The sequence below is a fragment of the Cuniculiplasma divulgatum genome (assembly GCA_031200235.1).
In the GTDB taxonomy this organism is placed as follows: Archaea; Thermoplasmatota; Thermoplasmata; order Thermoplasmatales; family Thermoplasmataceae; genus UBA509.
Genome location: CP133595.1, coordinates 574,679 through 631,856, shown reverse-complemented (window position 1 = coordinate 631,856; position 57,178 = coordinate 574,679). Strand labels below are relative to the sequence as shown.

General features: G+C 44.6%; 67 protein-coding genes and 1 other RNA gene (2 of these 68 cut by a window edge). 36 read left to right on the top strand and 32 right to left on the bottom strand.

Features of this window, described 5'->3' with window-relative positions; genetic code table 11:
* The 3 genes in view from RE469_03470 to rnhB are tightly spaced (at most 60 nt apart) and all read right to left on the bottom strand, a layout consistent with a single transcriptional unit that may run on beyond the window.
* Positions 1-453, bottom strand: the 5' end (the start) of a protein-coding gene (locus RE469_03470; protein ID WMT45259.1) for an ATP-dependent DNA helicase. It extends 1,410 nt beyond the left edge of the window; the window shows 453 of its 1,863 coding nt (coding positions 1-453); it begins with the start codon at positions 451-453; its stop codon lies off the left edge, out of view.
* A 15-nt stretch (positions 454-468) separates the two neighbouring features.
* Positions 469-1,167 carry a tetratricopeptide repeat protein gene (locus RE469_03465; GenBank protein ID WMT45258.1) on the bottom strand — a complete coding sequence of 233 codons (699 nt, stop codon included), beginning with the start codon at positions 1,165-1,167 and terminating at the stop codon, positions 469-471.
* Positions 1,168-1,227: 60 nt separating this feature from the next.
* The gene (gene rnhB, locus RE469_03460; GenBank protein ID WMT45257.1) at positions 1,228-1,884 is read right to left on the bottom strand and encodes a ribonuclease HII; all 657 of its coding nucleotides are present in this window, start codon (positions 1,882-1,884) and stop codon (positions 1,228-1,230) included.
* A 62-nt stretch (positions 1,885-1,946) separates the two neighbouring features.
* On the opposite strand from rnhB, the gene RE469_03455 reads away from it, so the two are divergent.
* Positions 1,947-3,005 (top strand): polyprenyl synthetase family protein, encoded by a 1,059-nt coding sequence (locus RE469_03455; protein ID WMT45256.1) that lies wholly within the window; start codon positions 1,947-1,949, stop codon positions 3,003-3,005.
* Here the strand turns inward: RE469_03455 and RE469_03450 are convergent.
* Positions 3,002-3,850, bottom strand: coding sequence for a tyrosine-type recombinase/integrase (locus RE469_03450; protein ID WMT45255.1), 849 nt, complete (start codon positions 3,848-3,850; stop codon positions 3,002-3,004). The genes RE469_03455 and RE469_03450 overlap by 4 nt on opposite strands.
* 295 nt (positions 3,851-4,145) lie before the next feature.
* Between RE469_03450 and RE469_03445 the strand changes: the two genes are divergently transcribed.
* Positions 4,146-5,126 (top strand): alcohol dehydrogenase catalytic domain-containing protein, encoded by a 981-nt coding sequence (locus RE469_03445; protein ID WMT45254.1) that lies wholly within the window; start codon positions 4,146-4,148, stop codon positions 5,124-5,126.
* Here RE469_03445 and rpe read toward each other — a convergent pair whose 3' ends face one another.
* The gene (gene rpe / locus RE469_03440; protein ID WMT45253.1) at positions 5,127-5,777 is read right to left on the bottom strand and encodes a ribulose-phosphate 3-epimerase; all 651 of its coding nucleotides are present in this window, start codon (positions 5,775-5,777) and stop codon (positions 5,127-5,129) included. It lies immediately after the preceding gene.
* Positions 5,778-6,059: 282 nt separating this feature from the next.
* On the opposite strand from rpe, the gene RE469_03435 reads away from it, so the two are divergent.
* The 6 genes from RE469_03435 (at position 6,060) to hsp14 (ending at position 10,869) form a co-directional block, all read left to right on the top strand.
* Positions 6,060-6,572 carry a hypothetical protein gene (locus RE469_03435; protein ID WMT45252.1) on the top strand — a complete coding sequence of 171 codons (513 nt, stop codon included), beginning with the start codon at positions 6,060-6,062 and terminating at the stop codon, positions 6,570-6,572.
* Between the two features lie 18 nt (positions 6,573-6,590).
* Positions 6,591-6,905, top strand: coding sequence for a thioredoxin family protein (locus RE469_03430; GenBank protein ID WMT45251.1), 315 nt, complete (start codon positions 6,591-6,593; stop codon positions 6,903-6,905).
* A 284-nt stretch (positions 6,906-7,189) separates the two neighbouring features.
* Entirely contained in the window at positions 7,190-8,908 is a 1,719-nt protein-coding gene (locus RE469_03425; protein ID WMT45250.1) for a methylmalonyl-CoA mutase family protein, read from the top strand.
* Positions 8,859-9,329 carry a cobalamin B12-binding domain-containing protein gene (locus RE469_03420; GenBank protein WMT45249.1) on the top strand — a complete coding sequence of 157 codons (471 nt, stop codon included), beginning with the start codon at positions 8,859-8,861 and terminating at the stop codon, positions 9,327-9,329. The genes RE469_03425 and RE469_03420 overlap by 50 nt, the downstream gene beginning before the upstream one ends.
* 6 nt (positions 9,330-9,335) lie before the next feature.
* A complete protein-coding gene (gene meaB, locus RE469_03415) occupies positions 9,336-10,271 on the top strand; it encodes a methylmalonyl Co-A mutase-associated GTPase MeaB (protein ID WMT45248.1) in 936 nt (311 codons plus the stop codon).
* 217 nt (positions 10,272-10,488) lie between these two features.
* The gene (gene hsp14, locus RE469_03410; protein WMT45247.1) at positions 10,489-10,869 is read left to right on the top strand and encodes an archaeal heat shock protein Hsp14; all 381 of its coding nucleotides are present in this window, start codon (positions 10,489-10,491) and stop codon (positions 10,867-10,869) included.
* Between the two features lie 4 nt (positions 10,870-10,873).
* Here the strand turns inward: hsp14 and RE469_03405 are convergent, their stop codons facing one another.
* From RE469_03405 to RE469_03385, 5 genes are all read right to left on the bottom strand, one after another.
* A complete protein-coding gene (locus RE469_03405) occupies positions 10,874-12,433 on the bottom strand; it encodes an AarF/ABC1/UbiB kinase family protein (GenBank protein ID WMT45246.1) in 1,560 nt (519 codons plus the stop codon).
* Positions 12,434-12,467: 34 nt separating this feature from the next.
* Positions 12,468-13,241 carry a glycosyltransferase gene (locus RE469_03400; GenBank protein ID WMT45245.1) on the bottom strand — a complete coding sequence of 258 codons (774 nt, stop codon included), beginning with the start codon at positions 13,239-13,241 and terminating at the stop codon, positions 12,468-12,470.
* A gap of 26 nt (positions 13,242-13,267) precedes the next feature.
* The gene (locus tag RE469_03395; protein WMT45244.1) at positions 13,268-13,459 is read right to left on the bottom strand and encodes a hypothetical protein; all 192 of its coding nucleotides are present in this window, start codon (positions 13,457-13,459) and stop codon (positions 13,268-13,270) included.
* 52 nt (positions 13,460-13,511) lie between these two features.
* Positions 13,512-13,816: RNase P RNA component (gene rnpB / locus RE469_03390), an RNA gene on the bottom strand.
* Between the two features lie 64 nt (positions 13,817-13,880).
* Positions 13,881-14,045, bottom strand: a complete 165-nt coding sequence (locus RE469_03385) for a DUF2080 family transposase-associated protein (protein ID WMT45243.1) — start codon at positions 14,043-14,045, stop codon at positions 13,881-13,883.
* A gap of 10 nt (positions 14,046-14,055) precedes the next feature.
* Here RE469_03385 and RE469_03380 point away from each other — a divergent pair, with 10 nt between their 5' ends.
* Both RE469_03380 and RE469_03375 read left to right on the top strand, forming a co-directional pair.
* Positions 14,056-15,045, top strand: coding sequence for an ISNCY family transposase (locus tag RE469_03380; GenBank protein ID WMT45674.1), 990 nt, complete (start codon positions 14,056-14,058; stop codon positions 15,043-15,045).
* 137 nt (positions 15,046-15,182) lie between these two features.
* The gene (locus RE469_03375) at positions 15,183-17,009 is read left to right on the top strand and encodes a hypothetical protein (GenBank protein ID WMT45242.1); all 1,827 of its coding nucleotides are present in this window, start codon (positions 15,183-15,185) and stop codon (positions 17,007-17,009) included.
* Between the two features lie 65 nt (positions 17,010-17,074).
* Here RE469_03375 and RE469_03370 read toward each other — a convergent pair whose 3' ends face one another.
* Positions 17,075-17,743 carry a hypothetical protein gene (locus RE469_03370; protein ID WMT45241.1) on the bottom strand — a complete coding sequence of 223 codons (669 nt, stop codon included), beginning with the start codon at positions 17,741-17,743 and terminating at the stop codon, positions 17,075-17,077.
* Between the two features lie 277 nt (positions 17,744-18,020).
* Positions 18,021-18,878: a TatD family hydrolase gene (locus RE469_03365; GenBank protein WMT45240.1), complete on the bottom strand. Its 858-nt coding sequence runs from the start codon at positions 18,876-18,878 to the stop codon at positions 18,021-18,023.
* A gap of 110 nt (positions 18,879-18,988) precedes the next feature.
* On the opposite strand from RE469_03365, the gene psmA reads away from it, so the two are divergent.
* The 12 genes from psmA to rsmA all read left to right on the top strand — a co-directional run bounded on the left by psmA (position 18,989) and on the right by rsmA (position 26,385).
* Positions 18,989-19,699: an archaeal proteasome endopeptidase complex subunit alpha gene (gene psmA, locus RE469_03360; protein ID WMT45239.1), complete on the top strand. Its 711-nt coding sequence runs from the start codon at positions 18,989-18,991 to the stop codon at positions 19,697-19,699.
* Positions 19,700-19,742: 43 nt separating this feature from the next.
* Positions 19,743-20,441, top strand: a complete 699-nt coding sequence (locus RE469_03355) for a ribosome assembly factor SBDS (protein WMT45238.1) — start codon at positions 19,743-19,745, stop codon at positions 20,439-20,441.
* Between the two features lie 237 nt (positions 20,442-20,678).
* A complete protein-coding gene (rrp4, locus tag RE469_03350; protein WMT45237.1) occupies positions 20,679-21,368 on the top strand; it encodes an exosome complex RNA-binding protein Rrp4 in 690 nt (229 codons plus the stop codon).
* Positions 21,352-22,095, top strand: coding sequence for an exosome complex exonuclease Rrp41 (rrp41, locus tag RE469_03345; protein WMT45236.1), 744 nt, complete (start codon positions 21,352-21,354; stop codon positions 22,093-22,095). The genes rrp4 and rrp41 overlap by 17 nt, the downstream gene beginning before the upstream one ends.
* Positions 22,095-22,877 (top strand): exosome complex protein Rrp42, encoded by a 783-nt coding sequence (rrp42, locus tag RE469_03340; protein WMT45235.1) that lies wholly within the window; start codon positions 22,095-22,097, stop codon positions 22,875-22,877. The genes rrp41 and rrp42 overlap by 1 nt, the downstream gene beginning before the upstream one ends.
* A 5-nt stretch (positions 22,878-22,882) precedes the next feature.
* Positions 22,883-23,143, top strand: a complete 261-nt coding sequence (locus RE469_03335; protein WMT45234.1) for a 50S ribosomal protein L37ae — start codon at positions 22,883-22,885, stop codon at positions 23,141-23,143.
* Positions 23,136-23,267 (top strand): DNA-directed RNA polymerase subunit P, encoded by a 132-nt coding sequence (locus RE469_03330; protein WMT45233.1) that lies wholly within the window; start codon positions 23,136-23,138, stop codon positions 23,265-23,267. Before RE469_03335 ends, RE469_03330 begins: the two co-directional genes overlap by 8 nt.
* 4 nt (positions 23,268-23,271) lie before the next feature.
* The gene (locus RE469_03325) at positions 23,272-24,432 is read left to right on the top strand and encodes a tRNA pseudouridine(54/55) synthase Pus10 (protein WMT45232.1); all 1,161 of its coding nucleotides are present in this window, start codon (positions 23,272-23,274) and stop codon (positions 24,430-24,432) included.
* A gap of 9 nt (positions 24,433-24,441) precedes the next feature.
* Positions 24,442-24,741 (top strand): 50S ribosomal protein L21e, encoded by a 300-nt coding sequence (locus RE469_03320; protein WMT45231.1) that lies wholly within the window; start codon positions 24,442-24,444, stop codon positions 24,739-24,741.
* Positions 24,742-25,047, top strand: a complete 306-nt coding sequence (locus RE469_03315) for a hypothetical protein (GenBank protein WMT45230.1) — start codon at positions 24,742-24,744, stop codon at positions 25,045-25,047.
* Positions 25,048-25,064: 17 nt separating this feature from the next.
* Positions 25,065-25,613: a DUF655 domain-containing protein gene (locus RE469_03310; protein ID WMT45229.1), complete on the top strand. Its 549-nt coding sequence runs from the start codon at positions 25,065-25,067 to the stop codon at positions 25,611-25,613.
* 1 nt (position 25,614) lies between these two features.
* The gene (rsmA, locus tag RE469_03305) at positions 25,615-26,385 is read left to right on the top strand and encodes a 16S rRNA (adenine(1518)-N(6)/adenine(1519)-N(6))-dimethyltransferase RsmA (protein WMT45228.1); all 771 of its coding nucleotides are present in this window, start codon (positions 25,615-25,617) and stop codon (positions 26,383-26,385) included.
* Here rsmA and RE469_03300 read toward each other — a convergent pair.
* On the bottom strand, positions 26,348-27,163 hold the full coding sequence (locus RE469_03300; GenBank protein WMT45227.1) for an SPFH domain-containing protein: 816 nt from the start codon (positions 27,161-27,163) through the stop codon (positions 26,348-26,350). The genes rsmA and RE469_03300 overlap by 38 nt on opposite strands.
* Positions 27,164-27,521: 358 nt before the next feature.
* Here RE469_03300 and ppdK point away from each other — a divergent pair, with 358 nt between their 5' ends.
* Positions 27,522-30,218 (top strand): pyruvate, phosphate dikinase, encoded by a 2,697-nt coding sequence (gene ppdK / locus RE469_03295; GenBank protein ID WMT45226.1) that lies wholly within the window; start codon positions 27,522-27,524, stop codon positions 30,216-30,218.
* Between the two features lie 80 nt (positions 30,219-30,298).
* Positions 30,299-30,961, top strand: coding sequence for a phosphoribosyltransferase (locus tag RE469_03290; GenBank protein WMT45225.1), 663 nt, complete (start codon positions 30,299-30,301; stop codon positions 30,959-30,961).
* On the opposite strand, the gene arcC is transcribed toward RE469_03290, so the two are convergent.
* Positions 30,955-31,884: a carbamate kinase gene (gene arcC / locus RE469_03285; protein WMT45224.1), complete on the bottom strand. Its 930-nt coding sequence runs from the start codon at positions 31,882-31,884 to the stop codon at positions 30,955-30,957. The genes RE469_03290 and arcC overlap by 7 nt on opposite strands.
* Positions 31,885-32,059: 175 nt before the next feature.
* On the opposite strand from arcC, the gene RE469_03280 reads away from it, so the two are divergent.
* Positions 32,060-32,875, top strand: coding sequence for an MqnA/MqnD/SBP family protein (locus tag RE469_03280; protein WMT45223.1), 816 nt, complete (start codon positions 32,060-32,062; stop codon positions 32,873-32,875).
* Between the two features lie 24 nt (positions 32,876-32,899).
* On the opposite strand, the gene RE469_03275 is transcribed toward RE469_03280, so the two are convergent.
* Positions 32,900-33,505 carry a hypothetical protein gene (locus RE469_03275; GenBank protein WMT45222.1) on the bottom strand — a complete coding sequence of 202 codons (606 nt, stop codon included), beginning with the start codon at positions 33,503-33,505 and terminating at the stop codon, positions 32,900-32,902.
* 86 nt (positions 33,506-33,591) lie between these two features.
* Here RE469_03275 and RE469_03270 point away from each other — a divergent pair, with 86 nt between their 5' ends.
* The 6 genes from RE469_03270 (at position 33,592) to RE469_03245 (ending at position 40,315) form a co-directional block, all read left to right on the top strand.
* A complete protein-coding gene (locus RE469_03270; protein WMT45221.1) occupies positions 33,592-34,902 on the top strand; it encodes an MFS transporter in 1,311 nt (436 codons plus the stop codon).
* Positions 34,903-35,017: 115 nt separating this feature from the next.
* The gene (locus RE469_03265) at positions 35,018-35,785 is read left to right on the top strand and encodes a hypothetical protein (GenBank protein WMT45220.1); all 768 of its coding nucleotides are present in this window, start codon (positions 35,018-35,020) and stop codon (positions 35,783-35,785) included.
* A gap of 323 nt (positions 35,786-36,108) precedes the next feature.
* Positions 36,109-37,125, top strand: a complete 1,017-nt coding sequence (locus RE469_03260) for an encapsulin (GenBank protein WMT45219.1) — start codon at positions 36,109-36,111, stop codon at positions 37,123-37,125.
* A gap of 71 nt (positions 37,126-37,196) precedes the next feature.
* Positions 37,197-38,126: an IS5 family transposase gene (locus tag RE469_03255; protein WMT45218.1), complete on the top strand. Its 930-nt coding sequence runs from the start codon at positions 37,197-37,199 to the stop codon at positions 38,124-38,126.
* 62 nt (positions 38,127-38,188) lie between these two features.
* Positions 38,189-38,890 (top strand): ABC transporter ATP-binding protein, encoded by a 702-nt coding sequence (locus RE469_03250; GenBank protein ID WMT45217.1) that lies wholly within the window; start codon positions 38,189-38,191, stop codon positions 38,888-38,890.
* Between the two features lie 3 nt (positions 38,891-38,893).
* The gene (locus RE469_03245; protein WMT45216.1) at positions 38,894-40,315 is read left to right on the top strand and encodes a hypothetical protein; all 1,422 of its coding nucleotides are present in this window, start codon (positions 38,894-38,896) and stop codon (positions 40,313-40,315) included.
* Between the two features lie 357 nt (positions 40,316-40,672).
* Here RE469_03245 and RE469_03240 read toward each other — a convergent pair whose 3' ends face one another.
* The 14 genes from RE469_03240 to RE469_03175 form a co-directional block, all read right to left on the bottom strand.
* Positions 40,673-41,191: a GNAT family N-acetyltransferase gene (locus RE469_03240; GenBank protein WMT45215.1), complete on the bottom strand. Its 519-nt coding sequence runs from the start codon at positions 41,189-41,191 to the stop codon at positions 40,673-40,675.
* 278 nt (positions 41,192-41,469) lie between these two features.
* Positions 41,470-41,829, bottom strand: a complete 360-nt coding sequence (locus RE469_03235) for a hypothetical protein (protein ID WMT45214.1) — start codon at positions 41,827-41,829, stop codon at positions 41,470-41,472.
* Between the two features lie 14 nt (positions 41,830-41,843).
* On the bottom strand, positions 41,844-42,095 hold the full coding sequence (locus RE469_03230; protein ID WMT45213.1) for a hypothetical protein: 252 nt from the start codon (positions 42,093-42,095) through the stop codon (positions 41,844-41,846).
* 290 nt (positions 42,096-42,385) lie between these two features.
* A complete protein-coding gene (locus tag RE469_03225; protein ID WMT45212.1) occupies positions 42,386-42,871 on the bottom strand; it encodes a GNAT family N-acetyltransferase in 486 nt (161 codons plus the stop codon).
* Between the two features lie 171 nt (positions 42,872-43,042).
* Positions 43,043-44,026: an MFS transporter gene (locus RE469_03220; protein ID WMT45673.1), complete on the bottom strand. Its 984-nt coding sequence runs from the start codon at positions 44,024-44,026 to the stop codon at positions 43,043-43,045.
* Between the two features lie 52 nt (positions 44,027-44,078).
* Positions 44,079-45,188, bottom strand: a complete 1,110-nt coding sequence (locus tag RE469_03215) for a SagB/ThcOx family dehydrogenase (GenBank protein ID WMT45211.1) — start codon at positions 45,186-45,188, stop codon at positions 44,079-44,081.
* A gap of 13 nt (positions 45,189-45,201) precedes the next feature.
* A complete protein-coding gene (locus tag RE469_03210) occupies positions 45,202-46,263 on the bottom strand; it encodes a SagB/ThcOx family dehydrogenase (protein ID WMT45210.1) in 1,062 nt (353 codons plus the stop codon).
* 1,120 nt (positions 46,264-47,383) lie between these two features.
* Entirely contained in the window at positions 47,384-47,602 is a 219-nt protein-coding gene (locus RE469_03205) for a hypothetical protein (GenBank protein WMT45209.1), read from the bottom strand.
* Positions 47,602-47,940, bottom strand: a complete 339-nt coding sequence (locus RE469_03200; GenBank protein ID WMT45208.1) for a hypothetical protein — start codon at positions 47,938-47,940, stop codon at positions 47,602-47,604. Before RE469_03200 ends, RE469_03205 begins: the two co-directional genes overlap by 1 nt.
* Before the next feature lie 641 nt (positions 47,941-48,581).
* Positions 48,582-48,929 carry a hypothetical protein gene (locus tag RE469_03195; GenBank protein ID WMT45207.1) on the bottom strand — a complete coding sequence of 116 codons (348 nt, stop codon included), beginning with the start codon at positions 48,927-48,929 and terminating at the stop codon, positions 48,582-48,584.
* 456 nt (positions 48,930-49,385) lie between these two features.
* Positions 49,386-49,673 (bottom strand): hypothetical protein, encoded by a 288-nt coding sequence (locus RE469_03190; protein ID WMT45206.1) that lies wholly within the window; start codon positions 49,671-49,673, stop codon positions 49,386-49,388.
* The gene (locus RE469_03185; GenBank protein ID WMT45205.1) at positions 49,670-49,843 is read right to left on the bottom strand and encodes a hypothetical protein; all 174 of its coding nucleotides are present in this window, start codon (positions 49,841-49,843) and stop codon (positions 49,670-49,672) included. Before RE469_03185 ends, RE469_03190 begins: the two co-directional genes overlap by 4 nt.
* On the bottom strand, positions 49,840-49,980 hold the full coding sequence (locus tag RE469_03180) for a hypothetical protein (GenBank protein WMT45204.1): 141 nt from the start codon (positions 49,978-49,980) through the stop codon (positions 49,840-49,842). The genes RE469_03185 and RE469_03180 overlap by 4 nt, the downstream gene beginning before the upstream one ends.
* On the bottom strand, positions 49,977-50,294 hold the full coding sequence (locus tag RE469_03175; protein ID WMT45203.1) for a hypothetical protein: 318 nt from the start codon (positions 50,292-50,294) through the stop codon (positions 49,977-49,979). Before RE469_03175 ends, RE469_03180 begins: the two co-directional genes overlap by 4 nt.
* Before the next feature lie 199 nt (positions 50,295-50,493).
* On the opposite strand from RE469_03175, the gene RE469_03170 reads away from it, so the two are divergent.
* On the top strand, positions 50,494-51,699 hold the full coding sequence (locus RE469_03170) for an IS110 family transposase (protein WMT45202.1): 1,206 nt from the start codon (positions 50,494-50,496) through the stop codon (positions 51,697-51,699).
* 387 nt (positions 51,700-52,086) lie between these two features.
* On the opposite strand, the gene RE469_03165 is transcribed toward RE469_03170, so the two are convergent.
* On the bottom strand, positions 52,087-53,946 hold the full coding sequence (locus RE469_03165; GenBank protein ID WMT45201.1) for an ATP-binding protein: 1,860 nt from the start codon (positions 53,944-53,946) through the stop codon (positions 52,087-52,089).
* A gap of 398 nt (positions 53,947-54,344) precedes the next feature.
* Between RE469_03165 and RE469_03160 the strand changes: the two genes are divergently transcribed.
* Positions 54,345-54,638 (top strand): hypothetical protein, encoded by a 294-nt coding sequence (locus tag RE469_03160; protein ID WMT45200.1) that lies wholly within the window; start codon positions 54,345-54,347, stop codon positions 54,636-54,638.
* Here the strand turns inward: RE469_03160 and RE469_03155 are convergent.
* On the bottom strand, positions 54,635-55,918 hold the full coding sequence (locus RE469_03155; GenBank protein ID WMT45199.1) for a site-specific integrase: 1,284 nt from the start codon (positions 55,916-55,918) through the stop codon (positions 54,635-54,637). The genes RE469_03160 and RE469_03155 overlap by 4 nt on opposite strands.
* 152 nt (positions 55,919-56,070) lie before the next feature.
* Between RE469_03155 and RE469_03150 the strand changes: the two genes are divergently transcribed.
* Together RE469_03150 and RE469_03145 are read left to right on the top strand one after the other, a co-directional pair.
* Positions 56,071-56,286, top strand: coding sequence for a type II toxin-antitoxin system HicB family antitoxin (locus tag RE469_03150; protein ID WMT45198.1), 216 nt, complete (start codon positions 56,071-56,073; stop codon positions 56,284-56,286).
* Complete coding sequence (locus tag RE469_03145; protein ID WMT45197.1) at positions 56,279-56,500, top strand: type II toxin-antitoxin system HicA family toxin; 222 nt, start codon at positions 56,279-56,281, stop codon at positions 56,498-56,500. The genes RE469_03150 and RE469_03145 overlap by 8 nt, the downstream gene beginning before the upstream one ends.
* Before the next feature lie 96 nt (positions 56,501-56,596).
* Here RE469_03145 and RE469_03140 read toward each other — a convergent pair whose 3' ends face one another.
* The gene (locus RE469_03140; GenBank protein ID WMT45196.1) at positions 56,597-56,998 is read right to left on the bottom strand and encodes a hypothetical protein; all 402 of its coding nucleotides are present in this window, start codon (positions 56,996-56,998) and stop codon (positions 56,597-56,599) included.
* Between the two features lie 114 nt (positions 56,999-57,112).
* On the opposite strand from RE469_03140, the gene RE469_03135 reads away from it, so the two are divergent.
* Positions 57,113-57,178, top strand: the start of a protein-coding gene (locus tag RE469_03135; protein WMT45195.1) for a helix-turn-helix domain-containing protein. It continues 234 nt past the right edge of the window; 66 of the gene's 300 nt are visible here — the first part of the coding sequence; it begins with the start codon at positions 57,113-57,115; the stop codon falls past the right edge of the window.

Here is a 57,178-nt window from a genome sequence, read left to right as displayed (position 1 = left end):
AATTTCCGAGAATATCTTATCCATGTTTTCCTTCGAGTTCACCCGTGAATTGAAGAAACGGCACGCATTCTGGTCCCCTTCACGCACCTTCTTCTTTCTGCCGTTGCAGAACCTGGAGAGTGAATCCGACGAGAAGCTGTCTCCCTGCTCGATCTCCTGGTAGAGCGGGCAGAGGTTATGCCTTCCCTGAATTGGCACTGCCTTGAGGCCGGACTCCGGGGCAAGTATCCTGAGCTCCTTTATGACCTGTTCCTGCTGCGAGTTTGTTCTTGTGAGGTAAAGTATCTTCTTTCCAGAATCCCTGGCATATGTTATGGCAGCAACCAGTCCTGTAAGGGTTTTGCCTGATCCTGTGGGTGCCTCAATGGCAGCGCCACCCCTTGTCTTCAGTGAGTCAACAATGAACTCAACAAGGCTCTTCTGGTAATCCCGGAGTTCATAGGCAGCTTTCAACACATCACTACTGAATCAATTCATCTTGCTGGATATTTCTTTTTTCCTGTCGTTGAGCAGGGAAGGATCGGGCAGAAGCTTCTCCGCATCTTCAATGCATTTCATGGCAGACTGGAAATCTCCCATTTTCTCATATGCTTCAGACTTGGCCAGATAGTATTGATAATTGTCAGGAACTATCTTTATGGCAGCGTCCAGATCGGCTATGGCATCCCTGTACCTTCCCATTGACATGAGGATCTCATGCCTGCGGTAAATGAATATCTGGTCTGTTGTGTTCAGCTGTACTGCCCTGTTGAAATCATTCAGGGCCTCCTCAGGCTTCTTCAGTTTCCAGTACGCATTTCCCCTGTTGTAATAGTAGTCAGGAATGTCACCTTCTATTGATATTGCCTTGTTGAATGATTCAAGTGCCTTCTCCAGCTGCCCTGAGTCTTCATAGGCTGCACCTATGGCGTTGTAGTAGTCGGAATGATCTGGATCCAGCTCTATGCTTTTCCTGTAGTCCTTAATTGCCTGGTCCAGCATCTTCATTGAATAATAGGCCAATCCGCGGTTGAAGTAGAAATCCGGCTCATTCTCTATGAGTTTTATGGCCTTTGTGAACTCCTTTATGGCATCAGGGTACCTTTTCAGGTTGAAGTATGAAATGCCCCTCTCGTTATAGTCATCTGCCTGCTCCGATTTACCGGATGGTTTCAAAATATCTGACACAGTTCCCCCAGAAGGTTTGGATATATTAATGTTGACCGATTCCAAAACCTACAAACCGCCTCAGAACAGCCTTCCGGTCCAGTGGCGGGAGATAAGCCTCCTGTAAGTTTCCCAGTGCACACGTACTATGTCCGTTAAATCATCATTGCTGGAGATGCTTCGTTCAAGGAACGCTACGGTCCTGGGATCCGAGGGATACCCAGATCCAAAGTCGCCATAAGTCAGTTTCAGCTTCTCTATTTCGGAATCCCGCACGACCTTGGCTACTATGGATGCAGCGGACACCACGGGGAATAGCGCATCCGCCTTGTGTCTGCATATTACATTTTTGCCTGTCAGGGAGGAAAGCCTAGCCGTCAGCCGGTCCTCATTCACGTCGAAGGAATCCACATAATATGTGCCGGCGCAACCCGATTGCGCAATAAGGGTGACATATGCCTCCTCCTCGATCTGGTTAAGGGTCATGGTTTCCATCTTCCTGTTTATCTCCTGCGCCCCTATTATTTTGAAAGAATACTGGGATGCGGATTCCCTTATGCGCTGGAATATACTCTCCCTGGATGCCGGTGACAGTGTTTTGGAATCCCTGGCTCCAATCTCCTTCATTGCAGTGTTTGTTGCACAGAGCATAGCCACAACCATTGGCCCGATAACCGGCCCTCTGCCAGCCTCGTCCAGACCACATTCACAGTGTTCGCTTCTCCCGGGTTTCTCCATTGAGGGACATAACCCGACAAAGCGTTAAATTTTATGTAAACATAACATCACAGTCCATTGAGATGAATACATCGGATTACGATACGGAATTCAGGAGAATGAGAGATCGCGTTGATACAGAGTTGAAAGCGTATTTTGACTCAATGGGTGGAATGAAGAGCGATCCTGTATGTGTCACGGTCACGTCAATGATCAGGGATTTCACAATGAACGGAGGAAAGAGGATCAGGCCAATACTTGTGGTTCTGGGTCATGACCTCTTTGCCCCCCACGATGAGAGGGTATACAGGGCTGCTATTTCCATTGAGCTCACACAGACATACCTCCTGATTCATGACGACATAATGGATCAGAGCGAAACAAGGCGGGGCAAACCAAGCCTGCATGCTGCAGCAAGAGCACAGGTCACGGGTGTTGTCAGCGATCCCAGGCGCATATCGGAGAACATAGCAATCGTTGCTGGTGATCTAGCAGATTCGTACGCACATCAGGCTCTGCTGGGATGCGGCCTCCCTCCCAACGAAACAATGGCGGCCAACATGGAACTCTCCAGAATAATAGAGATGACCGGATATGGGCAGCTCATAGACATCAGCTCATCATACAACCCGGATTTTTCACAGAAGGACCTTCTACGGCTCCACATGCTGAAAACAGCCAAATATACCATCGAGGGCCCCCTCAGGATGGGCGCGCTTTTGAGCGGAACGGCCCAGAACATACTTCCCCTAAGCTACTACGGCACCCTTCTGGGAACAGCCTTCCAGCTTCATGACGATATACTGGGTCTCTTCGGCGATGAAAAGAAAACCGGCAAATCAATCAAGAGCGACGTGAACGAGGGAAAGAAGACACTGCTGATAATCAAGGCCATGGAGCGTTCCGGAAGTGAGGATGCTGATTTTATAAGGAAATGCATAGGTTCCGGAAACGTTTCAGATGAGGATTTCGACAGGTTGAGAAAAATTGTCATGGATTCAGGCTCCTATGAATATTCAAGAAACCTCATGACTAAACTCATAGAGAAGAGCAAGGAATACCTGGCACAGGTGCAGGGCAACACAGAAATCAAGGATTTTCTGGCCTGGTTTGCACACTATATAATTGATCGGACAAGCTAATACCTTGGCCGATGTTTTTCATACATCTCCTTGAGAGCGCTCTCGTCGATGTGAGTATATATCTCAGTGGTGTTGAGGCTGGCGTGCCCCAGAAGCTGCTGTATGAATCTTATATCGCCGCCATTCCTGAGTATGGCAGTGGCAAAGGTGTGCCTCAGGACGTGTGGCGTGACCTTCTTCTGAATTCCTGCACCTCTGGCTGCATTTCTTATGATTCGTTCAATTGTCGAAGTGTCAAACCTGTTTCCCCTGCGGCTGACCAGAAGCGATGGCGTATCGACATCAAGGATATTCCTGGACTTCAGATATTCCCTTATGAGGGAAACGGTTGTATCGGGAAGCAGCACTATCCTGTCCCTATCCCCCTTTCCGGACTTTACGTGCAGGATGCCTTCCTCAAGGTCCACATCCTCAGTGTTCAGGTGGCATAGTTCTCCCACCCTGATGCCGGTATTTGCAAGGATTGATACAATGAGCCTTGTTTTCAGCTCCTGGTTTTCATCATTCAGCATCAACCCCATTTCCCTTTCAGTGAGGTAGTTGGGGACTTTCTTTGATCTCTTTGGCGACGTGAGATTCCTTGGTTGGGGCACGTCCATGACCTTGAAAAAGTGCTTAATTGCCTTGATTGCCAGATACTGGCTGCTTTTTGAGTATTTTTTGCTGGTGGCAAGGTAATTCTTGAAGTTTTCAACATCCACAGCAGTGCACTGGGAGAGGTTTTTGCCAATAAAGTCAATGAAGATGGTGGCTAGAAATGTATATTCCTTTACTGTGTAAGGACTCTTCCTTTCCCCGATCATTATGGAGCGGAACCGGTCCACTTCGCTGCCATTCTGTTGCAATAACTGCACAAATGCAATATGTATAAAAACTTGCTGAGCAAGTCTACCGGCTGAGAGATAAAGCGAGCGGGTATCATGCCGTATTATGGCCGGAAATGTCCATCAGCACAGAAGCAGTGCGCAGATTCAATGCACGAAGATGCAGGACAGGGATAGAAAAGACGCGAAGAAGACACACATTTTTTAGAACATGGGCAGTTTTATGCGGAATTTTTACCGCGTAATCTCACCGATGCCTCCTATTCAAAGGTTCTCTGCCACAAACATGTTATATCTAAATTTCAATTTCTCAATCATGAAAGCAGTTTTTGTTGGTCCGAAGTTCGGGAATTCCGCAGTAAGGATAGAGGAGACCGGGATAGCTGATCCCGGCAGGGAAGATGTGCTGGTGAAAGTGGTTGCTGCAGGCCTCAATCCATTGGACTACAACCTCATAAATGGGAATATTGTGTACAATCTTAAGCCCGTGCCCCATATTCCAGGTTCGGAAGTGATGGGTATTGTTGAAAGGGATTCCAGATCATTCAAGAAGGGGCAGCGTGTTATGGTTTACAACAGGGTTTTCGACGGTACATGCGAAATGTGCAGAACTCACAGGGAACACCTGTGCACAAATGGAGGCATTTGGGGAGTGGTAACAAACGGCGGATACTCAGAGTATGTTACCGTCCCAGAGAAAAATGCAATTGTAATCCCTGACAGCATAGACAACGATACCGCAGTGAGCATCCCCATCGGTGCCCTTACTGCTTACCGGGCGCTCAAGAGGGCTGGGGCCTCAGCAGGGAAGAAGTTGCTGGTCTACGGTGCTTCAGGAAATACAGGGATATTTGCCATACAGTTCGCCAGGATAATGGGACTGGATGTTTACGGGGTATCTCGAAAGGAATGGGTCAGGGAATATGGCTGCACAGAAGTCTTTGGAGACGGCAAGATTCCGGACCAGTTCAGGGCAGATATTGTGATGAATTCTCTTGGATCACTGTTCTGGGATGATGCAGTGAAGCATATTCAAACAGGAGGAACGCTGGTCTCATTCGGGGTTCTCACAGGCAGGGAGGCAAAATTGGACATAGCTTCCCTTTACACAAGAGAAGTAAGCATCATTGGATCAACTGGCGGCGACCTGAAAGATCTCACAGAAACTCTGGAAATAATGAAGACACACAGGGTCAGGGTGCCGGTAGCGAAGCGATTCAACTTCAATGATATTGGTGCAGCTCTGGAGGAATATTCCAGAATAAGGGATGGCAGGATAATAATCGATTTTGCTTAATTAGTCCTGCTTCAGGTTTTTTAATATTCCAATTCTTTCCTGGATGTTTCCCGAGAAAATGTAGGAAGCTGAAACAAGGATATCTGCCCCGGCATCGGCGCATAACTTTCCAGTTTTATCGTTGATTCCACCGTCCACCTCTATCTCGGTATCCAGTCCGTTCCTCTCTATATATGATCTCGCCTCCCTGATTTTGTCAACCGTACTGCCAATGAATTTCTGGCCAGAAAATCCTGGATGCACTGACATCAGGAGAAGTATCCTTGACTCCGGAAGGAGAGGCAAAGCTTCACTCAGGGGGGTCTCCGGATTTATCACAATGCCGAATTCTGCGCCCGAATCAGCAATATCCTTCCTGAGTTTCTTGAAGTTTACGAGGCATTCAGCATGGATAAGAAGAATATCGGATCCTGCTTCTACAAATGATCTGTAGTACCGGTCCGGTCTTTCTATCATAAGGTGGGATTCAAGACGTTTCTTTGTCTTGCGCCTCACTGCACTGATCAAATCCGGTCCCATTGTGAGATTGGGAACAAAATGCCCATCCATGACATCAAGGTGATACGAATCTGCACCTGCCGCGTCACATTTTTCAATCTCTTCCCCCAGCACTTCCAGTCTTGAGGATATAATGGATGGAGAAATTTTCATGAAAGGTGAAGCAGCTGTTAATAGATTAACTTATAGACTGGCGATATTCAGACTAGGGCTCCAGCAGCACTTTCGTGCTGCCATTCAATGATTCATGGCAATGACTGTACGTCATCAACATAGTCACCGCATCCAGCTATCTTTCTTTATATAGTCCACCGCAGGGGCAATATGATGAGACTCCGGTAAAATGCACCTGATCAATATATTACTACAAATCATAATATATCCACAGATGTATCGAAATAGTTATATCCCAGTGGTCACATGAGTGTTATTATCATGGGAACAAACGAAATTAAGAAAATTAATACGATTTCAGGAAAATCGTTCGAGGAGGTCAGGAACCAGCTGCTCAGAAGAACCATCAGACTGAAGGAAAGGGTGTCCCAGAGGTACGAAGAGCTCTACAACCAGTCCATGCTGGACCACGTAAAGAAACTCCTGGACGACCTGAAGAAAAAAGAAAGCGAGGATATAAGGCTCATAAGAAAGGCCATGGAAACAGGGACTATGAAGATGGGGGCAAATGATTCAACAGGCATTGATTACGGCATGCTTGATCATATTCTCTCCAGCGACCTGGATGATCCGAATCCCAACGATCTGGGAAGCGTTCTTCTTTCAGCAATTAAGATGTCCAATGATCTCCAGAAGGTGCTCAGCATAATGTCGGAGGAATACAAGGGCCCATCTTCAAGCAATGTTTTCAGGAAACTTGCGGAACACGAAACAGAGAACAAGAACAGGCTGTCAGAAATTTACGATGAGATGATCAATAAAGATTATTGGTGATCTTCACATTTCCATAAAGTGTTCAGTGAAATCGATCTTCCGCAATTAAAAAATATTATCCGAGAGGGTAGGACATTTATTCTTGACGTAAAGGCCGACTGGTGTCACCCATGCCGTATGATTGAGAAATACCTGATCCCACTCAGTTCTGAATATCCTGAAATGGACTTCTATTCAATAGATTATGAAAAAGATACGTCAGTTTTTGATTTTCTTGAAATAGGGACCGTTCCGTACCTCATTTTATTTAACAGGGGGAAAATAGAGCGGCGTGTGCGGGGATATGTGCGGGAAGATACTTTCAGGACAATCATTAAAGAAACATATCCTTGATTTTCCGGAATATTCGGATATTCGCTGTAGTTCCGGCCTGTGAACCAGATGAACCGGAATTGCGGGCATGGCATGTGCACGAGGAATTCATTCTAATCGTCGCCAGGGCAAAACGTGTTTTCTGGCTTCCGCAAATGTTCACAGAGTCTTCTGCACACCGTGGCACCAAATCATGTGAATGCAGTTCTGATTACCAGTCAGATTATGGAACAGAAAAAAATAATTGCCGGAAATCCAGAAGGCTATCACTAAAAAGTTTTAATTTCCGTTTGGCTTATTGTATTATGTCCGACCCGCAGAATTATTATTCCAGAAAACTTGAAGAAATAAGGCATACGATTCCAAAATCCAATGAGGATTATGAAAGATGGAAATCAACAACTCTTGATCCGTGGAACAGCAAAACTAATTATGTTGACGGAGAGCATACCAACTCTTCAGGCATTCCCATTAAGGAATTTTACTCCAGTGCCGATCTTCCGCAGGATCTTGAAAAGAATCTTCTGGGCTACCCCGGTGAGTTTCCCTTCACAAGGGGAGTTTACCCAAATATGTACCGTGGGCGGCTCTGGACAATGAGGATGTTCTCGGGCTTTGGAACGCCGGAGGATACCAACCGCAGGCTGAAATACCTAATAAAGCACGGCGAATCTGGCTTAAGCATAGCATTCGATATGCCCACTCTTTATGGATTCGACTGCGACAATCCCAGGTCAGACGGAGAGATTGGCAAGTGTGGGGTTAATGTAACTTCCCTCAAGGACATGGAGATCATATTCAAGGGCATCGATCTCAGCAAGGTAAGCACCTCAATGACAATAAATGCGCCAGCAGCAATACTCACGGCCATGTATATAGCTGTTGGAAAAAAGAAGAAGATTCCTGTGTCAGATCTGGCCGGCACCGTGCAGGCAGACATACTGAAGGAATACATCGCGCAGAAGGAATGGATATACCCGCCGGAGGCACATCTTCGCCTCATAAGGGATATGATGACCTACTGTACGGAAAATATGCCAAAATGGAATTACATCAGCATCTCAGGTTACCATATACGTGAAGCCGGGTCAAGTGCCGCGCAGGAACTGGCATTCACACTTGCGGACGGTTTCTATTACGTGGATATGGGAATCAAGGCCGGCCTGGCAGTGGACGATTTCGCGCCAAGGCTCTCATTCTTCTTCAATTCATCAATAAACTTCTTTGAGGAGATTGCCAAGATGAGGGCCGCCCGCAGGATATGGGCAACAGTCCTGAAGGAGAAATACGGTGCCAAAAAATCCAGAACTCTCCTGCTCAGGTTCCACACACAGACATCAGGTTACACACTGACATGGCAGCAGCCCCTGAACAATATTATAAGGACAACAATAGAGGCAATGGCAGCAGTTCTTGGAGGAACGCAGAGCCTTCACACAAATTCATACGACGAGGCATGGGCCCTGCCCTCCGAGGATGCAGTTAAGATCGCACTGAGGACGCAGCAGATAATTGCTGAGGAAACTGGGATTCCTGATGTCATAGATCCGCTTGGCGGATCTTATTACATGGAGTGGCTCACCAACAGGATGGAAGAGGAGGCCTACAGGTATTTCGACGAGATTGAGAAGATGGGCGGCATACTTGAGGCGGTGAAGGCCGGCTACATACAGAAGGAAATTGCCGCCACCTCGTACAGGAGGCAGATTCGCCTTGAGGAGGGCAAAGAGGTGATGGTTGGTGTCAACAAATACACTGAGAAGGAGGAGCAGCCTCTGAACATCCTGAAGATAAGCAAGGCTGCCCAGAAGCAGCAGCTTGACCGCATAAAGGCTGTCAGGAAAAGCAGGGACGAAAATGATGTGAGGAATGCCCTGGATCAGCTGGAGGAAGCAATGAGGAAGGATGATGTTAATACCATGCCGTATATACTGAAGGCAGTTGAGGCGTACGCAACCATAGAGGAGATTTCAAATGTCGGAAGGAAAGTCTTTGGAACCTGGAAAGAACCAGTCATTGTTTAATGAGCGGCCCATAAAGATTCTGCTTGCGAAGCCTGGAATCGACGGTCACGACAGGGGAATACTGGTACTGGCCAAGGCATTCAGGGATGCGGGCATGGAAGTGATATATGCCGGATTGCTCCCAACTCCGGAACAGGTCGTGGATACAGCTATCAATGAGGATGTTGATGTGGTTGCCCTCAGCCTGCTCAATGGCGCCCACATGACAGTTTTCAAGAAAGTTGCAGACCTTATGAGGGAAAAGGGCGTGAAGGACATAGCAATTGTTGGAGGCGGTACCATACCGGATGCTGATAAACCAAAGCTGGAAAGGATGGGCATTTCCGGGAATTACGGCCCGGGAACCCAGATTTCAGTCATAATTGATCACATCAGGAAACGGGCTGAGGAAGTAAGGAAGCTCAAGAGTGCAGGTCAGTGATACCCGGTGCTTGACAGTCTTGTTTCCGGCATATTTAATGGCGATGCCAGATCAATATCCAGAGCCATAACAATTGTTGAGAATGATGGCGATTCAGATACCGTGAGAAATCTTATCAGGGAAATTTTTCCCCGGACAGGAAACGCCCACATCGTTGGCATCACAGGTCCCCCTGGCATAGGGAAGAGCACCATGATTGGGCGAATATGCTCGCTGCTCTCAGAACAGGGGAAGAAGGTATCTGTTGTTGCCATCGACGCATCAAGCCCCTTCACCGGCGGATCTCTACTGGGAAACCGGATCAGGATGCAGGAATCCCTGACAAAGCATGGGGTTTTCATGAGAAGCCTTGCAAACCGCGGGCTGACTGGCGGGCTATCCAGATCAATATGGGACACCGTGAAGATACTGGACGCTGCAGGCTCCGATTACATAATTGTTGAAACAGTGGGGGCGGGACAGGCGGATCTGGACATTTCAAACCTTGCTGATACTGTGGTTGTTGTGCTTGGGCCAGGACTTGGCGACGAGATACAGGCCATCAAGGCCGGAATCATGGAAATAGGGAACATATTTGTCATAAACAAGATGGACAGGCAGGGGGCATACATAGCCATGAAGGACATAGAGGAAACCCTTGCCATGATGCCAAGAGGAGAATGGAAACCGCCGGTGGTGGGCCTGAACTCCATGAATGGAGATGGCTACGACAAGCTTCTGGATCTCATAGACAGGCACAGGGCTTTCTCACTGAACCACCCTGAGGTCAGAATGAGGAAATTCAGGACGGAATTGCAGATGCACATAGACGAGGAACTGAGGCGGAAATTCAGGAAGGATATATCAGGCATACTGCAGGATGACATCAGGATCAGAAGATATCTGGAAGATCGTGTGGATCCCTATTCCGCTGCGGAAGGCATTGTAGAGGAAATAGCATAATTTCAGCTCCAAGGGAATTCTTTTTCCTGAAGCAATTACGCTCTCCCTGTGTTTTTCATGGCACGGCTCTGACAAAGCCAAAATCAAGTGCAGCTATGAAATCCATGTGCAAAACTTTCCTTAAATATCGTAATCCTGGAAGCTCTGCCACTTTAAGGATGGCGTGATTTCTGTTAGGAAAGGTTAAATACAGCGTACCAATTTTAAAATGATAAATATGTACAACCCGCTTAAGTATTTCACAGGAGAAGTTGCAAAGAACCTCTCAGACAGGGCCAAGGAAATAATGACTTTTCTATATCCGCCGGTCACAATGTATGAGGAATCTGGCGAGATTGTCATTGAGGCCGATCTACCCGGGTTTGACAAGAAAGACATAACGGTCAGGCTGGAGAAGGATTCACTCACCATATCAGCTGAAAGAGAAGTAACCACGAAAGGCGTTGTATACATGGACCAGAGGCCCGACAGATTCATGAAGAGGATCAAGCTTCCGGTTGAGGTTGACCAGGATGTGAACTATTCAGCCAAATACACCAATGGCGTTCTGGTAATCAAGATACCTGCCAAGGGTGTAAAGACCATCAAGGTGGAGTAAACACCTACTTTCTTACCAGGACAACCAGAAAACCAACAAGGTCAGCAGCTATGGCCACTCCAGCAAGGAGCGGCCTCTGAACCATGGTCAGGACCGACGCTATTAGCACGGATCCAAGGAAAATTGATGCGGGGATCTTCCTGTCAACCTTTCTTGGTGCTGGCTGTTCACTTTCCTCAAGACGCCTCTTGAGAAGTGGAAGTGCGTCTATGCCTTTTTCCAGGGACGTTACTGTTTTCTTGACGAAATCCCGCAGCTGCCTCCTGTAAAGCTCATCAAGCAGGCCTTCCCTGTAGAGGAGCTCTCTGAGAATCTTCACGAACTTGAATTCAGGATCAAGCTGCAGGCACACTCCTTCAAGAAGGGAAGACATCCTCATGTAGAGGACAAGGGACCTTGGAAGTCTGAAGGGGAATTCGAAAATCACATTGTTGGCAATCTCAAAGAGTTCCCTGACTTCGGCTTCGTCAGGGCTCCTCCCGTAGAAATTTGCAATGGCAAGTTCCATGCTTTTCCTCATGATTGCACGGTTGGCTACAGGGGAAAGTGCCCCCATGGAGATCAGGGCATCCATTATTGCATCAGGATCGGTGTTCACCAGGCCGTCATAGAGTGAGAGCAGTGAGAAACGTGTCTTGCTGTCAAGTGTGCCAACCATACCAAAGTCGTAGAGTATGATTCGGCCATCCGGCATGACTGATATGTTTCCTGGATGCGGATCTGCGTGGAATATATCGTCGCGGAGAAGCATTCTCATGAATGTAAGGTCAAGCCTCCAAGCTAGGTTCTTCAGGTCTATGCCTGTCGCACTGAGCTTCTCTACGTCAGTGATTTTTATGCCGCTGACATACTCAAGGGTGAGGACTTCCTTGCTGCTCAGTTCAGGAATGATCTCAGGCACCACAATGTTTTCTCTCCCCTTCAGGTTTTTCCTGATTCTCTGGGCATTTGAAGCCTCCTTCCTGTAGTCCACCTCATCGTAAATCCGGGAGTTGAAGTCACTGACAACATTCATTACGCTCAGGTAGAGAAAATTCTCAACATGTCCCCTGGCAAGTTTCAGCATCCTGTTAATGATATACAGATCTCTGCGGAGGATGTTTTCAACATCTGGACGGTTCACTTTGACCGCAACCTCCTTTCCGTTGTAAACTGCCCTGTATACCTGCCCCAGGGAAGCGCCTGATATCGCCTCTGTATTGAAACTGTCAAAGCGATCCGAGATGGGACCGAGATTGCGCTCAATTATTGGCTTAACTTCAGCGAAAGGGGCGGGTGGAACCTCATCCTGAAGCTTCTCAAAGGACTTTATATATTCCCGGGGAAGAAGATCCGGCCTTGCGGAAAGGACCTGGCCGAGCTTGATGAAGGTGGGACCAAGGCTTATGAACGCATTTACGGCTTTCACGCCGTTCCTTTCACGCCTGTAGCTCCATGTCGATTCCTCCTCGCTCTTGGCCTCGTCCCTGTCCTTCAGGTATCTTCTGAAAACTGGATATAACTTGAAGAATATCCTTATCTCAGATCTTCTTACCCCCTTCAGGACATTATCTTCAAACTGCATTCAGGCTCCCATTACCTTTTATAATAATAGGTTTTCAGGGATATTTTCCCCCGCGTATAATTGCATAGGCATACCCCAGAGACCCGAAGCCGAGCCTCAGCAAATTCATCAGGCCATGGTTTTCCCTGAGCGGTTTTCCCTTAGTCACAAGATCCCACTCATTTCTGTGCTTCCTTCTCAGCTGGTATCTTCCATATCCGTTCCAGAATGCCTGTTTCAGGAATGCGCCAGTTCCGGACCTGGTGCTGTTGTGTACCGTGCAGCCGCTGCAGGTTTCCGCCCTGTATCCATGGGAAACAGCCCTGAAGTTAAGGTCTATGTCCTCGGCCGTCACAAAGGATTCGTCAAATCCGCCCAGTTTCAGGAATGTGTCTTTCCTGTAGCAGAGGTTTGCTGAGGGCGAGGTGATTTCAAATCCATTAACAAACAGCTTGACCCTCTCCAGCCTGAATTTTTCAACGCCTGTGGGAATGGTATTTCCTGCTATGACATCCGCACCTGAAGCAGTGGCTCTTTGGTATGATTCAATAAGGTCAGAAGATGCGGTAACATCTCCATCCAGGAACAGGACGTAATCGCCTCTGGACAGTTGCACGCCGAGATTCCTGCCGCCTCCCCTGGAACTTCTCTCCCTCCTGAAGACTATGGGGAGAAATTCCGAATAATGCTGGACAACATCAGCCGTGTTATCCTTACTGTATGAATCTACTATTACAATCTCGTGGCCACTACACTGACCCCTCAGGCTGTCCAGAAGAAGAGGAAGATTCTTTCCCTCATTCTTTGTGGTAACAACTATGGATATCAAAACCTTCTATGGCTCCACAGGGGCCATCAGACCCAGTCCATTCTGTCCACTTCCCGATCCTTCTTGGTCTCCTTCTTGTATTCCTTGTAATGTTCCTTGCATAGGTGCACCTTTGTGCGCTTCTCGTCTATGGTGAAGACCTTCTTGGCAAGCTCAGCAGGAACGGTTTTAAAGCTTGGATTATGGCAGCCCTGAACCTCACACATCTTCTCAGGCATAACTATCACGCACGTAGACCTTGTATGTATATATTAATTGGGTTTGCTGGAGAAATGCCCGGAGTAAGCCCCTTTCTGTTACCCCTTTCGGGCTGGCAGCATTCGACTTTCGCCATATGGCTGCGTCTTACCCGGCCCTCTCGGTGACATCATAAGGCCTGTTTAGACTTTCTCCTTCCAGGAAGGGTTTCCATCGGTTATTCCGAGAACGTCATCCTGAGAATCATCCTTTGTCGGAGCCGTATTTTTCTTTTCCCTGAACCGTCCCTCCCGGGGCACTGACTTGCGGCAGTTGGAACTCACCGTGGAGAGGGGACTTTCCTCACTCTTTCGAGCGTAAGCTGCCCTCGGGCTTTTCTCCAGGTCTGTATCTCATACCATATAAAAATTATTTCTATGCCAGACTTCGGGACAGAAGTCGTCACTCCTGGTCTTTTTCAATTATGAGATAGGCCTTCTTTCCCAGGAATTCCTTGGGGCAATCCACCTTTGCTCCTGATCCGAATTTTGTCACAACTTTTTCCATATAGGCTTGAATGTTTCTTACAGTAATCTCATTGGCCTCAACAACCTGAACCTTCTTCACAAATGTATATATATTCGGTATATATCATACTTTCGTGATCACCCAGGATCAGTACGAGGCATTCAGGGATAACATCAACACACTGATAGAAGAGTACAGGCAGAAATTCTCAGTGCCGGTGATCTCAGATACAAAGAAATATGAGGAAATATACAGGAAAAGACTTCTTGGAATGTCAGTGGAACTCAGATCCATGATCGATCATGCATCCTCCATTGCCATAAATGAATATGGCAGGCCATCTTTACTGAACGCTAAGGAGAAAGCATTCATACTCCTGACAAAGGAGATAATGAAGCTAAGCAACAGGAGAATGGCATATGGGCTGCCGCTGTTTGGAATTGACAGAATCATCTCATACAAGACCGTTGAAAGGCTCTATTCAGATCCCCTTGTTATCATGATACTGAACAACCTCTTCATTGAAACACTGAGGAAAAAGGAGATCGGGAAATGTGATGCTGCTGGCGATGGAACAGGCTATTCCCTCACTGTAACCAAGCATTACCGATCAATGAGGGAGAAACATGGAGAATCCGTAAAGAAAGGGCAGTTCGTCTATTCATTCGCCCTGATGGACCTCAGTACAAGGATGTACATTGGGTATGCCGTCTCCCTCAGATCGGAGAGGGACGCATACATGAAAGCCCTGGACATGATCGCCAATCTGAGGATAGATCTGGAAAGCATCAGGCTGGACAGATACTATTCTGGACAGAGCATACTTGATGACTTCTCTGAAAACACAAGGATATTCATCATACCGAAGAAGAATTCCAGAATAAGGGGGCCATGGGCATGGAGGCATATGATCCTTAGGTTCATGAACGATCCCATAGCATACCTGAGGGAATACTTCAAAAGAAGCAACTCCGAGGCAGGATTCTCCTCAGACAAGAGATCGACAGGGCACATGATATTCCAGAGAAGAAAAGATCGTATAGAGACCTCAGGATTCTGCAAGGGACTTCTGCACAACCTGATGCTTGTGAATGGGTAGGGCTACTTATGTCCCAGAGTCTTCTATGCCAGGAAAATCTATATTTTTATCTGGAGCCTTATTTCCCAAGGTCTACGGAATATTGAGCGCTGAGTTGTACCTATAAGTTTATATTTACATCTTGTCATCAATGGAGTATGAACAGTAAGATGATCATGGTCCTTGCCATGGTGGTCATAATGTCCGGAAGCGCGGTGGCCTTGGCTGGCGCCTATGCTACTTCGCCTCCTGCTCCCGCTGTCAAAAGCATCGGGAATTATTCATTTGATTACTACGGCAACGGAACCATCACAAACGTAAGCTATTCCGGAAGCGATTCCGTGGGAAATGTAATCCTTGCAACGGAAGTAACAGCCAGTGGAAACAACCTTTCATCACTGAGCGGGTACACTAATCTTCAGGACAACCAGGCTCCATTCAGTATAAAAAACATGACCTTGATCTCCGGACAGGATTCCAACTCCCTCATCATGATGACTGCATCTTCAAGCAGCCAGGCAAAGCAGGTTTTCACCTTCAATGGCACAGTGACAAAGATATCAGGAACTTTTGATATGAAGAACTCCGACAGTTTCTCTGGAATGTTCTCAATGCAGAACGGCATGTCATTCTCTTCTTCGCTCACTCTTTATGAACTGACAAACCAGAACTTCAGCGGTTATTTCATAAGCAATGGAGCAACCCAGACGCTCACCTCATCGCACAATTCCATCAGCGTATCCAGCAATTCTGGTATCCTGATTTCTGGCTTTGTAGCATCGGGCAACTTAAAGGATATCATGGAGAAGTACATGCACGAGCACGATTACGGGAACAGATTCACCTACAACACTTCAACCGGTAACGTCACCGGCAGATTTGTGAACTTCAATTTCAACAATAAGACCGGCGTCATAAGCAACTATTCATCGAACGGCTCATACCATACCCTGATATTCAACAGCATAGTATCAGCAGGTAACGGCTCCATTGGAAACGCATCCATGTTCCCTGCATTCAGGACAGGAATCCCAATGACCTATGGAAGCCTGTTCTTCTATGCCAACAGCTCTTACATATATACAGTGCACGACAACCCGGCCCTCCAGCTGGACATGATACTGAATAACGGCACAATGAAGCTCAACATATCAAGCAGCCTCACAATAACTAACCTGAGCAGGATTGGAGGAGTTGCTAGCCCCCAGATCCACATGAACGCAACATCTGTCACACAGAACCTGAGCACACAGGATGGAGCACAACTTGAACTCGAACAGCAGTTCCAGCGCGGAACTTACCTTTACTACATACACAACTCAACCTTCAGGGGAATGCTTGGCATATCAGGCGGAAATGTTACGTTCAACGCAACCGACAACATAATCACAATAAAGACATCTGAAGTGGCAATAGTGCATTTCCTTGCCCCTCCAGGACTTAACAGGGTTCCAGCGGGAGTATTCTCCCATGTGGAATATGCAATGGAAAAGGGCAGGGTGGCAGCACAGGTGGCAATAGATTCGCTTAACAACACAGCAGTGAACTACACAATGATGCTGAACAATTCAGTGTCCATGAAGATAAACTCAATTGCAAACGGAAAAATCCAGATCGCAGTAGGGTCATCTGAGCACGCCGGCACTAACCTTGTTTTCTTCATTAACCAGAGCTACATGAACTCAGGTAAGGTATACGTGTACTTTGACGGACACCTGGCAAACCTTTCCTCATCCATCGGCACAGCAATCAACGCAACAAGCAGCACGTCGGCTTACTATGGATACGAACAGGTCAACGGGGGATACCTGGTTGTCATTCATGTACCGCACTTCTCTAACCATACGATTACAATAACCGATTCCATCATATCAAGCAGTTCAGGACCTTCCCCGCTTCCGCTAAGTGCTCTTGATCTTGCAATAATAGCTGTTGTAGTTGTGGCAGTCATAGCAGGTATTGTCCTGGCGGTAAGGAAGAAATAAAATTAGAGGCAGGATCAATGCCTCGCCCTTTTCTTTTTTATAATATTTTTTTCCGATGATTTTAACTATTTCAGGTTCACAAGCTGGGCAGCCTTTCTTTTGATCAGTAGTTCTGCGAACTTATCGGGGATATAGATTATGTCATTATCATGAAGAAAATAATCTCTTTCGGGCTGCGCAATTGGTGGCTGATCTCCTAGAATTCTCACAACAACAAACTGGGAGTGAGTCGCGATGCCCTCTGGCTGAATTTCTTCCGGCGGAACTTTTGCCTCAGGCGCTGCTTCAGGTTCGGGAATGGATTCCACGATCTCCTCAGTTTCCTCCCTCACCTCTTCGGCCGGGCTCACCTTGTTCAGGAGAACGTTGAATTCATCATACATAAGATTATGCAGCCTTGTGATGAAATCCTTTTCCTCAGGTGTCAGAGCACCCAGGGTCTCGCCATCCAGGTCATACAGGGAGAGCGTGGAAATCTTTTCAAATCTCTTCTGGAAAAATGCCCTGAAATCACGCTCTATATCACTTATGCGCTCCTTGATCATTATGTAATTGTCAATATCCTGGCTTTTCAGGTATGTCTGGGCTTCATCCTTCAGTGTTTCAAGGGCCGAATTAATATTCCTGTAAAAGGCCGGATCAAGTTTCTTTGGCTTCCTGGATCTAACTTCAACCCTCAGAAAGGAGCGTAATTCATCGGTTATTCTGTCAATCTGTTGGGGGTTGAAGGTCATCGGAATTAATAGCTGATCCCTATATTAAGTATTTTTTGAGGGGACTTCAGGACTGACAATGATGGGGAAAAGCACAATGATGCAGCAAGTAACAGCATTGGAACGGAACGCATCTGTCAGCGCAGTTTCTCATGTGATGGGTCTTAATGCACTGCAGGATATCTGACAATCCCATACGAGATACCTGTTCCACGTGCCAGTGATTCAACTTCCAGAGCCCTCAGAGTTTCCCCAAAAATGAGCCCTGCATCCTCCAACCTTTCTGGCAGATTGAATGCTATAATATAGCCTTGAAACTTTCCCTTCCATAAATTTCCGTGGGGAGTTCCATACAGCATCTGCTGGCAAAAGATTCCCAGTCTTCAAATTCCTGTAGTATCATGGAAACTCTCCTTGGAACACTGTCAGGGGGGATGACCTTCCATGATCCCGGATCATCCACATAGTCAGTTTCCAGAAGAAAATCATCAGAAATGGCAAGAGCCTTCCTGACATTTGATTTTGAAGCAAGAATTGATTTTCGCACAGGAACGCCTATGGCAAGATCCTGCGGAAGTGCATGATGTTTCACCACCATTTCTGGGCGCAATCCAGATTTTCTCGCCATTTCCACAAGCTTTGAGTACGAATCTTCTGACAGGTCCTCCGTGTGGAGCATTATGGGAATTGACGCATCTCTGCAGAGTTCCATACCGTATTCAAGTATCTCATTGGAATCTGACATAACGGAGTCCTCTACAGGGAAATGCGGCCGGCCCACTTCACCAAGGGCGTTGCAACGTCCTTCCTTTGCAAGCTTTATGGCAAGGTCCATTCCCTTTTTCATTTCAGAAACCGGATCATACCCTGCTTTCATGAACCTGAAGTAGTCCAGTGGATATGGTCCCAGGGTAACAAGCACTGCAATCCCATACTTATTCCGCACGGTGTCCCCCATGGAGATCGTGTTGGCATACAGGATCTCATAATAGTGGTCCAGAGAAAAATCCTCACGGGGGACGTTGACTAGATTTATGCAGTTCCCTCCTGCAGAGACAAACATATGAACAGCATCAGTGAACCTCCCATCCTCCCGCAGGTGCATGTGGTCATCCATTACAATGTAACCATGGCGGGAAAGTTCTGCTGCATCCATAACACCACATAATATGAATCTGGCGATTAAATATTTCGAGATTGGTATAATTGCGCACGCTACGAAACCTTAATAATTGGTGTAGTCTATTGGTCGAAAAGGTGACATAGATGCAGCAGGGCCAAATGGCATATGACAGAGCGATCACAGTTTTCTCACCAGACGGTAGACTTTTTCAGGTTGAATACGCAAGGGAAGCAGTAAAGAAAGGTTCGACGGCAATTGGAATCCGTTACAAGGACGGAGTAGCACTGATTTCCGACAAGAAGATTCGCAGCAGGCTGGTGGAGCAGAATTCCATGGAGAAAATCCAGCCCATTGATGATTACGTGGCAACAGTGACCTCTGGGCTCGTAGCCGACGCCAGAGTCCTGGTGGATTTTGCCAGGGTTGCGGCACAGCAGGAGAAAATCACCTACGGCTCACTGGTTAACATAGAGAACCTTGTTAAGAAGGTCGCAGACCAGATGCAGCAGTACACACAATACGGCGGAGTTAGGCCATATGGTGTGGCAATGATTTTTGCCGGTACGGACAGCATGGGTCCAAGGCTCTTCGACTGTGATCCTGCAGGAACCATAAATGAGTACAAGGCAGTCACAATAGGGGCACTCAGGGACCAGGTTACAGCTTTCCTTGAAAAAGAATACAAGGAAGACCTGTCTGAAAACGATGCAGTTATTCTTGCAATCAAGGCGCTGAAGACATCGAATGAGGACAGTGCAGAGTTCAGGCATCCCGAAGTTGCCACAATAAACGTCGGGAACAAGTTCCATGTTTACCAGAAGGAAGAAGTTGAGAAACTGATGCAAAAGGCGTAAAGCCCAATAAATATTTTTTTATCCATTTAACTTATCTGCGGACATGGTCAGAGTGGAGGACGCTATAGTGGCCAGATACGAATCTCATGGCCATAAGTTCGAGATATTTGTTGATCCAGATGCAACTGACAGGATCAAGGAAGGAAAGATTGATGTTGAAAACGATCTCGCCCTGGACGAAATATACAAGGATGCCAGAAAAGGCGAGAAAGCCGGAGAGGAATCAATAAAAGAAGTTTTCAAGACCACGGATGTTGCGCAGATTGCCATTGAAATCATAAAGAAGGGGCAGATCCAGCTTACCACGGAACAGAGGCACGAAATGCTGGAGAGAAGGCGGAAGCAGATTATTGACATGATTTCAAGGGAATCCATAAACCCACAGACAAATGCCCCCCATCCTCCTGCACGTATCTCACAAGCCATCGACGACGCAAAAATACATATTGATCCATTCAAGAGTGCAGGAGAGCAGCTTCAGGCTGTGCTTAAGGCAATAAAGCCCATCCTTCCCATAAGGATGGAAAAAACAAAGCTGGCAGTGAAACTTACAGGGGATGCCTATGGAAAAGTATACGGAGAGATAGCCAGAACCGGTTATCTCGTAAGGGAGGAATGGGGCAAGGACGGATCATGGATCGGGCTGCTGGAGGTTCCCGCAGGGATGGCAGGGGAGATCATGAGCCAGCTGAGCAGGAAATCAAGGGATAATGTGGACATCAGGGTTGTGAAGGGAAAGTAATTGCAGGTTTGCTGCAAGCCTGCCATTGAATTTTCATGTTCCACGTTTCCTTCGAGTCGATAAGAATAAATATTGCATAAAGATGAAACGACGTACAGGAGATATGGACGAGAACAGCTTCTCTTCTTCGGCGAAGGAAGTATTGTTTCAACTTGGGTATGGAACGCACCGGTTTGCAAAGAAAGCAGGGTTCGTATTGGGGTTGCGGAAGCATGTTTCTCTATTGAAGGTGAACGGATGTCGGAAATGAAACAGATAGTCATGCCAGGTGATGAGATAGATTCTTCACTTGGAAAGCCAAGAAATGGCGTATACAAATGCGGTGATCAGTTATACTGTTCCCAGTATTTCGGTATTGTGCAGAAAAGTGAGCAGTTCGTGGACATTGTCCCATTTTCGGGCCCTTACTTTCCAAGAAGGGGTGACAAGGTAATCGGGAAGATAATAGAGGTTGGCCCATCAATGTGGACTGTTGACATAAACTCCCCATATTACACGTTGCTGCACATGAACGACACTCCATGGAGAACAAATGCAGGTAATATCAAAAAATTCCTGGGCACTGGCGACTACGTTTACGCAAAGGTCATGACTGTCAACGAGATTAAGGAAAGCTGGATAACGCTAAAGGATGTGGGCCTGAGAAAACTTGAGGGCGGGCACATCGCCTCCATTCAGGCGCCCAAGGTTCCCAGAATAATAGGGAAGGGCGGATCCATGGTCAACATGATCAAGGACGCCACTGAAACAAGAATAGTGGTTGGCCAGAATGGACTCATATGGGTTGATGGAGAACCGGAAAATGTTATGGCCGCAATAGAGGCCATAAAGGTGGTGGAGAGGGAAGCACATACCACCGGATTGACGGACAGAATGCAGAAATATCTTGAGGAAATAAAGGGTGGAAAAAATGGGAACAGCGTCTGATATTAAATTGATTGATGAGAACGGTCTTAGGATAGATGGGCGATCCCCAACGGAACTAAGGCCATTGAAGATTGAAACCGATGTTCTGGAAAGGGCAGACGGGTCAGCATTCATAGAGTGGGGGGGCAACAAGATACTTGTGGCGGTATACGGTCCAAGGGAAGCTTACCCAAAGCATACGCAGGACATCGAAAAGGCTGTTGTGAAAGCAAGGTACAACATGTCCGCATTCTCCGTGGATGAAAGAAAAAGGCCGGGGCCGGACAGGAGATCTGTGGAAATATCAAAGGTCATCTCAGAGGCGCTTTCCGCCGCAGTTATGGTGGAACAGTTCCCAAGAGCCCAGATTGATGTTTTCATTGAAGTCCTTCAGGCTGATGCGGGAACGAGAATCGCCGGTCTCACAGCAAGTTCCGTTGCTCTGGCAGCTGCGGGCATTCCAATGAGGGACATGGTTGTAGGTTGTGCGGCTGGCAAGGTGGATGGAAAGATAGTCCTGGACCTGGGCAAGGAAGAGGATAATTTCGGCCAGGCCGATCTTCCCATGGGAATACTTGCAAAATCAGGGAAAATCGTCCTTATGCAGATGGATGGCGATCTGAGCCAGGAGGAGTTTGATCAGGCTACAGCGCTCATAATGGACGCAACAAAGAGGATATATGAGATCCAGAGAGAAGCTCTGGCTGGAAAATACAGGGCGCTGGCCCTTGAGAGGGGTGGTGAGTGATGCCGAAGGATGAAGCCGGAGTACTTTCGGAAATTAAGAGGAATTACATACTGAAGAAACTGAAAGAGGGAAAGAGGGGCGATGGAAGATCACCTGAAAGTTTCAGGGAGATCTCAATAACCACGAATTATGTTCCCCGATCAGCGGGATCAGCCTACGTCAAGCTTGGCAAAACAAAGGTAGTGGCAGGCATAAAGATCGAATCTGGAGAGCCATTCCCGGACACGCCGAACCAGGGGGTTCTCACCACAAATGTGGAACTGCTTCCCATGGCGTTCCCCACCTTCGAGGCGGGCCCTCCCAATGAAGGTTCCATAGAGATTGCACGGGTTGTGGACAGGGGCATAAGGGAAAGCAAGATGATCGATCTTGAATCTCTGGTGATCGAACCTGCCAAGAAGGTCTGGATCGTATTCGCTGATATTGACGTGATCGATTTTGACGGGAATCTCATAGATGCCTGCACACTGGCAGTTGTTTCTGCCCTCAAATCAGCAGTTGTGCCAGGATCCACTGAAGGCGGGAAAGATTTCGCACTTCCTGTAAGGAGCATTCCCATTTCAGTAACAATGGTGAAGATAGGAGATGAGCTTGTTGCTGACCCGGACCTTGAGGAAGAGCAGCTTTCAACGGCACGCATCACGGTCACCACAACCGCCGATGAACACATCAGGGCAATGCAGAAGGGGGACACCGGTTATTTCACTCTTGATGAGATAAGAAAAGCTATAAAGTTATCAAGTGATATCGGTGGACAGATCAGAGAAAAATACTTCAAGTGATATTAATGTCTAAAAGAACTATCAAGGTAGGAGCTGCGGGGCGTTTCGGCCCCAGATACGGAGTAACAGTCAGGAAAACCTGGAATGAGATTTACAAGCAGAAAATAGCCTTTTATGCATGTCCTTCATGCAAAAAGAAGAAAGTCAAGAGGCTGGCTGCAGGCATATGGGAATGCAGGCACTGCGGCTATAAATTCGCAGGTGGCTCTTATCTCCCAGAACTGAGAACACCTGTGGTTGCTTCGGAGGAAACACAGAATGTATAAATGTATCAGGTGTGGAAGGCCGCTTGAGAAATCCTTTGGAACTGCTGAAATTGAATGCGAGTGCGGTTCAAGGGTTTTCATCAAGGAAAGGCCCAGTATAGAAAAAGTCATACTGGCAAGATAATATTATGCAAGGTTTCTCCGGGGACCAGCATTTCTCCATCTGTTTAAGATGCCTTGGCAGGGCATATGCCACCATCGGGCATGGATTATCCAATGTTGAACGTGGCAGGGTTCATCTTTCTGAATCCTATCCCATACTTTCAAAAAATAATATTGCCATTGTGGAAGAAGACAGGTGCTCAATCTGCAGGTCAGTATTCAGTCGCATGGACGATTTCGTGAATCTGGCCATCAATGAATCATCCGGGTATGAATTCGGTACATTTCTGGCAGGAAGCGCGTTCCCCCGTGAGGTAACAGATGAAGAAGCCATCCTGCAGGGGTTTTTTGGAAACATAGGAGAATCCATAAAAAAGGAGTTCAACAGGGAGGTGGGCAAAGCCATCTCCGACCGCACAGGAAAGTCAGTGGACAAGATATCTCCGGATATTACGTTTCACTTTGACTTGGAGTACTACCAGGTTAAGCTGGAAATCAGAAGCCTCTACATATACGGCAATTATATCAAGAACAGGCGCGGCATCCCGCAGACGCGCTGGATACACCAGGACAACAATGGGGTTTCTGTTGAGCAGATCATCGGCGATGTTGTAATGAAACACTCTCTCTGCACAAACTACTTCCTGCACGGCGCAGGGCGTGAGGACGTGGATGTCAGGATGCAGGGGAATGGCAGGGAATTTGTTCTGGAGGCCCAGAATCCCAGGAAGAGATCCATTAACCTCATGACGATCCGCGACGAAATTAACATGACGGGGGACATTGCCGTTAACAATCTCACTTTCACGTCACGCGAAACCGTGGTAAAGATCAAGGGGGCAAATCATGAGAAATCCTACAGGGTGACCATCACTGCAGACAATCCGCTGGATCCGCAGAAATTTGCGCAGGCGGTATCACGACTATCTGGAAAAGATATTTATCAAAGGACACCATTAAGGGTATCCAGCAGAAGATCAGATCTGATCAGGAGAAGGAACATCAGGGAGATGGTTCTGGAGCAGATTTCCGGGAATACTGCGGTCTGCGTGGTAAGGGCCGAAGCTGGCACTTACATTAAGGAACTGATTCACGGTGATGAGGGACGAACAAATCCAAGCCTATCCGATGAATATGGATCTCCATTGAGGGTTCAGTCTCTGGATGTGATCTGGATATACAGGTAAGGTGAATTAATGGTTAAGATGTCGCATGGCTCTAGAGCGGGCTCCAGAAGCAAAATGACAAAACGATATAATGAAAGAGGACTCCCTGCGGTAACGCGTTTTCTTCAGGAGTTCAAGGAAGGGGATCTTGCAGCTATAAATATTGAGCCGTCCATTCATGCAGGGATGCCTTATCATGGTTTTCAGGGCCTTACAGGCAGGATCACTGGAAAGCAGGGTGGATGTTACCTGGTCACCGTGAAGATCGGCGGAGTTCACAAGCAGATACTGGCTGGTCCCGTTCATCTCAAGAGAATTAGTGGGAACTAAATGAAAAGCAAGTACGTACCAGTTTCCGAGGCTTATGAGATACTCTCAAAATCCAGGGAGCACACTCCGCCTGAAGCGGACAACCTGGCATACTGCGAGGCATTCCTGAAGGTGAAGGCCAAGGATGCCCAGAAGGATATTTCAGAGCTCATGAAAACATATAAGCTTTCAGAGAAAGTAGCAGTAAAGCTTGTTGACCTCCGCCCCAAGACAAAGGAAGAGGCAGTGAGCATACTTTCTGGCTACAGCGTTATTTTACCCGAGCAAGATTTAAATAACCTCATTAGCTATTTCAGTGACGATTAAACTGGAGGTTATTATTTTTGGAAGAATACGCCTATGTCATAGATTACCTGCCTCAGGGCAGATCAGAGGACAAGGGGTACCGCAAGACTCCTCTGGTTCTTGCAGTGGGTGAGACAGAATTCAAGCTTCTTGAGATCATCCCCAAGGAAAATGCTGTTATAACAATAGGGGATCGCATTTACATAGGCAAGGAGCCAAAACTCAGGGATAAGGTACTTTCCGTCAAACGCCGCATATCATATGCTGACCTCACAAGCGCTGCCCAGAATGAGCTTCCATTTGTTCTGGAAGGGATTGTGAACAAGAGGGAACCGGATTTCATAAAATTCTTCAACGAGGCAGAATCCATCAACGCAAGAATGCATTCGCTGGAACTTCTTCCGGGACTGGGAAACAAGACCATGTGGACCATAATTGAGGAAAGGAAGAAGAAGCCATTTGCCAGTTTCCAGGATCTTGCTGATCGGGTCAAGACAATTCATAATCCACAGAAAATGGTGGCAAGCAGGATAGTCCAGGAACTTCAGGAAAGATACGAGAAACACAAGCTCTTCGTGGCAAGATAACTTGAAACAGGATCACAAATACACAAGAAGATATGGGCAGGTTTTTCTTTCCGACAAAAACATTGCATCCCTTGAGGTGAGGGCACTTGATCTTCCTGCAGGGAGCCACATACTTGAAGTTGGACCCGGCGGCGGAATCATAACAGGGGTACTTCTGGACAGCGGATACATGGTAACTGCTGTTGAAAGCGATCACAGGTTTGTTGAAAACCTCTCCACAAGATTCGGAAACGAGATTCAAGAAGGCAGGCTCAGAGTTGTTAAGGAAGATTTTCTTGAGTTTGAACCTGGCCAATACGATGGAATCATGGGCAATGTCCCATACCAGATATCATCGCCAATACTGTTCCGGCTTGAATCGTTCGGGTTCAGGGCAGCAGTACTCATGTTTCAGGAAGAATTTGCCCAGCGGCTGCTTGCCGGCCCCGGAGATAAATCCTATTCCAGGATCAGTGTGAATGCACAGCTGAGGTACGTCATCAAAAGCGTTAGAAATGTTCCACGCACCTGTTTCACGCCAGCTCCAAAGGTAAATTCAAGAATAATCCGCATAACTCCCAGGCCAGATGCAAACCTGGGGGACCTGCGAAAAGCAGATCCTATTTTCAGGGATATTTTCTCAAAGAGAAGAAAAAAATTATCAAGCATCCTGGATGGGCTTCCCGGTGAAATTGGTGAAAAGAGGGTTGATGACTTCACCCCCGCTGAGCTTCTGGATATTGCAAGGCGTTACTTTAATGGGAAGACTTCTCCCTCTCAAGATTTGCCTTGACTTGGTTCTCCATGCCCAGTATGGACATTGCATTGAATGTCCCAACTGCAGGGGTGTTGGCAGGTATCATCATCAGTGTTCCCTTGCCCTCAAGTCCTATTTCATAAAGTATGTTCATCCACCTTAGCTGGAAAGCTGTGGGATTATCTGAATACTGGTTTGCAGCCTCAACCATCTTCTGGGCGGCCTCAACCTCAGCAAGTGCCAGAGTTACCCTTGATCTTCTTTCCCTCTCGGCCGATGCCTGCCTGGACATGGCCTCCTGGAGGTTCTGCGGAACCACAACGTCCCTTATTTCAACGGATGAAACTTTAATTCCCCAGTTTTCGGTCTTCTCATCTATGATCTGTCTGGCTGCCTCACCAATCTTTTCCCTCTCAGAAAGGACTTCATCAAAGGAACTCTTTCCAAGGACTTCCCTGAGGGTCGTCTGTGCGGAATAGTTTGTGGCAGCTGCGAAGTTATCCACATTGAGGACAGCCTTCTGCGGATCCACAATCTGGAAATACATTACAGCATCAACATTGATTGGAACATTATCCTTGGTGAATGTGCTTTCTGTCTTGAATGATACAACCTGAATCCTCGTTGAGAGGATGGGGTTTACCTTGCTTACGATTGGCCACACATAAATCACGCCTGGCCCCTTAAGCATGGAAAATCTTCCAAGGGTGAACACAGCGCCTCTTTCCCATTCCTTCAGGATATGAAGGCCGGAAAGCAGGATTATCAGGATAATAAGCACTATTATTATCAGAAAAATATCGAGCCCGCTCATTGATGAATATATTAAACGGCCTATTAAACTGTTTTGGACTCTCAGATCTTTCAATTTTCTACTTTTTCAGAAAAGAATTAATATCATGTGTCCAGAAAAACTTGAGCCGCATACGTTTATGGGAACAGCAATTCACAGCGTTTCCCGAACAATCTCATGAGGGAACTCACCCTTTCGAATAATGTTCTGGTGAATTCATATCTAAGCGTTCACATTATATTTAATGATTTCGTGAATTTTTCAGAAAAACAAACAATGGAAGCCCTCTTAAAAATAACATCTGTCCAATATTAATCTGTTAAGGCGATCACAGACCAATTGCGAACAAAAAGTTATTTATGCTCTGGGATGAACAATTGTGAACAAAGATAGAAAATACGTTTACCTGTTCCAGGAAGGAAGCAAGGAAATGGTGGATCTGCTGGGTGGAAAGGGAGCCGGGCTTGCAGAGATGACCCGAATCGGACTGAATGTCCCTCCCGGTTTCACCATAACCACAGAGGCCTGCAGGGAATACCTGAAGGCAGAGGACTTTCCGGCCGGAATGATGGACCAGGTATGGACTGCGCTCAAGCAAGTTGAAAAGCAGTCGGGACGAAGATTCGGTGATCCGGAAAACCCCCTGCTTGTTTCAGTCAGATCCGGCGCACCGGTCAGCATGCCCGGAATGATGGACACAGTTCTCAATGTGGGCCTGAACAGCGAAACACTAAAGGGCCTGGCAAAACGTTCAGGAAACAGGAGATTTGCGCTGGATTCCTACAGAAGGCTGATTCAGATGTTTGGATCAATCGTTCTGGGAATTGACAGCAGAGAATTTTCAGATGCCCTTGAAAAAATCAAGGAGCAGCGTGGAAGAAAGTTCGACACCGACCTGGATTCTGCAGACATATCAGATCTCATAAAGATTTACGGTGGAATCTACGAAGCCCATGGAAAGGTTTTCCCGCAGGATGTCAAGGAACAGATGGAACAGGCCATAGAGGCCGTATTCCGTTCCTGGAATTCTCCCCGGGCACAGGTTTACAGGAAGGAGAATGGCATAGGTGAATGGATGGGGACGGCTGTGAGCATAGTTTCCATGGTCTTTGGAAACACGGGCCCCAGATCTGCCACCGGGGTTGCATTCACAAGGAACCCAAACTCAGGCGAAAAGGTACTTTTTGCAGAATATCTGGTTAACGCTCAGGGCGAGGACGTAGTATCGGGTATCAGGACCCCACGCCACATATCCGATATGTCCAGGGAGCTGCCATCTGCTTACAGGGCGCTGCTGGATTCAGCAGAAAAGCTGGAAAAGCACTATGGAGACATGCAGGATATTGAGTTTACTGTGGAGGACGATGTCTTCTATCTTCTCCAGACCAGGTCCGGGAAGAGAACTGCAAAGGCCGCTCTGAAGATAGCCAGGGATATGGTTTCGGAAGGAATCCTGACCGAAAGGGATGCCGTGATGAGAATAACACCCAGGATGCTTGATTCCCTGATGCACCCTCAGGTGAAAAGGACGGGAAAGGAAACAGTCCTGGGAAATGGTCTGCCAGCTTCACCGGGGGCCGCTACCGGACAGGCAGTATTTTCATCCGAAAGAGCAATCGAGCTGTCCAAGGAGAAGAAACCCCTCATACTGGTGAGGCCGGAGACCACTGCAGATGATGTGAGGGGCATGGTGGTTTCAAAAGGATTCCTGACGCAGAAAGGGGGGATGACTTCCCATGCGGCCGTGGTGGCAAGGGCCATGGGAAAGCCCGCGGTTGTTGGCGCAGAATCAATCAAGGTGAATGTTGCCGAACGAAAGATGGTATCGGGGGATATCACAGTTAAGGAAGGAGATATCATAACGGTAGACGGGACTTCAGGCGAATTTTACCTTGGAACTGTTGAAACGGAGGCACCGGGATCAAACACGGACATGGACATCGTACTTTCATGGGCGGATCGATTCAGGAAAATAGGTGTCAGGGCAAACGCCAATACACCGGAGGAAGCTATTGAAGCCAGGAAACTTGGAGCTGAAGGCATAGGGCTCGCCAGGACTGAGAGAATGTTCCTGGGCAGCGACAGGCTTCCCATCATGAGGGAGATGATCATGAGCTCAAGTACCGAGGAAAGAATAAGCCATCTTGACAGACTTCTTCCAATGCAGATACATGATTTCACCGAATTTTTCAGGACAATGGAAGGTTTTCCCGTCATAATAAGGCTGCTGGATCCACCGCTTCACGAGTTCCTCCCGGACAAAGAGGAGGTAATAAAGGAGATGTATGATCTCAGGAATGCGGCTAAGAGCGGGAAAGCCACCAATGAAGATAGGAAGAAACTCCAGGACACGGAAAGGATTTACACGGCCATAAAGAACCTAGAAGAATTCAATCCCATGCTTGGATTCCGTGGATGCAGGCTTGGCATCAGCTATCCTGAGATCTACGAAATGCAGGTGAGGGCCATAATCCGGGCTGCAATGCAGGTACAGTCTGAAGGAAAGAAAATCTTCCCGGAGATAATGATACCTTTGGTTGGGCACAGGAGCGAGATCAGGGTCCTCAGGGAAAGGCTTGAAAAGGTGGTGAAGAGTGAGGATCCTGATGAAAGTGTGGAATACAAGTTCGGGACTATGATAGAGATCCCGCGCGCATGCATAACCGCAGACGAAATTGCGCGCTATGCTGACTTTTTCTCCTTTGGAACCAACGACCTCACACAGATGACCTTCGGATACAGCCGTGATGACGCAGAGGGAAAATTCCTGGCAAGGTACATTGAGGAGGGAATACTTGAGAACGATCCCTTCAGCACAATAGACCAGTCTGGTGTCGGGGAACTCATGAAAATAGCTGTCAGGAAGGGTAGGGAGACAAATCCTGAACTTGAGGTGGGAATCTGCGGGGAGCACGGTGGCGATCCGGATACGGTTGCATTCTGCAGCAGGATTGGTCTTGACTACGTGTCGGCTTCTCCATTCAGAATACCAATAGCCAGGCTTGCAGCGGCCAGGGCTGCCATAAGTGATGAAGAGCCGGCACCCAAAGCCGGGAAAACCAGGATTCCAGCCTGAACGCAATCACGTAATGCCCTGCGGTGGCTTTCACCGTGGGGAAATTTTAAGCTAAGCAGAGGATATCAAGGAGGTTAAGAATGGAGTTCAGGGCAAAGGCAGTCTCATGGGATGATATAGAAAGATGGTGTGATGAAGTCAGGAAACAGATTGTGAACACGTTCAGTCCGGATCTCATTATAGGATTGTCACGTGGTGGACTTGTTCCGGCCAGAATTCTCTCCGATTCACTGTGGATTAAGGATTTACTCTCCATAAAGACGGAGCACTGGGGAATAACTGCCACCCAGGACGGCAAGGCTGTCCTCAGGGATCCCGGCGTGCTTAATATCAAGGGAAAGCGTGTGCTCATTGTGGATGATATAACAGACACCGGACAGAGCATGAAGCTTGCCCATGAATTTGTCATGAAGCAGAATCCTGCAGAGGTGAAGACCGCCACCATGCTGCACATAACAAGATCCAGTTTTGTTCCTGATTTTTACGGCGAGGAGATTACAGAGAAGAACTGGGCATGGTTCATCTTCCCGTGGAATGTATATGAGGACGTTGACAACCTTCTGTCAAAGGTACTCAGGAAAGAATCATCTCTTGAACAGGTTACGGATCTCCTTCTGGAGAATTTCGAGCTTGTCATCCCTCAGAAGCACCTGAAGAAGGTACTGGATGATTTTGTCACTGCAGGCAAGCTGGTCCTCAAATCCGGGAAATTCAGGCTGCCAGAGAAAGCGGTAGTTCAGTAGACAACAGTGCCCGATTTCCCGGCTATGACATTTGAAGCATCGTCAAGAGATCCAATTATTGAAATTCCGTGGTTCCGTTCCACAAACTCCAGCGCAGCCCTGACCTTCGGCCCGATGCTCCCTCCGGGGAAACTACCCTGGGTGTAAAGCTTCCTCAGATCGCCTGCACTGATTCTTGCAAGCTTTTCCTGGTCCGGCTTCCCGTACCTGAGGTATACTCCATCCACATCTGTAAGAATGACAAATTTATGGGCTTCAAGGATGTTTGCCATCAGGGAAGAAGCAAGATCCTTGTCAATCACGGCATCCACTCCTCTGTATCCGGACACGGTCTTTATTACTGGAATCCCCCCTCCACCAACACATATTGGCAGGTATCCGGACGCCAGCATTGAGAATATGGCGGATCTTTCAGCAATATCAACTGGATATGGCGATGGCACAACTCTCCTGAACCCCTTCCCGGGCTCCTCCTTCATGACCCAGCCACTCTCCTTCATATACTTCCCTGCATCTTCGCTGCTGTAATATGGGCCTATTGGTTTACTGGGGTTGTGAAAAGCCTCATCATCCTCATTAACCACAGTCCTGGTGAATATTACGGCTGCATCTTTTGAGACGCCGTACCTAGACTTCATTTCATCATATGCAGTGATCAGTATCTCGCCGATGAGCCCCTGCGACATTGAGCCACAGGCGTGAAGCGGCATGGGATGCGTAATATCCCGTGAGTGCTCGTTCTGGAGCAGTATGTTTCCGACCTGCGGCCCGTTTCCATGGGTAATGATCACCTCGTTGTCCAGAACAACTTTCCATATTTTCTCCATGGCCTCAACGGCTCGCCGCAGCTGCATCACATATGAGGAATCGTCACCATTCCTGAGAAGTGCGTTTCCTCCGAAAGCGATAAGAATCCTTTCCATAAAACTCCCCGGGAGATTATGTGATTCCAGACAGCTATATAACCTGACTGCTTAATTCAAGATACTTGTATTTTTCACAGTAACACGTCTGGCTTGATGGTAAAACATCATATGCAAATAACTCTGCAGGTACGGTCTCAGGAAAAAGCTATGTTACATCGGGCGATTACCATTCATGAAATTCAGAATTGCGCACACGCCTGACCCTGATGATTCATTCATGTTCTACGGAATGTTCGAAAAAAAGATACCATGTGCATTCGATTACCAGCAGACTGTTAAAGATATAGAGACCCTGAATGTGGAGGCCCCAAAGGAACTTTACGATGTCACTGCAATTTCCGCCGGAGGTTATGCCCACTTCCATGACAGGTACAGGCTGACTTCATCTGGGGCCAGCTTTGGCCTGACATACGGTCCAAAAGTTATCGCCAGGAAGGATGTTGATCTATCAAGAGCTGTTGTGGCAGTCCCCGGTGAATACACCTCATCTTTCCTGCTCTACCGGATGTTTGCGCCGGAACCCAGGGAGTTCAGGCAGATGAGGTTTGACCTTATACCTGAAGCTGTCCTGTCGGGACAGGCTGATGCAGGCGTTCTAATTCACGACGAGCAGCTCACCTTCAAGGAGAAAGGCCTCATGGAGGTGATGGACCTTTACCAGCAGTGGAAAAAATATGCAGGCAGTCTTCCAGTGCCTCTGGGATTCAATGCAATAAGGAAGGCCGTTTCCATGGAAGACGCAAAAAAATACATGGCAGACTTCGACGCGTCAATCAAGTATGGATTCCAGCATGAGGACGATGCAGTGCGCTATTCCCTGAAATACGCCAGGTATCCCGATATGGAGCTTGAGAGAAAATTCATCAAGATGTACGTTAACCCACTTTCCGTTGATTTTGGGGAACAGGGCAGGAAGGCCCTTGATCTCTTTTTCACCAGGGCATTCAGAATGGGATTTCTTGAGCCATTCGAGGTGGAGATCATCTGATCTCCATTCAGACGACTCCCACCATCACAGGAAATCAGCCAGTGCCACAAATGCGGCTGTTGCCAGAAGTATGGCTCCCATGATGTAATCGATGTATCTCGGGGGTATTTTTTCAAGCCCCCTGGCAAAACCCCTGATTGCCCCGTATACCACAAGTGTCAGGGACAGTGCGCTTGCCAGAGCGAATGCAATGATGACAGTGCCCATATCTACAGAAGAGAGCGATGCCCCCGTAAGGACTATTGGCATGAGAGCCAGGTCGGGAAATATGCTTATGCTCAGCACTGTACTGACGGAAGCCCCCGAGATCTCATTTCCCGCATCATGTTCAGAGTATCCAGTGACAATGAAATAAAGCCCAACGGCAACAAGTAGAAGAATTGCCCCGTAGTTCAGGTAATTTTCATACCTCCCTGCAACAACGGTGCCGATGAAGAGAGCGATGAGGGCAAGTGTTGCTGAAGTTCCAGCATGAAGTATTCCAAGAAAGGCAGCCGTTGCATATGTCCTCCTGTGAGAAAAGCTGAGCCTTGAAGAAACCACTGTGAGTGGGATCCAGTGATCCGGGGCAAGCATGTGAAGTCCCGCCAGGATGACAGCAAGGGCAAGTATGGCGGCAAAGATGGACATTGCAACAGTATAACTTAGTTATTAAATAGTTGACGGATTACTGTGCCCATAGCAAACTGCAAATACCGTAAATCCATTTGTGTGCATTGGAAACAGTTGCTTTCGATCAGATAGGGAGAACGAGAAAACTTGAGGTGATCACCGTCCTCTCATCCATGGGCGTGTTCATGGATGGTTATGCCCTTTCAATATTCTCCAGTGCTTATCTTTTCCTGAGCAGCAGTTTTCTCGATAAGGCTATATTCGTGTCCTTTGCAGCATCATCGATCTACATGGGAATGTTTGCAGGCTCAATCGTCTTTGGCCGCATATCAGATTCTCTGGGGCGGAAGAGGATATACACATATGACCTGCTTCTCACATCCCTCTTCCTTGTGCTGACTGGCTTTTCAGGGAATCTCACTGCTTTCTTCATCTTTCAGCTCCTTGCCGGTGTTGGCATAGGTGCGGACTATCCCATCAGCTCGTCGATCCAGGCAGAATTTTCCCCAAGAAAGAGCCGGGGAAAATACCTGGTATTCAACATATTCTCGTGGACTCTTGGATCCCTTGCTTTCTACGCTGTATCCATACCAATAGTCATTTTTTCAGGCCATATGGCGTGGAGGCTCATGTACATCACAGCTGCTGTGATTCCGCTGATGGTTGTTTTCATGCGCCGTTCCATGCCTGAGAGCCCTTACTGGCTTGTGAAAAACGGCAATGCTGTTTCAGCGGAGGCGGTAGTAGGCGGGATGGCGCGTGAAGCCGGATATGGCAGAGCATCGGTTCCGGAGATACAGGAGGGAAAGACGTCATTTGGTGAACTTCGCAGGTATCTCCCCCTGATCATGTTCACATCAATTGCATGGCTTGCATATGATGTGTCAAGCTATGGTGTCTGGAACTACACTCCTTCACTCTTCGTGTCGGCAGGAGGCACATATACAAGCACAATTCTGGCAACAATGCTTGAAGAGATACCGGTCATAGTGGGCACTCTCCTCTGCCTCTATTCCATAGACAGATTCGGAAGAAAGAGGTTGGAAAGCCTTGGATTCGCACTGGCAGGAGTATCACTTCTGGTCTTTGCCTTCATATCGTTGAGATCGGCGCTCCCATTTGCTTATGTTTTCATGGCCTTTGCACTGATGCATTTCTTCCATAATATAGGGCCCACAAACATAACTTATCTCTATCCCGTTGAGATATTTCCCACAAGGTTGAGGGCAACCGCCATGGGGATATCAACCGCAGCATCGCGGATAGGTGCCATTCTTGGGGTGTTCGCATTTCCATTGTTCCTCAGCGATCTCAGCCTCACGTACGGGCTTATCTTCTTTGCAGTATTTGAATTCATAGGCCTTTCTGTTACCATGATACTGGCTCCGGAGACCCGAGGAAAACCCATCAATTGAAGGGCATGTGGCATATGCTGGCAACTGCAGGAAGCTTGACAAGATATTTCAATGAGGAAAGACATATACCCATGTCCACGCGCTGTCGTGGAAAAAGAAAGCGAGGCAAATCAGTTTGGCGGGATTAGAACAGAAAATTCAGCAGCTTGAGTACAGGCTTGAGAATATTAAAATGACATCTTCAGATGGCTCGAAATGCGCATCAATAGCCAAGCTGGAGCTGCAGCTTGTCCAGCTTTACAACCAGGCAGGCAACAGTCCAAAGGCCCAGGAGATGATGGATGATGCTCAGAAGGTTCTTGAGGATCCAATGTGCCCCAGAACAAGGGAAACGGATTCAATGCTGCGTTACATTAAATTCTACAAGAGCAACCCTGGCCTTGCAAACGTAAAACCGATGCCGCCCATATACAGGTATCTGTCACTCATTGTCCTGGCTGTTGGCTACCTTGGACTGTACCTGGCCTCAGTTTATGTCCCGAATTTCCCCTCAAATGACTATTTCTTTGGCATCCTGGGCATATTTGTGGTCAGCATGGCAATAAATTCCCTGGTCAGATCAAATTACAACCGGAAAGTTAGGGGTGCAGTGGGGCAGCCTCAGGCAGGAGGAAACGAAGAGGACATAGCCAGGCTTGAGGCAAAGGTGAAGGAAGACAGGGATTACCCCAATCCGGAAAGGATCCTTGACGGAGCGAAGGCCGAGCTTGAGCTGGCAGTGATCTATTACAACAGATCGGATTATGCTTCATCCTCCAACCATCTGAGCCAGGCTGAGGCTTTTCTAAATGATCCACTGTGTGAAAATGATCAGGAAAGGGAGCGTATCATGAAGTCGGCCGCTGAGCTCAGGACAGCACTTTCGAACAGGCAGACGCAGTAATTTGCCCCAGGTATACGGTTAAAGCCTTCATAAGATTCTGGAAATCTTCAATGCAACTTGTTCCGCATGTATAACGATTTGTGTGAAATTCCAGAATCTCCAATGAGGGAAAGGCAACGATATGCCGCACAGGCTTCAGGCTCTTCTGCCTGGAAACGAGGGTTCGCAATCACTTAAAGTTAATTTTGTTGACTTCAGTCCCGGGATACATATATTGAGCAAATTACCACCATTCCAAATTTCTGTTCAGTATCTTTGGGGGCAGCGTTGTGTATTGGAGAATGAAATATCAATAGTTATATAATAAAATAGCATGTTAAATCATGTTTTCAAAGGATCCGTCAGAACTGGTAAGAAAAGAAAAGCTGGATGATGAGGAAACCGTAAGGTCCATAAGGCTGGCACTTGTGGCAGAGCTGGACGCAATTAATTTCTATCTTCAGCAGGCCAGGATCATGCCAGACGGTCCATTCAAGAAGGTTCATGAGGACATAGCAAAGGAGGAGGTCACGCATTTCGGCGAATTCATGCGCCTTCTTTACCAGTATGCGCCTGAAGATTTCAGGAAGATAAGGGAAGGCTGGGCTGAGGCCTCCACCTTACTGGGAGAAAGTGCTGAACTTGGGCTGGAGGGCGAGAAGCATCATGAAGCTCACAGGGAAGGCCAGAAGGAATCAATGAAACAGGATATGCATGTGGAAGATCTGCTGGGACTTCCATTTGCAACTGTTCCATGGGGGCAGGATGGTATTGCCGTGGCAGATGATCCGGAGAAACTCTTCACGCTATCCTACATTTCTCATGGTTTCTCGGTTAAAAAAGGCTCCAGCGACAGCCTGCTTGAAATGGAAAGAGACAGGGCCTTGCATTCATTCAGGGCAATGCTGCTGAAATCGGTTGTTGCTGAACATGAGCTTTCCCTTGTTAAGAGGAGCACACGTATGCCGGGACTGGAATGGTCAAAGTCCGGCAGCATCTCCCTGGGAGTCACGGATGCTTACCGAAAACTTTCTGAAAACGGCTACAGCAGTGGAATAGGTGTTCTAATAGATCCAAGCGGTTTCAGGCTCCTGCAGAGAGAGGTCAGCGGAACGGGGCAGATAGAAATGGATCTGGTGGCAACAATAACTTCCGACGTGAAGATGCTGCCGTATCTCCCTGAAAATTCCATGGTGGTATATTCCAGGGAAAGCATGAAAATCCTTGTCAGGCAGGACGTGGATGTCAGGAAGGTTTCAGAGGATCTCCAGAACATCAACTTCGGCATATCGGCTAAAGTGGCTCCGATTCTGTATGACAGGGGCTCATCCATATTCGTTGAATCGAAATCCAGGGCATGATTTTTTCCCGCCCTGAAAGTGTGTTGCATAATTCCCCTGTATAATGAAATACAGGGGAGTGATTGGTTTGTATGACACCAAAGCCAATCACTGCTACAGGCAATAGAAGCAAAAGAAGATATTGGATCGGTTCGGACAGAAGGTATGACAGGTACAACAGGTCCCTGGTGGACAGGATTGAGGATCTCCTTGATCCGTCATTCCTCATGGACTGGAAGCTGCTCCTTGCAGATAACAACAGGGGAAAGAGAGGACATCCCTACAGGACGCCAAATGCATTCATAACATTCCTTGCAAAACTCAGGGCAATGTACAGCATTCCCTTCAGGTCACTGGAGGGAATTGCCAGGATATTTGCAAGGATCACCGGAATAACAGCTGTCTCCTACACAAGCATATTCCGAAGAATAAGAAAGATTGTGCCTTCAATTCCCAATTCTCAGGGAAAGCCTGTGGACTGTGCAATAGATTCCACAGGCTTCAAGATCACCATCAGGGGTGATTATCTTGGATCAAAATGGAAGAAAGCAAGGAGAGGATGGTCAAAGCTTCATGCTGTCATATCCATAAATGAAGTTTCAGTGATGTCATTTGCCATCACAGATGAACATGTGCATGATGCAAAGGCTGGAAAGGAACTGCTGAAATCTGTAAAAGAAAGGATCAGAAGGATATTTGCAGACAAGGGTTATGATTCAAAGTCAATATACAATACATTCGGGGAGAATACAATAATACCCCCAAGGAAGAATGCATCCACAAGGAGCAGGGGATCACCTGCCAGGGCAAGAATAGTCAGACAGATCCGGAGGACCTCAGAAAAGGAATGGAAGGAATCCGTTGGTTATGGAAAAAGATGGCATGTGGAGATATATTTCTCAGGCCTCAAGAGGACAATGGGTGAGGTAATCAAGGCCAACAGGCCTGATTACATAGTTCAGGAGATTGCACTGAAGGTGCAGTATTACAACGTTCTAAGAGAGATGACACATGCCTATTGAATTGTGCAACACACTTCCGCCCTGAGAACAATATTTTTATTATGTGAGACCGTTCTATATCAATGACCCCAGTAGTGGAATTCCAGAACGTATCCTTTTCCTATGGCGATGCTGATGTCCTCCAGGATGTATCTTTCAGTCTGGAAAAAGGGGATAAGATCTCCATAATCGGCTCAAACGGGGCGGGAAAATCAACAACACTTAAGCTATCAACCGGACTTCTCAGGCCAAGGTCTGGAGAAGTTCGCATGCTGGGGGAGAACCCGGAGAAGAGGGAAATAAAGAGGCGGTTTGGATACCTCCCTGAGGATGCCTCGCCATACAGGCTTCTATCCGTGCAGGAAAATATCCAGTACTCAGCGCTTCTCAGGGGAGTTGATGACGTCGTATCAGCCACGGAGAAGATGATCGATCTCTTCGATCTTGCACACCTCAGGCTCTCCAAGGCTTACACTCTTTCCAGGGGAAACACCCAGAGACTGGCACTGGCAATGGTGTTTGTCCATAATCCAGAGGTGCTCATAATGGACGAGCCCCTGAATTATCTTGATCTGAACGTACAGGAGACCGTGGTTAGGCTTGTGAAGAAAACAGAAGCTACAGTGCTTCTTTCAACACATGTGGTGTCAACAGCTTCCCGCCTTACGGATCGAATAATGATACTTTCTTCAGGCAGGATCAAATGGGCCGGAACAATTGGCGAGATCGAGACTGACATGGGCTCAGGAGAGACCATAGAAGCTAGGCTTGGAAGGATGATGTGACATATGAGGCCAGGCTTCACAAAATTTCTGATCAAGTCACGAATTCCAGATACCCAGCTTATCATACTGGCCATAGTGTACCTGATTTCAGGCTTGGCCCTGCTGGAATTTGATACCCTATTCATAAGGATTGGCAAATTAGTACCATTTGATTACAGGATACTGATAGTTTCAATACTTACAGTAATTGAATTTTACATTTTCCAGTTATTTGCCAGAAATGTATTTGTGAAATCAGATCTGGATTTCATGGCGAATTACGGAGCACGCGCTTCCTCTCTTTCTAAGGCATTCTCAATTTATTCTCTTATGTTGATGTCTCTTCCTTCATTGCTAATTTTCTCCACAATTTCTTTTTTTTCAACAGCAATTGTTCCGTCATACGCAACGGCAGTTTTCTCCCTGCTGATTCTTGCAATATCCATCATTGGATTCCTTCTCAGGCTATTCGGGCGGATAAGGGATACGAATATACTGCTCATCCTGGTTGCAGGTCTCGGCATTCTCGGGCTTATTGGCTTTCCCCTGGCAATTTCAAATATTTCAGGCAACTACTGGCAGTTTTCCCTGATTGGGGCACTTGCGGTTCTCGTGGTCGCACTGGCCATTGCCTGGAGTTCAATACTGAACAGGGATGACGCAGCCCTTCACTTCAGGAATGTAACGGTCAGGAACAATGTAAAACGCCCAATAAATTTTGGCGGATGGTCCAGACGGAACCCACTGCTGAAATTTTCCACAACAATAGCTTTTACAGCAACAAGGTTAAACCCAGTTTCAGGAAGGACAGGTTTGGGCCGAATAACATTGGCAAGCATGATGGTTGTGTCCTCGGTGCTTTTTATCGCACTCATTCTCTTTACTTTCTATTTCCCTTTCATTGGTTCAGGAATTTCGACGTTTGTAATGCTGTACTATATGTTCCTGATCACTTTTATTCTGTTTTATTCAATAATAAACGAAAGGATATGGATCGGATGGAACACTGTAAAACCCCACCTTGCGGTCAGGAACTATGTTTCCGGCAGGTTGTTTTTCCTAGCAGGTGTTTCATCGCCAGTATTTGTTTATCTGATTTACACATATTTCTCAAGTCCGTCTATTCTGCCATTTAGGGATTTTGCCATAGCAATGGCAGTTCCGCTGCTTCTGTTCTTCCCATTTTTTGTTTATGCAACAATACTCAACCTGAATGTCATAAAGGTCCAGTCCAGAACATTTGGCGGGAGTTTGTCTGAAGGCACATTCATAGTATTTCTGCCACTTGTCATAGCATATATCATCCTGTCCATAACAGGAATTTTTCTAATCAATTTCGGCATTGCAGCAGTAATATTCTCATATGGGCTGATGGGGTGGCTCCTGATGAGCAGGCGGGTCATGGAGAAGTCATTCTTCAACCTGGTGAAGCACGGTTTTACCTGAACTGATGTGATCTATTCTTCATGACAGGCAGTCCATAAGGAAATTTTCATTTAATGGCGCTTCCGTCTACCATCCTGTTCAATGCAAAGTGACCTCCTCCCCTATCCTTCGAAAGGGGCTTCCTGCTTCCACGGTTACCGGCGGAACCTCCACAGGCATGCATTCCCCCGGTCCGGAGGTACTTTGATCTCCATGCTCAGCCATTGGACTTTACGGAAACAGGCACGCATGGAGCCACATGTTATCCGACCTTCTTCCATTCTGTCTGCTGGTGAGTATTGTAATATTTCAAGAGAACAGAAAAAAGGTTTCACTTTCATCCCCTCCCTTTCGGAAGGGATTTCCCGCTCAATTTCGTTAAATTCCATGACAGTCCTGGAAATTTTTCACCATTTCAATATCATAATCACAGTAGCCTGCATCGGAGTAGCCGTGCTTCCGGTAGAATACAATTCCTATGTTATTCTGTTTTTGCACATACAGTCTGGCCCGGCGCACGCCTCTTGAACATAGAATCTCTTCTGCCGTTCTTAGCAGTTCAGAACCAAATCCTCGTCTTGTGAATCCTGGAAGAAAATAGAGCCTGGCAATTTCTGCTTCAGAATCATTTACAACTGCATGAATAAAACCTATCAGTTTGTTGTTCTGGAAAGCCCCAAGAAAAATACCATTCTGGCCGGAAGCAGATCGCGTGATCTGGTCAGAAATTGCATGTTTTGCGTATTTCTTCCTTATCCATGATTCTATGAATTCATGGGAATATATGCTCTGGTATGTCCATTCCCAGCTTAACCTGGCCACTTCAATGACCGATTCAACATCACTTTCCTTTAACTGGCGTATTTCCATTGTTGAACCAACAAATGGTTCAAGCAATATTAAAATACCTGTAGTTTAGTGAACCAGGAAGTATGTCACTGCAGATGATCGCCTGCGTCTTCCAGTGCCTTTAGCCATATTTTTCTAATTGAAATCTTCGCATATAAAAAATGCTACAGGACCGGAAAAATTCATGAAAAAATTACAGGTCTCGAGTAATACAATTATGTTTAATCCATTTTATGTAATTCAAGCCGAACTTTGGCATATTTTAAATGAAGCTAAACGAAAATGAAAATTGGTTTCTTCTTGTTATTTTAAGAATAACTGGATATTCAGATCTGCATAGTATCGGTTCTGAAGTCCAGTTTCAGTCCAATCATTTGAAGTATTTCTACTCCAATTATGACTGGAAAATCTATATTTTCGAGAATTATGAATTCCGGCTCAGAAAGGATAACCCCGTTCAGTTTTAGACTCTCGAATGTCAGGGAACCGTGCAATTCTCTGATGGATGACCCTGGAATTGAAACGGGAATTTCACCGTAAGATACAAATCCAAGTTGTTCTGGCCTGATTCCATTGGGCAATACAGCACTGATATAGTTTCCTTCAGCTCCAGAATCTATCAGAGCGGAGACTTTGACACTCTTGATTGTGCCCTTAATTTCAATCTGATCAATGATCAATCCCATGTGAAAAAGCGTCCTTATGTTGGGTTCTCTTTGAACGCCTCAACTTTTCCGGTGGTATCATTGATTTCCAATGCGGCAATTATACCTGTCTTTTGTTTCTTATCTCCAACTTCTATGTCTCTTGAATAGACAACAACAACACTCCAATAACCCTGATTGAATTTTGCGGATGCAATTCTAGCCGGCCCCTCAATACCCAAATCTTTAAGGTGCTTTTCGACAGTTAATCTCACATCTTTAATGTCCATCTGGACTTCTTGATCCATAGTGTATACATTATGGTATACTTAATAAATATTGATTTGGATTCCGTTCAATAGATTTTCTCTTGAAAATACAATAAGAGAGGAAAGTTTTAAGCTTTGAGGAATATAATTATATGAACATGGTTATATTTATGGGCCCGACCGAGCCCGTTTAAACTTTTAAGCAAATCCTGTAATATTAGAGATAGGTAGAGTCCCATTTACAACTGTAGGCAAGTCTTCTTTTGTATGAGTAACATGGTGTCCATTAAATGAACATATGAATTTGGCCCAGAAGAATTTTCTATAAATTATGATTCGTATTTTTTTTCCATTATAAAATCGCTTCCATCAGTATCCTCAACCTTGAATCCGTTCTTATAATAGAACGAAAATCCCACAGAATTTTGTCTGTGAACATATAGTCTGCATTCCAGAATACCTTTTTTCTTCATAATTTTCTCTGCCTCTAACAGTAATGTTTTTCCAATCTTCTTGTGCGTGTATTCCGGTTTAAGATATAAGCGAAGTAATTCAGCTTTATTAGCAATAATCTTCAATTCAATAAATCCAATTAACGTCGAATCTGCAAAAGCTCCGAGGAATAATATATCAAGGTTAGATTGAGATCTTACTATTTCATTTAGCAGTTTTTCCTTAGAATATTTCTCCCTTATCCAACTCTCGATATATTCCTCACTGTATATGCCTGCGTAAGTCCATTTCCATGATTCTCTAGCAACTTCAATCAGAGTTTCTAGATCCTCAATAGATAATTTCCTAATTTCTATGGACATGGGTAATTGTTCGCCTCCAAATAATTATTAATATTATTGCTAGTGAAAAGGTTGAAATTAAGAAAAATGTATTATGATAGCCAGTAAACTGCACCAAAATTCCGGTTATTGGTGCAGACAAAAATGTTAAGCCAGTAGCAAGGCTATTATAATAACCTTGAATTGTTCCCGTTATCTCTTCAGGAACATTATTTTGAATTCGGAGAAAATTATACTTTCACTAACCCCCATAGATATCCCAATTATAAACATAGGCAGAAGAACGTATATAAATTGAGTAATGTAACTTAGTGCTATAAGCATTACCGCCAATACAGCTATTGACCAAAAGACTCTGTTCAATCTCGGAAATCCTTCCTTTCTTTCTAAAAAGGATCCTATGGAAATCCCTAACGTAAGTATAAGATATATAACAGAGAGGTACAACGCTGGTAGTTGGAATATTCTAACCACCATTACAGTAGTCAAAACTCCAAACATACCGAATATAAAATTAACCAGAAATCCCTCTGTAAAAAGGACTAAAACTATTGGAGATTTTCTTATAAAGTTCAAAGGGTCACTTAACTTTCTAGCACCAGCCTTTAGCTGGTGTCTTTTAGGTTCTTCGTAAACTTTGATGAGAGAAATTGGGATTGTTGAGGTCAGGTAAATAAGTAATACAAATATTAATGTAAACGTTACTCCTGTTGAAATTAAAAAGCCTACTAAAATGTAACCTAATCCTTCTGAAATGTTGTATAAAATATTTGAAAAAGCCCTGTATCTTTTTACTTTCTCTCCTTCTTTTAAGAATTTCTTTATCCAGACTGCTCTAACGGAGTTAATAAAATCAGATGTCAGTCCAACCGAAAATGCGAACAAGAATAGAAAGATAATAAGGAACGCTTTTTGGTTAAAGAGAAAAGTGAATAATAAAGGCACCACTGAACAAGCCCGAATAAGAGAAAACAGGATTGCTATAAATTTTTTATGTATACTATTATCCACAAAAGAGCCCACAGCAAAGCTCAAAAATAATGGTAACGTAACAAGTCCGTCGGCAATTCCAGTATAGACCGGGGAATGCGTGACCGTAAAAGAGACCCACAGAATGCTAATATAAAAGATGGCAGTAGCTATTCGAGATAGAGAAATACTTGAAGCAGTAAACATATAGTTTCTAATATCGCGGTTCATATTAGTCATAAATAATTTACATTAAATTTTAAATCTCATTAACCCATTGCAAGTTTAATATGTTGCTGGAGGTGTTGTCCATAAGTAAAGAAGGTGAAGGTTTTTTTCCGACCGTTATCGTATACAATACAAATTGTTTGTTCCTTTTCAAACTAAGCATCTTGTCAAATGAAGAATCTCTAGTTGCGGGTGTTGGTAACGAACCAAACCCCATTCGCTCCGCTTCAAATATCAATCTCTGAGCTATTCTTCCCGCTTCTATGAATATGTTTCTAAGTGCCCTTTCATGCCTATATCTCCATTGGTATTGTTCAAAATCAGTAACGAAAAGGATAGTAAGATTAGCTGTTTTTGGTGCTTGATGCCACCATAAATTATGTATCATCTCCTCTCTAAAATCTCCAGACTTTAATTCGGAAAGGAAATGGTCCTTTACGTCATAAAGGTATATCCCATTTTGTAAGTGATTAATATTATAGGCAATCACGTAAAAATCAAATTCTGTTCCATGGCTTGCAAAATAATCTAAAGGGTCTTCATAACTGAGGTTTCTAACGTGCCTAACTCTTGAAAGAGCATTCCATAAAATACTAGAAAAATCCTCTAGTTTCATTGATTCATTTTGAAAAATTCTGGTCGTTCTTCTGCCTAAGAGTACATTTTTTAAGTTTACCTCTTCTAGACCTACATTTTTAGGTATTGGCATTTTAATTTTTGTAAATTCGAGGGATTCGACAATCCTATCCGGCAAACTATTTTCACTTAAATATGCATTTATCAAACCTCTTCTTAGGTCTCCTGAATAATCTTCATCGTCAATGAATTTCACCTTTTTAGACCACACATAATAAATTAATGAATCGTACCATCCTCTTTTAAACCAATGTAAGATGCTATCCAAGTTCTCTGTTTCTGGCTCCTCGTTTGTATTAATTAAAAACCCTATTTCTCTTAAATATGAAAAAATGGTTAAATCAGAATTTCCCATTTGATTAAATAAAAGAAATTCTATGAATGCGTCTAATTTAATTTTTATTCTCTTATAAAGTAAAGGATTTGAAATAATAAGTCTAGATGGTTCAGTAAAATTATCAATAGTTGTCAATTCTTTCCATTTAATATTTTCAAGTGTTTTCAAAACTTCATCTCCTCTAGTTTCCTATAGCCATAGATGCCATATAGCCTTCTTTCAATGGGCTTAATCCTAGAAATTTTTCTATCCCTTCATCATTAGCTGAATATTGAACTAAATACTTATATCCTAACTTTTCACATATGATTTCAGTTGTCGCCGCTAAATGTCCCACGTCCATATGTATAGTTCGGAAAGTCCTAGGTTCTCGATATCTATACATATTTCTCTCAAATATACTGGTAAATATTAAGATTAAATCAACATGAAAATCGGGTCGCACATATGTTGTAGGAAAAAGAAGTCTTAGGTCATCTGGGTCTGTTCCACCAATTTTTATTTGTTCAAGTTTGGAATCTTTAACAGAAATGTGGTACCACCCAGACTCCAAACCTTCCACATTTATCGCTACAATGTATGTCTCAGTAGGATGTCTGGACCCCCCGGATGGACTGGTTCTCAATATTAGTGGGTCTCCATTCCAATAAACTCTTAAGCTCCCAACTCTTGTATAACCAAGTGATGCCATCGTAAGCAAATCGGCAAAATTGACACATTTTTGCTTAGAGGTATTAGTTTCTCGTATTTTCACCTCTGTAGCTTTGGGGATGTCATACGAAACCTGCGAATTATATTCCTTATATCTGTTAGAATCAATTTCTTGACTACTATAATTAATCATCCGTTGTTTTGCAACATAATCCTCGATAAAGGGATAATCATAAGACACTAGATGATAAAGTAACGCCATATACCAATTATGTTTATACCAATTATCAAACTCTAAACCAAACACTTCATTAGAACCATCCATTTCTTGTTTAACTTCCAGTAAAAGGTCAGTTGCCATAAGTTTTTTCAGTCCAAGATGAATAAGCTCATTTTTGATTCCATATTTCTCATAAAAGAAATCTAGAATATCTCCCACAGTATGTGGAATTTTGCAATATAAAAGTATTGCCAAAGTTGGAGAACTTACCTTATAATTTCTTTTAGTGACCCAATTCCTAACAATCCATAGATCCCCAACAATCCTATCTGGTGGATATATTAGAATTTCGGAAACTGATTTAACCTTCATTAATTATAATTACTATTACAATGTAATAAGCTTATGTAGTAACAAAAACTAAATAATCTTTAAATAAGATTATTCAAATTGAAATTTGGAGGTGAAAAAATGACTGATGCGGATTTTGTGGTTGAGGAAGTAAGTTTGGACATGCCAGCCGCCAAGCAAAATGGGGGATAATGAAACAATAATCACTATTTTTTATACTTTTTTATTTTTTTGAAAATCAAGAAATGGAGTAAGTAAACATTTTTTAAGATATGATTTTTCCGAGTCGGACTATCATACTTGTGTCAGTAATGGGGTTTTATTTTCTCATAAAAATAGGGACCAAACCACCCTTATTCTTGTTCAAACTTCTTTTGAAGAAGTTTGTCGCAAAGGAAAGCCCGTATTATTAAATCTGAAATTTTAAGGGCTTTCCTGCGAACCCCCTCCTCCGCCGAGCGTAGCAGGTCTGAACGAAGTGAAGACCCGAAGTGTCCCGAAGGGACACGTAGCCCACACGTGCATAGCACGGGTGGGTGCGAAGCACAGGGCACGGGGGGTCGGTGGACAGCCCGAAGGGCTGGACAAATCAGGATAATAGGCTGTTGCGAAGCAACAAGTGAACGCCGAAGGCGTACACGTGCCTATACCTGATTAGACCTCCGAGACGAGCGAAGGCAAAAAGAGGGGGGGAATTTGTGAGCGAAGCGAACAAAGGAGGGGTGAATTTTTGCCGTAGCGAAAGCCAAATCCTCCGTTCAGGAGGTTGGCGTGTCGCAGAGTGCCCTGTGCTTCGCACTTGTGCGTAGCGAGGCGGGGGCTTATTGCTCTTGTGGACTTCTCACGAGAAGTCCGTAATTATAGTTCTTGTAGACTTCTTTCAAGAAGTCTGAAATAAAAAGTAAAAGGAAATAAGGAGGGCATTAAGCGCCCCGTGTATTGACACACGGGGGCACGTGTGGCTCTCACGTGCTAAGCTTACGTGGTCGTTTAGCTGGTCTTTTACTAACGTAATGTCTGTTGGATACTCTGCTGGCTGATAGTGTGAGCCATTTCCTGCACTTCGGACAATACCAATTCTCCGTTTCCTCTAACTGACATAATGGCGTTCCGCAAAACATACACTTTATTCTGTATTCCTTCATTTCATTGCCTCCTTCCGCATTGCTTCATATTGCTCTGTCTTGGCCTTTAACTGCCGTTCTAACTGCTCTATTTTCGTGTGTGGGTCTACATATCCTTTATTCTCCTTATATTGCGATATGAGAAAATTCAGGACACGTGATAACTCCTTGTGCTTTGTGAGTTCCTCCACGAATTCCACGTTTTCTGGCTCTATATGAAATGTAGTTATGTGCATCACTTACTCACCTCTGCCTTGTGCAATATGATTGCCTTGTAGTAGCTGTTCCCTGATTTCCTGCTAATGAGTTTATCCAATACGAAAAAGGTATCAGGTTTTAGATAGCCTAAATCGTATTGCTCGTTCAATACTGATGAGCCATAGAAAGATACAATCTGTCCGTCAGAAGTCCGTTTTGCGTAATAGATATATAGCTCTGCCTCCTGACCTTCCCTTTCTATTTTCGTTTTTTCTACACTTGAGAGTTGTAGCTCCTCTCCTATGAGAACGTCCTTTTCCACTTGTAGCATACCTTCGGTATGCTTTTGTTCGTCTGTGTTTTCTTGTTCAGCCATTCAATCACAATAATATTGGGTAGAAAAGATATAATAAGGTATCTGCAATGAATATTGAAGCAAAGTAAAAGATAGTCATATTACTTGGAATATAGCTGAAAAGAAATGCACAATGTAAGATATGGATATATATTTATATCTTGATGTTCATATATTATATACGGGCATATTCTCGGTTATATAACTTGGAATAATTAAAAGGGAATGGTGAGCAAAATATAAAAGCACCACGAAAACAATAGATTTTTTGTTGTTGTTTCTATCCGTTCGTCTGTGCTGGTTTCTCTGTTCGCAATATAGCGTTTAGACGCTTTTTTTGCTGTTCTTCCTCCTCACACATAGGGCAACACTCCTTGAGCCTTGAGCCGATAAGGAATAGATGGCCTCTTTGGTGTATGTGTATTAGAGGGTATATTTCTTGCATTTTGCCACCATAAATATAACGAAAAATAGGATATAAACTTTATCGGGGAAACGTGGCGGTGGCAAAGCCACGCTCCCTAAGAAATCGTTATTTTCGCAACAACGAGCTTAAAAAGAGGGTGGTGTGCATACATTCTACGCATAGCCCTGAATTATTGACCGCTGTTATCCCTGCTTCCTCGTCATCTATCCTGACCTTGCATATTCTACACTTCATTTCATCGCCTTAACAAATGTCCTAAGCGTTCCTTATCGTATTCTTGCATTTCCTCTTTGCTGGCTCTTTCCAATACGACAACGTCCTCTTTTCCGTATTTTGCGTATGAGAACTTAATGTATTGTGCCTCTGCACAACTGCCGTCCCGATATACAGGATAATATATGCCTATTCCCTCCCTCTCGCCATAGCGTATCTCGGAAAATACAGAAGGAGTAAAAAGCTCCTTTTCAATCGTAATCACTGACCCTGCTCCAAAAGATAACAAAGTGTGTAATTCATTTTCCGTCCGCCATTTCATCGTTTTTATGTCGTTTTTTCTCTCCTTCCCATTTCTTTCAGCTTCCATTTTTCTCACCTATAAAGTGTGAAATCCTTGCGTGATACCTTCCTTTTTTGTGTTCCTTAACGTGCAAGACTACGTGCTTTCTCCTTCCCTCCTCGAACCATTCTATTGTTATGAGAAAACTAATCAGTTTTCCCTTCGGTGCATTGGGTATTTTCATACTCTCACTTATTATATTTGAAAAGATAGATATTTATAGATTTACCTCCATTTCCTCTGTCTTAAGAACTACAATAATTCTGATGAAATATGAGCATACAGCTATTGCAATGAAAGACCAAAGAAAAGTAATTCCAATTAATTCAATCCACATTCCTGTAATAGACGCTGGGCTATTCGTTGTAGCGTCCTGCACGGATACACGAACAATAATCATTAGGAAAGCCAGAAAATATGTAAAGAAAACTGCAAAAATAGAGATAATAAGCTTAAGCCACGCAATCTCTTTTTTTTCTGATTTCAAAAGATGGCAATTTCCTCGCCTCCCTCGTCAATACGGATTTTCGGTTTCCTAAATAGACGATATTCTATCTCTACCCTACTTCCTGATTTCCTGCCTATTACTGCACTATTGGGGTGTTCATATTTGATTTGTGCCAATTCCTGTCTGAATTCACGATACATATTTTGTTGCATTGCCATAACCGATAATACAGGATTGTGTCCGTATTCTGCGTTCCTTGCCCTCTTTTTTAGCTCTCGTAATTCATTCACATTAACGGCTTCCATTTCCATTATCTCGCTCATTCTTTATCACCTCCTTTCCGAGTCTCTTTCCCCTGCTTATTTACCGCTTTCTCAATTTCACGATATACTATGTCGTCTATTTGCTCTCCCAGCATATTAATGCGGTTAGCTTCCCGCTCCTCGCAAAGTATCTCTCTTATTTTTATCTTTGTTTTGTAATCTAAATTCATTTTTTAACCTCCTCCTCGTCTTCTTCCTTATAGCCTGCCGTCCACTTTACAAAATCATCTAATGCGTCTGTCCTCTTCTTATTATCTTTCTGCATCTTCTTTATCTGACGGTTCAAGAACCAATCTCTTATGCTCATTCATTATCACCTCCTTGCGTGAGCTTCGCTCTTTCTTCGGGGGTCGTCCCGCTCTTTGCTTTCAGCTTCTCTAACTCAGTCTGATATTCTCGAATTTTCTCATTAGCCAATTTCCTTCCCTCCTCTGTTGTTGCTTGAGCATACTTCTGTTGCCATAAATTCAGTAATCGTGCCAATTCCTCTTTAGTGTGTATCATTACAGGCTCTCTTTCTGCCGTTTCGTTGCCTGGCTCTTCTTCTTTTGATTTAAATTTTTTCTCGTATTTTTTCCTCGCTCTATCCTCTGGTGAAGTCCAATATGTTCTTGTAAGCAAAGCGTGGATTGGTGGATATAAGATGTCATGAAAAAAGTTCTTTTGGCCACGCTTTCATGACGATGTTAGCGTGAGAGCCGGAGAGGCAGCAGAGTTTAGACTTGACCTGCGAGGTCGCAACTTAGATTTGCTGCCCTTCGCCTCGACATAATACCCTGAAACAAGGGTGAATAGAAGGCTGTCGAGATTACTCCGACTCATGCTCCCACACAAACCACTGGAGGTGGTCTGGATATACATAGGACTTGATATACATAAACGTACCGTATCTGTTACGGAAATGGATAATGAGGGGAATGTGAATGAACAGTATGATATGGGCAACAGCGCATCATCATGGGAGGGGTTCAGGGCAAGATATGCTGTTGCGGATACTGAGATTGCCCTGGAGGTATCCACAACTGGGAAGTATGTTGCCCGGAAGCTCAGGGACATGGGATTCCACACACATATGGCAGATCCGTCCACACTGGCACTCATATTCAGGACTGCGAAGAAGAACGACAGGGAGGATTCCTACAAATTAGCAAAGCTCCTGAGGTTAGGGGAACTCCCTGAGGTGCATCTCCCCTCCAGGTACTCTGATGATCTGAGATCACTCGTCAGGTACAGAAGGTCACTTGGAGAGGCCATAACCATGATCAAGAACAGGGTTCATGCCATCCTGGCATCTGCAGGCATAAGCATTGATGCAACTGACATATTCGGAAAGAAGGGGATGAAATGCATTCTGGGATCAGTGGATAGCATTTCCACTGCCCAGAGATTCGTCCTCGCTGATCTGCTGGATCAGATAGCATACCTGATGGGGAAAGAGACCATGGTGGAGGATGAGATATCCAGATCTGTCATGAATGACAGGAACGTGAATCTCCTCATGACAATTCCCGGTATGGGCATATATTCATCAGCTGCAATCATGTCAGAGATAGATGACATATCCAGATTCGATTCAAAGGAGAAGCTTGCTTCATACGCAGGCCTTGTTCCAAGGCAGGACCAGTCCGGGAATCGTGACATAAAGGGTCACATATCAAAGCATGGACCCTCCATGCTCCGATTCATAATGGTGAATGCAGCACATATTGTCATCAAGTACAGCGAACGGATGAGGAAGAAGTATCTCAGCCTTGTACGGAGATTGGGGAAGAACCGTGCAATTGTTGCAATTGCAAGGATACTGCTTGAGACCATTTACACAATGCTGAAGAAGGGAGAGCATTTCGTTGACCAGATAGATACATTGACAGAGAGGAAGATAGCATCCATGAGATCAAGGGCAGTAAAGCCCTCCCAGACCATCACCCTGGAAGATCGCATGAATGTGCTCAGGAATGTTCAGAAGGAGAGGCTGAAGAGAAATGGCAATGAAGGAAAGATAAATAAGGCCAATGCCATGACATGAATGTCATAGAACTTTTTTCATAGAAGTCAAAATACCAAACCACGTCAATAATTAATAAACTAATACTCATAGAACTTTGCAATATCGGGTTTTCCAGAGATACCCACGAAAAAGAATAAAGCCCTGTAAAAGAAAAAGCGTAGACCATCGCTACAATACCTAAAACTTCCAAAAAAATCATAATTACAAACCAGATAATAATGTCAATAAAAGCGATGGCAAAAGAAAAAATGAGTGGGTAAAAGAGCCAATTCGGAACGAATGTGTATTGTGGTAATGTGTTCCACGGAACTTGTTGGAAAAAGATAGGAAAGTTAAAAAATATGAACAATAAGGATAGAATGATAAGCCTATGTTTATAGTTAAAATTCTGCTTCCCCACGATATTCATAGCTTTTCCTCCTGTAATTCGGGCAAAGTAAGCACTTTTACGTCTGGGTATTTCTCAACATACTTCTTTTTCTCACTCTGGTTTGGGACGATGATAATTGTTTCCTTGCCCTGTTTCTGATAATAGGCTATCCTGTCCTTGATGTCCGAGATATCGTTTTTAAGCCCTGTTTCAATCTCAAAAACATATTTATCGCTTTCAATATCTGCCGTGCTAATACCCGATGGTTGTATTTTCGGATTAATTCCCTTATGATAAATCACGTCCGCCGTTCGATTCACAAGATAAGTATGAAGCCCAGATGGATTTTCTCCGTTTCGGAAATAGATTTTTGTGTCTTTGATGTCAGGTTTATCATTTACAAATTTTACGTTATTAACTTCCTTCACGTCTATTTTCTCTAATTTTAAAAGCATCGGCAATGTCTTACGATATAAAGTTAAACGATAATTCTCTCCCTCCCCACCATATCTCTCGGCAAAACGCTTTCCCAAATCCTGTATATTTCCTGCCTGTGATAGAAATTCAAAGATAACTTTTTGATAGTCTATATCCTCCTTCCTCTCTTCCTCGGAACTCCCTTTGCCTTTGCTGTCATTATTGTTTATTGTAATCTCCTTCACGGAATATAACTTCGGTTTTGGGTTCTGCAATCTATATATTATCACATATTGGTCGGGTCTATCCTGCCCGATGTCCGTAAACTCGTAAGTAGAGAGCATTTGAGCTACAACTTGGTGGAATAAATCACTAATGGCACTTACCTCGTCTAAATTCTCCTTGCCAGATTGTTTGAAGCTGAATTGTGTTTTACAGTTATCTAATGCCTGTCCTCGCAAATCCGCTATTCTTTGAGAAGCTAGTATCATACTACCTTTTGCACCAATGAGAGCGGACATCTCTGGTATTATAGAAAACCCTGATTTTGTCAATAAATGAGCCTCGTCTATTACGAATAAAGTATTTTGCCTCTTGTTCCATACCTCTTTAGAGAGTTGATTAAGCAAGAACTCTGCATAGAATTTGAAAAATTGCATATCTACCTCGGTGTTCTCTGAACCCTCAAAATCAACTACACAAGTATTGGGTAATTCATAATTCAAAACATTTTCCCGATATATGATTGGCAAATTGTTCTGTATGAACTTTAATGCTCCTTTGGTAATGCTTTCACTTTCGGATTTTAGCATATCCTCCAATATCTTTTTGAAATCTTGCCAATTTTTGCTCTTTTCCGCTATCTGCTTTACCTGACCTCTGACTGTTGAAGCGGTTATGCCCTGCATACTCGCGCTGATTGGAAATGCCGTTATAAACGCCCTTGCCACTGCCTCTGGACTTATAAAAACATTAGGAACTGCTTTGTGGATATAGAGTGTAGGATAGCCTAACCTTGTGTAATCATCTGTTGCCTTAAACATAAAAATTATTTTCTTTTCTTCTGATAAGGATTGGATTAATTTATAGACCAATTGACTTTTACCTGAACGGGAAGCCCCCATAACTGCTATAATGCGATTATGTCCCTTTCTTTCGAGATATTCGTTTATGTCCATTTTCCCTTCATATATTGTTTCTCTGTCCTTCTGCCAGCCCCTCCCGCTCTCGTCCTCGTGCCACGTTAGTTTTACATCTGCAATAGCTAAAATCTCATTCTGTATTTTTTGCGGGCTCACAAACTGCGCTCTCCATAGAATACTCAAAACAATACAAAAAATAATCCAACTCGTTATTACTGCCCCTACCAAAGACACGGGTATTAGAAGTATAGCCACGAGTAAAGCGAATAAGCCTGCCACACTCACAACTGCGACACGTCCGTGTTTACGTCTGGGGCGGCTAAATGCTTCCATCATAATTATATTTCACCTCCAATATTATTATGGGTTTCTCTATCCAGCAAATCCATCAAAATAGCGGTTGCACCGACAAGCTCCTCTCCTGAAACCACGTCTGGCAGAGATAAGAGAATTGGTAGGATGGGGGATTTGGGAATTTCTTAGCAAAGCTATGTTTAAGGTGTTTTATTGATGTTTTTTTAACCAAAATCAAATCAACGTGTTCGACCATACTTATCTATTTGTAATTCAATGAGAGAATATATATGGTTAATACCATTACTATACCTATGAGCATATATTTATCGTGGGTAGAATACTATTCATGTGCTTACTGCGAGGAAATCATCAATACTATGCTATCTGCTGATAAGACAATGAGTCAATATAAGATTACTAAACTTGTAAAAAGTAAAATGAACTCAAAGACCGCAATAAAACATATTGAGGATTTAATTGACGTGGGGATTATAATTGATTATGGTGGTCCTGCTCTTCGGCTTTTGGAAGATATAAAATCAGTATTTTTAGAAACATCTTATGAACCATACGGGAAACCTGCTCGGAAAGGCATATTAGATTTTTCAAATGAAAACGATGTTGAATTATTGTCAGAAATTATAAAAGCTCAACACAAGAAACGAAAAAAAAGCTATGCTTTATGGTTTGATTACGCATTCTTATATGAAAAGTGTATGAAAAAGGACTAAAACCTCAACCTCATTACCGCTTTTCCGTTCGGCAATACTGCTTCAAAGTCGTATCCATCGCTGATATACTGCTCTATTTCGTTTACAGGTATGACCTTCTGCTTCGCTCCGTTGTCGCTCATCGCACCTGCTACCTTGTCCCTTAACAACTGCTGAAAGTCCTCATTGCTCACGCTTGAAAGGTCTAACTTGTCTATCTCCTCCTGCTTGTAGCCCACTGCCGATAAGAGCTGTTGCTGTAAGAATAGCTTTGCGTTGTCCTCTGAAACATCGGATATTCTCGTTTCAAGGAATTTTAAACACTTACGATAACTTTCCCTCATCTCCTCTATCATATCTGGCGGTAGCCTCTTATTTGTGCTGTATCTTGCCTCTATATCGCCCTTATGACCCATAATAAACTGCCTCCACGGGTGCGATATTAAGCCCTTGCTCTCCGCTATGTCTAAGGCTGTGCTGAAATAAGCCCTTAAAACGTAAGGTCTCATCTTTAGACCTGCTGTGGTTATTGCTTCTCTGATGTCTCTCGTTACCAACATAGTCCGCATAAAATCATTCTTCTTTGTGCCTCTTACATCGAACTGCAATAAAGGGGATTCATAGGTTAGCTCCTCTCCGTTCTTCCTTCTCTCCTCCAAATATTCCTTGATATACGTTATACCTTCCTCTCCAATAAACGAAAAATATTGGTTTCTTGCCTTGCTTAGCCTCCCCTTCACCATTATTGTGGCTGGAATCTTGGTAAACTCTATTTCATCTGAAATCTTAAGCTCTTTAATATCCCCTAATCGTAATCCGTCAATGCCTTCATAATTGCCCAATGTTTCAGGTCTAAAACCTGAAAATGCCATAATAGAGATTGATACTCTGCCCCTTGATGTCGCTTTTCTTAAAATCCTGCTCAATTCTTCCTTGCTTGGCACTCTTTCATTGTCTAACGTTGGGCTTTCGTTTTCATTTGCTATGTTCACATCTAACTTTATATCGATTCCATTAAATTTAGCCCAAGACCGTAAGACCTTTTTAAATCTTACAATATATGACCCTGCTTTCCCTTCTTTCTCTAATCTTCTAACAAAATCCAAGAAAGTATCTCTGAACTCTAACTTTTCCATATCGGTTAGAAGTTGTTCAGGTGTAGTTTTCTCCAATTCACAATAATAACCTAAAGTTCTTCGGTAAACCGTTGCTGTAAGTATTGATTTAGCCTTTAGATTCTCAAACCATCTTCTTATTTTCGGGTTTTCCATTAGGTCGTCATACTTCGGTTTATAAGTCATATAGCATATAGTCTAGAATCATTAATAAAGTATTCGTTTAATACTTAAAGTGGGCCCGACCGGATTTATTCAACATATTGAGAGACTATTGTTTCACTCAGAGTTTCAACTGAAGCGCAAAGGTTTATACCTATTATTCTATTATAAAAATAATGCGATTTACAGTAGTCATGGAGAAGGATGAAGATGGAATATATGTGGTTACAGTTCCAGCTTTGCCTGGGTGCATATCTGACGGGCGCACGGTAGAAGAGGCCATGTCAAACATAAAGGAAGCCATCCAGGGGTTTATTGACGACATGAATGCAGATGGAGAGACCATTCCCCACGATATTGATATCATTGGAAACATTGAACTCAATGCCTAAACTTCCCTCTATTTCTGGAAAAGATACCGTGAAAGCTCTCTCTAAGGTTGGATTTAGATTCAGGAGACAGGTTGGAAGTCATATGATACTGAAGAGGGAATCAGATGGAAAGAGGGTGGCAATTCCAAACCATGATGAATTGCCAAAGGGTACTCTCAGAGCAATAGTTAGGCAGTGCGACCTTACTGTAGAGGAATTCATAAAGTTACTGTAAACTGTGGTAATCTTATAACTGCAGATATTTTGCAGAGTCCTCATGAATATTTGTGCAAAACTAAGTTTTTAATTTATGAAAGAAGTCAGAAACAAGTCATTCGATTGGTATCAGCAGAAAAAGCTCTTTCTCGCTCCTATAGAATTCGATAATATACCTTTCAGGATCAACTAAATTATCAGCAGATACTTTATCGATGATTAACGGTATTTGACCCAGGTTTTTCTTCCAGTCTGCAATTCTTTCTCTGACATAATTTCCTTTTGGCAGATGTACTTCCTGGAGTCCGGGTGCGTTTATATTATCGCCATCTTCAATTTTAACACACGCTAAATACGTTAGTTTGTTATTTTCCAGTTTCGATAACCCATAGAACTTTTTCTTCTTTAGTGTGGAGAGATTATTCTCCAGCATATCAAACGTCTGTTCAGCAGTTAAAGGACCTTTGAGAGATTTGAGGCACATTAGATTTAAGTTAGAACTAAGTTCATATTTCATGAATATCATCTTTGGATTGGATTTTTATATATCACATTTTCCAGCCATTTTTCACCTTTCGGTAATAATTATAACGGTATCGCTATAAGGCATGAAAAAGAAAAGGTAAACTGCATGAGAGATTACATCAGTGAAGAGAAATTATTTTCAGCTCTTGCATCTTCTGTAAGACTTAAAATT

Bases quoted from the DNA above. Each gene is read 5' to 3' on its own strand.
- rnhB (WMT45257.1), bottom strand. From the start codon at position 1,884: ATGGAGAAACCCGGGAGAAGCGAACACTGTGAATGTGGTCTGGACGAG.
- RE469_03455 (WMT45256.1), top strand. From the start codon at position 1,947: ATGAATACATCGGATTACGATACGGAATTCAGGAGAATGAGAGATCGC.
- RE469_03445 (WMT45254.1), top strand. From the start codon at position 4,146: ATGAAAGCAGTTTTTGTTGGTCCGAAGTTCGGGAATTCCGCAGTAAGG.
- rpe (WMT45253.1), bottom strand. From the start codon at position 5,777: ATGAAAATTTCTCCATCCATTATATCCTCAAGACTGGAAGTGCTGGGG.
- RE469_03435 (WMT45252.1), top strand. From the start codon at position 6,060: ATGGGAACAAACGAAATTAAGAAAATTAATACGATTTCAGGAAAATCG.
- RE469_03425 (WMT45250.1), top strand. From the start codon at position 7,190: ATGTCCGACCCGCAGAATTATTATTCCAGAAAACTTGAAGAAATAAGG.
- RE469_03420 (WMT45249.1), top strand. From the start codon at position 8,859: ATGTCGGAAGGAAAGTCTTTGGAACCTGGAAAGAACCAGTCATTGTTT.
- hsp14 (WMT45247.1), top strand. From the start codon at position 10,489: ATGTACAACCCGCTTAAGTATTTCACAGGAGAAGTTGCAAAGAACCTC.
- RE469_03405 (WMT45246.1), bottom strand. From the start codon at position 12,433: ATGCAGTTTGAAGATAATGTCCTGAAGGGGGTAAGAAGATCTGAGATA.
- RE469_03395 (WMT45244.1), bottom strand. From the start codon at position 13,459: ATGCCTGAGAAGATGTGTGAGGTTCAGGGCTGCCATAATCCAAGCTTT.
- RE469_03375 (WMT45242.1), top strand. From the start codon at position 15,183: ATGAACAGTAAGATGATCATGGTCCTTGCCATGGTGGTCATAATGTCC.
- RE469_03370 (WMT45241.1), bottom strand. From the start codon at position 17,743: ATGACCTTCAACCCCCAACAGATTGACAGAATAACCGATGAATTACGC.
- RE469_03365 (WMT45240.1), bottom strand. From the start codon at position 18,878: ATGGATGCAGCAGAACTTTCCCGCCATGGTTACATTGTAATGGATGAC.
- psmA (WMT45239.1), top strand. From the start codon at position 18,989: ATGCAGCAGGGCCAAATGGCATATGACAGAGCGATCACAGTTTTCTCA.
- RE469_03355 (WMT45238.1), top strand. From the start codon at position 19,743: ATGGTCAGAGTGGAGGACGCTATAGTGGCCAGATACGAATCTCATGGC.
- rrp4 (WMT45237.1), top strand. From the start codon at position 20,679: ATGTCGGAAATGAAACAGATAGTCATGCCAGGTGATGAGATAGATTCT.
- rrp41 (WMT45236.1), top strand. From the start codon at position 21,352: ATGGGAACAGCGTCTGATATTAAATTGATTGATGAGAACGGTCTTAGG.
- rrp42 (WMT45235.1), top strand. From the start codon at position 22,095: ATGCCGAAGGATGAAGCCGGAGTACTTTCGGAAATTAAGAGGAATTAC.
- RE469_03335 (WMT45234.1), top strand. From the start codon at position 22,883: ATGTCTAAAAGAACTATCAAGGTAGGAGCTGCGGGGCGTTTCGGCCCC.
- RE469_03330 (WMT45233.1), top strand. From the start codon at position 23,136: ATGTATAAATGTATCAGGTGTGGAAGGCCGCTTGAGAAATCCTTTGGA.
- RE469_03325 (WMT45232.1), top strand. From the start codon at position 23,272: ATGCAAGGTTTCTCCGGGGACCAGCATTTCTCCATCTGTTTAAGATGC.
- RE469_03320 (WMT45231.1), top strand. From the start codon at position 24,442: ATGGTTAAGATGTCGCATGGCTCTAGAGCGGGCTCCAGAAGCAAAATG.
- RE469_03315 (WMT45230.1), top strand. From the start codon at position 24,742: ATGAAAAGCAAGTACGTACCAGTTTCCGAGGCTTATGAGATACTCTCA.
- RE469_03300 (WMT45227.1), bottom strand. From the start codon at position 27,163: ATGAGCGGGCTCGATATTTTTCTGATAATAATAGTGCTTATTATCCTG.
- RE469_03290 (WMT45225.1), top strand. From the start codon at position 30,299: ATGGAGTTCAGGGCAAAGGCAGTCTCATGGGATGATATAGAAAGATGG.
- arcC (WMT45224.1), bottom strand. From the start codon at position 31,884: ATGGAAAGGATTCTTATCGCTTTCGGAGGAAACGCACTTCTCAGGAAT.
- RE469_03280 (WMT45223.1), top strand. From the start codon at position 32,060: ATGAAATTCAGAATTGCGCACACGCCTGACCCTGATGATTCATTCATG.
- RE469_03275 (WMT45222.1), bottom strand. From the start codon at position 33,505: ATGTCCATCTTTGCCGCCATACTTGCCCTTGCTGTCATCCTGGCGGGA.
- RE469_03260 (WMT45219.1), top strand. From the start codon at position 36,109: ATGTTTTCAAAGGATCCGTCAGAACTGGTAAGAAAAGAAAAGCTGGAT.
- RE469_03255 (WMT45218.1), top strand. From the start codon at position 37,197: ATGACACCAAAGCCAATCACTGCTACAGGCAATAGAAGCAAAAGAAGA.
- RE469_03250 (WMT45217.1), top strand. From the start codon at position 38,189: ATGACCCCAGTAGTGGAATTCCAGAACGTATCCTTTTCCTATGGCGAT.
- RE469_03245 (WMT45216.1), top strand. From the start codon at position 38,894: ATGAGGCCAGGCTTCACAAAATTTCTGATCAAGTCACGAATTCCAGAT.
- RE469_03235 (WMT45214.1), bottom strand. From the start codon at position 41,829: ATGGGATTGATCATTGATCAGATTGAAATTAAGGGCACAATCAAGAGT.
- RE469_03230 (WMT45213.1), bottom strand. From the start codon at position 42,095: ATGGATCAAGAAGTCCAGATGGACATTAAAGATGTGAGATTAACTGTC.
- RE469_03225 (WMT45212.1), bottom strand. From the start codon at position 42,871: ATGTCCATAGAAATTAGGAAATTATCTATTGAGGATCTAGAAACTCTG.
- RE469_03220 (WMT45673.1), bottom strand. From the start codon at position 44,026: ATGTTTACTGCTTCAAGTATTTCTCTATCTCGAATAGCTACTGCCATC.
- RE469_03210 (WMT45210.1), bottom strand. From the start codon at position 46,263: ATGAAGGTTAAATCAGTTTCCGAAATTCTAATATATCCACCAGATAGG.
- RE469_03205 (WMT45209.1), bottom strand. From the start codon at position 47,602: ATGCACATAACTACATTTCATATAGAGCCAGAAAACGTGGAATTCGTG.
- RE469_03200 (WMT45208.1), bottom strand. From the start codon at position 47,940: ATGGCTGAACAAGAAAACACAGACGAACAAAAGCATACCGAAGGTATG.
- RE469_03195 (WMT45207.1), bottom strand. From the start codon at position 48,929: ATGGAAGCTGAAAGAAATGGGAAGGAGAGAAAAAACGACATAAAAACG.
- RE469_03190 (WMT45206.1), bottom strand. From the start codon at position 49,673: ATGAGCGAGATAATGGAAATGGAAGCCGTTAATGTGAATGAATTACGA.
- RE469_03185 (WMT45205.1), bottom strand. From the start codon at position 49,843: ATGAATTTAGATTACAAAACAAAGATAAAAATAAGAGAGATACTTTGC.
- RE469_03180 (WMT45204.1), bottom strand. From the start codon at position 49,980: ATGAGCATAAGAGATTGGTTCTTGAACCGTCAGATAAAGAAGATGCAG.
- RE469_03170 (WMT45202.1), top strand. From the start codon at position 50,494: ATGCTCCCACACAAACCACTGGAGGTGGTCTGGATATACATAGGACTT.
- RE469_03165 (WMT45201.1), bottom strand. From the start codon at position 53,946: ATGATGGAAGCATTTAGCCGCCCCAGACGTAAACACGGACGTGTCGCA.
- RE469_03160 (WMT45200.1), top strand. From the start codon at position 54,345: ATGAACTCAAAGACCGCAATAAAACATATTGAGGATTTAATTGACGTG.
- RE469_03155 (WMT45199.1), bottom strand. From the start codon at position 55,918: ATGACTTATAAACCGAAGTATGACGACCTAATGGAAAACCCGAAAATA.
- RE469_03150 (WMT45198.1), top strand. From the start codon at position 56,071: ATGCGATTTACAGTAGTCATGGAGAAGGATGAAGATGGAATATATGTG.
- RE469_03145 (WMT45197.1), top strand. From the start codon at position 56,279: ATGCCTAAACTTCCCTCTATTTCTGGAAAAGATACCGTGAAAGCTCTC.
- RE469_03140 (WMT45196.1), bottom strand. From the start codon at position 56,998: ATGAAATATGAACTTAGTTCTAACTTAAATCTAATGTGCCTCAAATCT.